Origin of the sequence: Pseudomonas fluorescens group sp., assembly GCF_020093335.1 — a bacterium.
Taxonomy (GTDB): domain Bacteria; phylum Pseudomonadota; class Gammaproteobacteria; order Pseudomonadales; family Pseudomonadaceae; genus Aquipseudomonas; species Aquipseudomonas petroselini.
Map to the genome: position 1 here is coordinate 1 of NZ_JAIOKW010000043.1, position 48015 is coordinate 48015.

Annotated in this window: 47 protein-coding genes, 1 other RNA gene and 1 pseudogene; 21 read left to right on the forward strand and 28 right to left on the reverse strand. The window is 61.0% G+C overall.

What is annotated here, in order from left to right; translation table 11 throughout:
- A partial coding sequence (locus K7431_RS26875) for a transposase (protein ID WP_224265902.1) occupies nucleotides 1-178 on the reverse strand: 178 nt, incomplete at its 3' end.
- 142 nt (nucleotides 179-320) lie between these two features.
- Here K7431_RS26875 and K7431_RS26880 point away from each other — a divergent pair.
- On the forward strand, nucleotides 321-950 hold the full coding sequence (locus tag K7431_RS26880) for a TetR/AcrR family transcriptional regulator (protein ID WP_015886419.1): 630 nt from the start codon (nucleotides 321-323) through the stop codon (nucleotides 948-950).
- Nucleotides 951-1065: 115 nt separating this feature from the next.
- Here the strand turns inward: K7431_RS26880 and K7431_RS26885 are convergent, their stop codons facing one another.
- The 8 genes from K7431_RS26885 to K7431_RS26920 form a co-directional block, all read right to left on the reverse strand.
- Nucleotides 1066-1281 (reverse strand): TOBE domain-containing protein, encoded by a 216-nt coding sequence (locus K7431_RS26885; RefSeq protein WP_003213899.1) that lies wholly within the window; start codon nucleotides 1279-1281, stop codon nucleotides 1066-1068.
- Nucleotides 1282-1309: 28 nt separating this feature from the next.
- Nucleotides 1310-2116 (reverse strand): aliphatic sulfonates ABC transporter ATP-binding protein, encoded by an 807-nt coding sequence (ssuB, locus tag K7431_RS26890; RefSeq protein WP_015886420.1) that lies wholly within the window; start codon nucleotides 2114-2116, stop codon nucleotides 1310-1312.
- Nucleotides 2113-2901 carry an aliphatic sulfonate ABC transporter permease SsuC gene (ssuC, locus tag K7431_RS26895; protein WP_015886421.1) on the reverse strand — a complete coding sequence of 263 codons (789 nt, stop codon included), beginning with the start codon at nucleotides 2899-2901 and terminating at the stop codon, nucleotides 2113-2115. Before ssuC ends, ssuB begins: the two co-directional genes overlap by 4 nt.
- 9 nt (nucleotides 2902-2910) lie before the next feature.
- On the reverse strand, nucleotides 2911-4059 hold the full coding sequence (gene ssuD, locus K7431_RS26900; protein ID WP_015886422.1) for an FMNH2-dependent alkanesulfonate monooxygenase: 1149 nt from the start codon (nucleotides 4057-4059) through the stop codon (nucleotides 2911-2913).
- 25 nt (nucleotides 4060-4084) lie between these two features.
- Entirely contained in the window at nucleotides 4085-5053 is a 969-nt protein-coding gene (locus tag K7431_RS26905; RefSeq protein ID WP_015886423.1) for a sulfonate ABC transporter substrate-binding protein, read from the reverse strand.
- Nucleotides 5054-5147: 94 nt separating this feature from the next.
- Nucleotides 5148-5741 (reverse strand): NADPH-dependent FMN reductase, encoded by a 594-nt coding sequence (gene ssuE / locus K7431_RS26910; protein WP_015886424.1) that lies wholly within the window; start codon nucleotides 5739-5741, stop codon nucleotides 5148-5150.
- Nucleotides 5742-6046: 305 nt separating this feature from the next.
- A complete protein-coding gene (locus K7431_RS26915) occupies nucleotides 6047-6685 on the reverse strand; it encodes a peroxiredoxin (protein ID WP_015886425.1) in 639 nt (212 codons plus the stop codon).
- Between the two features lie 273 nt (nucleotides 6686-6958).
- On the reverse strand, nucleotides 6959-8332 hold the full coding sequence (locus K7431_RS26920) for an OprD family porin (RefSeq protein WP_015886426.1): 1374 nt from the start codon (nucleotides 8330-8332) through the stop codon (nucleotides 6959-6961).
- 370 nt (nucleotides 8333-8702) lie between these two features.
- Here K7431_RS26920 and K7431_RS26925 point away from each other — a divergent pair.
- Nucleotides 8703-9074 (forward strand): annotated as a pseudogene (locus K7431_RS26925) (ABC transporter substrate-binding protein); the annotation flags it as partial.
- Between the two features lie 166 nt (nucleotides 9075-9240).
- Here K7431_RS26925 and argA read toward each other — a convergent pair.
- Both argA and argE read right to left on the reverse strand, forming a co-directional pair.
- Nucleotides 9241-10542, reverse strand: a complete 1302-nt coding sequence (gene argA / locus K7431_RS26930) for an amino-acid N-acetyltransferase (protein WP_015886427.1) — start codon at nucleotides 10540-10542, stop codon at nucleotides 9241-9243.
- 135 nt (nucleotides 10543-10677) lie between these two features.
- On the reverse strand, nucleotides 10678-11826 hold the full coding sequence (gene argE, locus K7431_RS26935) for an acetylornithine deacetylase (protein WP_015886428.1): 1149 nt from the start codon (nucleotides 11824-11826) through the stop codon (nucleotides 10678-10680).
- A 158-nt stretch (nucleotides 11827-11984) separates the two neighbouring features.
- Between argE and K7431_RS26940 the strand changes: the two genes are divergently transcribed.
- Nucleotides 11985-13352 carry a CYTH domain-containing protein gene (locus tag K7431_RS26940; protein WP_015886429.1) on the forward strand — a complete coding sequence of 456 codons (1368 nt, stop codon included), beginning with the start codon at nucleotides 11985-11987 and terminating at the stop codon, nucleotides 13350-13352.
- 85 nt (nucleotides 13353-13437) lie between these two features.
- On the opposite strand, the gene K7431_RS26945 is transcribed toward K7431_RS26940, so the two are convergent.
- Nucleotides 13438-13908: an Lrp/AsnC family transcriptional regulator gene (locus K7431_RS26945; RefSeq protein WP_015886430.1), complete on the reverse strand. Its 471-nt coding sequence runs from the start codon at nucleotides 13906-13908 to the stop codon at nucleotides 13438-13440.
- Nucleotides 13909-14035: 127 nt separating this feature from the next.
- On the opposite strand from K7431_RS26945, the gene K7431_RS26950 reads away from it, so the two are divergent.
- The 7 genes from K7431_RS26950 (at nucleotide 14036) to K7431_RS26980 (ending at nucleotide 20127) form a co-directional block, all read left to right on the forward strand.
- Nucleotides 14036-14374: a hypothetical protein gene (locus tag K7431_RS26950; protein ID WP_015886431.1), complete on the forward strand. Its 339-nt coding sequence runs from the start codon at nucleotides 14036-14038 to the stop codon at nucleotides 14372-14374.
- A gap of 82 nt (nucleotides 14375-14456) precedes the next feature.
- The gene (locus K7431_RS26955) at nucleotides 14457-16136 is read left to right on the forward strand and encodes a GspE/PulE family protein (RefSeq protein WP_015886432.1); all 1680 of its coding nucleotides are present in this window, start codon (nucleotides 14457-14459) and stop codon (nucleotides 16134-16136) included.
- A gap of 77 nt (nucleotides 16137-16213) precedes the next feature.
- Nucleotides 16214-17134: an SPFH domain-containing protein gene (locus K7431_RS26960; protein WP_010207363.1), complete on the forward strand. Its 921-nt coding sequence runs from the start codon at nucleotides 16214-16216 to the stop codon at nucleotides 17132-17134.
- Between the two features lie 10 nt (nucleotides 17135-17144).
- On the forward strand, nucleotides 17145-17591 hold the full coding sequence (locus K7431_RS26965; protein ID WP_015886433.1) for an NfeD family protein: 447 nt from the start codon (nucleotides 17145-17147) through the stop codon (nucleotides 17589-17591).
- Between the two features lie 69 nt (nucleotides 17592-17660).
- Nucleotides 17661-17975 carry a DUF2388 domain-containing protein gene (locus tag K7431_RS26970; RefSeq protein WP_003176799.1) on the forward strand — a complete coding sequence of 105 codons (315 nt, stop codon included), beginning with the start codon at nucleotides 17661-17663 and terminating at the stop codon, nucleotides 17973-17975.
- A 188-nt stretch (nucleotides 17976-18163) separates the two neighbouring features.
- Nucleotides 18164-18829 carry an outer membrane protein gene (locus tag K7431_RS26975; protein WP_015886434.1) on the forward strand — a complete coding sequence of 222 codons (666 nt, stop codon included), beginning with the start codon at nucleotides 18164-18166 and terminating at the stop codon, nucleotides 18827-18829.
- Between the two features lie 158 nt (nucleotides 18830-18987).
- Nucleotides 18988-20127, forward strand: a complete 1140-nt coding sequence (locus K7431_RS26980; RefSeq protein ID WP_015886435.1) for a DegT/DnrJ/EryC1/StrS family aminotransferase — start codon at nucleotides 18988-18990, stop codon at nucleotides 20125-20127.
- A 41-nt stretch (nucleotides 20128-20168) separates the two neighbouring features.
- On the opposite strand, the gene gcvH is transcribed toward K7431_RS26980, so the two are convergent.
- From gcvH to K7431_RS27025, 9 genes are all read right to left on the reverse strand, one after another.
- On the reverse strand, nucleotides 20169-20552 hold the full coding sequence (gene gcvH, locus K7431_RS26985; protein ID WP_015886436.1) for a glycine cleavage system protein GcvH: 384 nt from the start codon (nucleotides 20550-20552) through the stop codon (nucleotides 20169-20171).
- Between the two features lie 53 nt (nucleotides 20553-20605).
- The gene (gene gcvT / locus K7431_RS26990) at nucleotides 20606-21688 is read right to left on the reverse strand and encodes a glycine cleavage system aminomethyltransferase GcvT (protein WP_015886437.1); all 1083 of its coding nucleotides are present in this window, start codon (nucleotides 21686-21688) and stop codon (nucleotides 20606-20608) included.
- A gap of 156 nt (nucleotides 21689-21844) precedes the next feature.
- Nucleotides 21845-23461, reverse strand: coding sequence for an ABC transporter permease (locus tag K7431_RS26995; protein WP_015886438.1), 1617 nt, complete (start codon nucleotides 23459-23461; stop codon nucleotides 21845-21847).
- A gap of 234 nt (nucleotides 23462-23695) precedes the next feature.
- A complete protein-coding gene (locus tag K7431_RS27000) occupies nucleotides 23696-24700 on the reverse strand; it encodes an extracellular solute-binding protein (RefSeq protein WP_015886439.1) in 1005 nt (334 codons plus the stop codon).
- A gap of 164 nt (nucleotides 24701-24864) precedes the next feature.
- Nucleotides 24865-26082 carry a 2-octaprenyl-3-methyl-6-methoxy-1,4-benzoquinol hydroxylase gene (locus tag K7431_RS27005; protein ID WP_173390416.1) on the reverse strand — a complete coding sequence of 406 codons (1218 nt, stop codon included), beginning with the start codon at nucleotides 26080-26082 and terminating at the stop codon, nucleotides 24865-24867.
- Nucleotides 26083-26091: 9 nt separating this feature from the next.
- Nucleotides 26092-26577, reverse strand: coding sequence for a DUF4442 domain-containing protein (locus K7431_RS27010; RefSeq protein WP_015886441.1), 486 nt, complete (start codon nucleotides 26575-26577; stop codon nucleotides 26092-26094).
- Complete coding sequence (gene ubiH / locus K7431_RS27015; RefSeq protein ID WP_015886442.1) at nucleotides 26570-27757, reverse strand: 2-octaprenyl-6-methoxyphenyl hydroxylase; 1188 nt, start codon at nucleotides 27755-27757, stop codon at nucleotides 26570-26572. The genes K7431_RS27010 and ubiH overlap by 8 nt, the downstream gene beginning before the upstream one ends.
- A complete protein-coding gene (pepP, locus tag K7431_RS27020; RefSeq protein WP_015886443.1) occupies nucleotides 27754-29076 on the reverse strand; it encodes a Xaa-Pro aminopeptidase in 1323 nt (440 codons plus the stop codon). Before pepP ends, ubiH begins: the two co-directional genes overlap by 4 nt.
- 20 nt (nucleotides 29077-29096) lie before the next feature.
- Nucleotides 29097-29654, reverse strand: coding sequence for a YecA/YgfB family protein (locus tag K7431_RS27025; protein ID WP_015886444.1), 558 nt, complete (start codon nucleotides 29652-29654; stop codon nucleotides 29097-29099).
- Nucleotides 29655-29792: 138 nt separating this feature from the next.
- Between K7431_RS27025 and K7431_RS27030 the strand changes: the two genes are divergently transcribed.
- The 4 genes from K7431_RS27030 (at nucleotide 29793) to K7431_RS27045 (ending at nucleotide 31211) form a co-directional block, all read left to right on the forward strand.
- The gene (locus tag K7431_RS27030) at nucleotides 29793-30002 is read left to right on the forward strand and encodes a TIGR02449 family protein (protein ID WP_007982902.1); all 210 of its coding nucleotides are present in this window, start codon (nucleotides 29793-29795) and stop codon (nucleotides 30000-30002) included.
- Entirely contained in the window at nucleotides 29999-30316 is a 318-nt protein-coding gene (locus K7431_RS27035; RefSeq protein WP_010207385.1) for a cell division protein ZapA, read from the forward strand. The genes K7431_RS27030 and K7431_RS27035 overlap by 4 nt, the downstream gene beginning before the upstream one ends.
- Nucleotides 30317-30346: 30 nt before the next feature.
- Nucleotides 30347-30525: non-coding RNA, 6S RNA (gene ssrS / locus K7431_RS27040), on the forward strand.
- Between the two features lie 56 nt (nucleotides 30526-30581).
- Nucleotides 30582-31211, forward strand: a complete 630-nt coding sequence (locus K7431_RS27045) for a 5-formyltetrahydrofolate cyclo-ligase (protein ID WP_015886445.1) — start codon at nucleotides 30582-30584, stop codon at nucleotides 31209-31211.
- A gap of 7 nt (nucleotides 31212-31218) precedes the next feature.
- Here K7431_RS27045 and K7431_RS27050 read toward each other — a convergent pair whose 3' ends face one another.
- A complete protein-coding gene (locus K7431_RS27050) occupies nucleotides 31219-31365 on the reverse strand; it encodes a hypothetical protein (protein WP_015886446.1) in 147 nt (48 codons plus the stop codon).
- A 194-nt stretch (nucleotides 31366-31559) separates the two neighbouring features.
- Between K7431_RS27050 and K7431_RS27055 the strand changes: the two genes are divergently transcribed.
- The 4 genes from K7431_RS27055 (at nucleotide 31560) to K7431_RS27070 (ending at nucleotide 36876) form a co-directional block, all read left to right on the forward strand.
- A complete protein-coding gene (locus K7431_RS27055) occupies nucleotides 31560-32009 on the forward strand; it encodes an EVE domain-containing protein (protein ID WP_015886447.1) in 450 nt (149 codons plus the stop codon).
- Between the two features lie 69 nt (nucleotides 32010-32078).
- Entirely contained in the window at nucleotides 32079-33044 is a 966-nt protein-coding gene (locus K7431_RS27060) for an HlyD family secretion protein (RefSeq protein ID WP_043206340.1), read from the forward strand.
- Entirely contained in the window at nucleotides 33041-35758 is a 2718-nt protein-coding gene (rbbA, locus tag K7431_RS27065; protein WP_015886449.1) for a ribosome-associated ATPase/putative transporter RbbA, read from the forward strand. Before K7431_RS27060 ends, rbbA begins: the two co-directional genes overlap by 4 nt.
- Entirely contained in the window at nucleotides 35758-36876 is a 1119-nt protein-coding gene (locus tag K7431_RS27070) for an ABC transporter permease (RefSeq protein WP_015886450.1), read from the forward strand. Before rbbA ends, K7431_RS27070 begins: the two co-directional genes overlap by 1 nt.
- A gap of 97 nt (nucleotides 36877-36973) precedes the next feature.
- Here the strand turns inward: K7431_RS27070 and K7431_RS27075 are convergent, their stop codons facing one another.
- Nucleotides 36974-37381 carry a flagellar basal body-associated protein FliL gene (locus K7431_RS27075; RefSeq protein ID WP_015886451.1) on the reverse strand — a complete coding sequence of 136 codons (408 nt, stop codon included), beginning with the start codon at nucleotides 37379-37381 and terminating at the stop codon, nucleotides 36974-36976.
- 150 nt (nucleotides 37382-37531) lie between these two features.
- Here K7431_RS27075 and K7431_RS27080 point away from each other — a divergent pair, with 150 nt between their 5' ends.
- Both K7431_RS27080 and glpT read left to right on the forward strand, forming a co-directional pair.
- Nucleotides 37532-38509 (forward strand): NADPH:quinone oxidoreductase family protein, encoded by a 978-nt coding sequence (locus K7431_RS27080; protein ID WP_015886452.1) that lies wholly within the window; start codon nucleotides 37532-37534, stop codon nucleotides 38507-38509.
- A gap of 291 nt (nucleotides 38510-38800) precedes the next feature.
- Nucleotides 38801-40138 carry a glycerol-3-phosphate transporter gene (gene glpT / locus K7431_RS27085; RefSeq protein WP_015886453.1) on the forward strand — a complete coding sequence of 446 codons (1338 nt, stop codon included), beginning with the start codon at nucleotides 38801-38803 and terminating at the stop codon, nucleotides 40136-40138.
- Here glpT and K7431_RS27090 read toward each other — a convergent pair.
- Both K7431_RS27090 and K7431_RS27095 read right to left on the reverse strand, forming a co-directional pair.
- A complete protein-coding gene (locus tag K7431_RS27090; protein WP_015886454.1) occupies nucleotides 40135-40788 on the reverse strand; it encodes a gamma-glutamylcyclotransferase in 654 nt (217 codons plus the stop codon). The two genes, glpT and K7431_RS27090, sit on opposite strands and share 4 nt — an antisense overlap.
- A gap of 27 nt (nucleotides 40789-40815) precedes the next feature.
- On the reverse strand, nucleotides 40816-43203 hold the full coding sequence (locus K7431_RS27095) for a TonB-dependent receptor plug domain-containing protein (protein WP_015886455.1): 2388 nt from the start codon (nucleotides 43201-43203) through the stop codon (nucleotides 40816-40818).
- Nucleotides 43204-43528: 325 nt separating this feature from the next.
- Here K7431_RS27095 and K7431_RS27100 point away from each other — a divergent pair, with 325 nt between their 5' ends.
- Entirely contained in the window at nucleotides 43529-44011 is a 483-nt protein-coding gene (locus tag K7431_RS27100) for a hypothetical protein (protein WP_015886456.1), read from the forward strand.
- A 178-nt stretch (nucleotides 44012-44189) separates the two neighbouring features.
- Here K7431_RS27100 and K7431_RS27105 read toward each other — a convergent pair whose 3' ends face one another.
- The 3 genes from K7431_RS27105 to K7431_RS27115 form a co-directional block, all read right to left on the reverse strand.
- Nucleotides 44190-45158 (reverse strand): CDP-6-deoxy-delta-3,4-glucoseen reductase, encoded by a 969-nt coding sequence (locus K7431_RS27105; RefSeq protein ID WP_015886457.1) that lies wholly within the window; start codon nucleotides 45156-45158, stop codon nucleotides 44190-44192.
- Nucleotides 45158-46624 (reverse strand): 4-hydroxy-3-polyprenylbenzoate decarboxylase, encoded by a 1467-nt coding sequence (gene ubiD / locus K7431_RS27110; RefSeq protein ID WP_015886458.1) that lies wholly within the window; start codon nucleotides 46622-46624, stop codon nucleotides 45158-45160. Before ubiD ends, K7431_RS27105 begins: the two co-directional genes overlap by 1 nt.
- 59 nt (nucleotides 46625-46683) lie before the next feature.
- The coding region (locus K7431_RS27115) for an acyltransferase family protein (protein ID WP_224316755.1) at nucleotides 46684-48015 on the reverse strand (1332 nt) is incomplete at its 5' end.

A 48015-nucleotide genomic window follows, 5' to 3' on the forward strand; every position in this document is an offset into this window, starting at 1 on the left:
TACCTGCCACTGGCTGCCCTTTCTGACGCTCTTTACGAACCTGATCAACCCAGCGGCGCAGAGCCGTAGGACCAACGTCCATCGATGCACAGACGTCAGGAACTGAGCAGTTATCATCAAGAACCATGCTTGCAGCACGTTGCTTGAACTCGCGGGTGTAGGTCTTTCGCTCTTGCATGGAACCTCCTGATTGGGCGAATCATATCGCCCTTAAGAGGTGTCCGGGATCATTAGGCCAGTTCAGCTTGCTCCCGATGGCGGTTTGGCAGACAACAAACCTTCCTGCTCATACAATGCCCGCTGCCTTGTAGGAGACTTCCATGACCACCCGCCCCGCCGCCCCTCGCAAACCCCGCGCCCGCAGCCAGGCCCGGATCGACGCGATTCTCGACGCCGCCCGCACGTTGCTGGCCGCCGAAGGCGTGGCCGGTTTGTCGATCTACAGCGTGGCCGAACGGGCGCAGATCCCGCCGTCGTCGGTGTATCACTTTTTCGCCAGCGTGCCCGCGTTGCTGGAAGCGCTGACAGCAGATGTGCACGCAGCATTCCGCGCGGCCATTCAGGCGCCCATCGAGCACGACTCACTCAAGCACTGGCGTGATCTGTCCTACATCGTCGAGCAACGAATGCTCGCGATCTACGACGAGGACGCCGCCGCACGCCAGTTGATCCTGGCCCAGCACGGGCTGACCGAGGTCACCCAGGCGGATCGCCAGCATGATCTGGAATTGGGGAACTTGATGCTGGACGTGTTCAATCGCCACTTCGAAGTGCCGACACTGCCCAGCGATGTCGACGTGTTTGCCCTGGCGCTGGAACTGAGCGATCGCGTGTATGCGCGCTCGGTGCATCAGCATGGGCTGATCACGCCACGCATGGCGGAGGAAGGGATGCGGGTGTTTGATGCGTATGTGGGGCTTTATTTGCCGGCGTACCTGCCCAAGCGCTGAGTAGTGTGGTGGCTGGGCCGGCCTCATCGGGGGCAAGCCCCCTCCCACCTTTTGAATGTATTCACAGGTCAAAATGTGGGAGGGGGCTTGCCCCCGATGGCGGCCTCAGGCGCGATCACAACTTGGCAATCGACACCTCGGTGGACTTCACGAAGGCGATCACTTCGCTGCCAATCACCAACTCCAGCTCTTTGACCGAGCGGGTGGTGATCACGGAAGTGACGATGCCGGACGCGGTCTGTACGTCGATTTCCGACAGCACGTCGCCTTCGACGATTTCCTTGATGGTGCCTTTGAACTGGTTACGCACGTTGATGGCTTTAATAGTCATGTTGTTCTTCCTTCATGGGACAAGTGAGTTATTGAGCCCAACGCAATTGCGTAGGCAGCGGTGAAACAGGTTCGGGTTCCGGCGGCGTGCCGGGTAACGACAACACACGGTTGAGCACTTCGGCTTCCAGCGCGGCCAGGCGATGTGAGCCCCGGGCACGTGGGCGCGGCAGGTCGACGATGAGGTCGAGGCCGATTTCGCCGTCTTCGATCAGGATCACCCGGTCGGCAATGGCCACGGCTTCGCTGACGTCGTGGGTCACCAGCAACACGGTGAAACCGTGCTTCTGCCAGAGGTTTTCGATCAGTTGCTGCATCTCAATGCGGGTCAGGGCATCCAGCGCGCCCAGCGGTTCATCGAGCAGCAGCAAGCGCGGTTGGTGGATCAGCGCACGGGCCAGGGCCACCCGTTGCTTCTGCCCGCCGGACAGCGCCGCCGGCCATTCATTGGCACGTTCGGCCAGGCCGACCGCCTCAAGGGCTTCCAACGCTTTGGGGCGCCAGTTGCCTTTAAGGCCCAGGCCGACGTTATCGATGATCTTTTTCCACGGCAGCAGGCGCGCTTCCTGGAACATCAGCCGCGTGTCTTCAATGGCTTCGCTTAGCGGTGCGGAACCGGCCAGCAGCTCGCCGCCGCTGGCTTTGTCCAGGCCGGCCAGCAGGCGCAGCAAGGTACTTTTGCCGCAACCACTGCGACCGACCACCGCCACGAATTGGCCGGCAGGAATGTGCAGGTCGATGTCCTTGAGCACTTCGCGCGCGCCAAAGGCCTTGCGCAACTTGCGCACCGCCAGGGGGATGCCCTTGAGCAGGCGCGGGGGTTGTTGAGCTGTCATGCCGCACCTCCTTTATTCACTTGATACGCCGGGTGCCAGCGCAGCCACACCCGCTCCAGGCCGCGAGCGGCCAGATCGGCGAGCTTGCCGAGGATGGCGTACATGACGATGGCCAACACCACCACGTCGGTTTGCAGGAATTCACGCGCATTCATCGCCAGGTAACCGATGCCGGAGCTGGCGGAAATGGTTTCCGCTACAATCAGCGTCAACCACATAAAGCCCAGGGCAAACCGCACGCCCACCAGGATCGACGGCAGCGCGCCCGGCAGGATCACCTGGCGGAACAGGCTGAACCCGGACAAGCCGTAGCTGCGCGACATTTCCACCAGTGCCGGGTCGACGTTGCGAATGCCGTGGTACGTGTTGAGGTAGATCGGGAACAGCGTGCCGAGCGCGACGAGGAAAATCTTCGCCGTCTCGTCGATGCCAAACCACAGGATCACCAGCGGAATCAACGCCAGGTGTGGCACGTTGCGGATCATCTGCACCGAGCTGTCCAGCAGGCGTTCGCCCCACGTCGACAGGCCGGTGATAAACCCCAGGGCCAGGCCGATGCTGCCGCCGATCACAAAACCCAGGCCCGCGCGCCAGCCACTGATGGCCAGGTGGGTCCAGATTTCTCCGCTGGCCACCAGGTGGACGCCGGCTGCAATCACGGCGCTGGGCGCCGGCAGAATACGCGTCGACAACCAACCCGCCGACACCGACAACTGCCACACCGCCAGCAACAACACCGGCAGCACCCAGGGCGCGACGCGGTGGCTTAATTTTTCAAAACTCATGGCGCCACCTCAGCTCTGTGACGCAGCTTTAGGAAGGATGTCGTTGGCGACCATTTCGCCGAACGGGCTCACGTACCCGGCGCTTTTCGGCAGCTCGGGACGTTCGATATCCAAGTGGGGAAACAACAGCTCAGCCACCCGATACGACTCTTCCAGGTGTGGATAACCGGAGAAGATAAAGGTGTCGATGCCCAGTGCTGCGTATTCCTTCACGCGTGCCGCGACGGTTGGGCCATCGCCTACCAGCGCGGTGCCCGCACCGCCGCGCACCAGGCCGACGCCGGCCCACAGGTTAGGGCTGACCTCGAGGTTGTCGCGATTGCCGCCATGCAAGGCCGCCATGCGTTGCTGGCCAACAGAATCGAAGCGCGCCAGGGAGGCCTGGGCACGGGCGATGGTGTCGTCGTCCAGGTGGGAGATCAGTTTATCGGCGGCTTTCCACGCTTCATCGTTGGTTTCGCGCACGATCACATGCAGGCGAATACCAAAGCGCACCGTGCGCCCCAGCTTCGCGGCCTTGGCCCGCACCTGTGCGATTTTTTCCGCGACAGCGGCCGGTGGCTCACCCCAGGTCAGGACCATTTCCACCTGTTCGGCCGCCAGGTCCTGGGCCGCTTCGGAGGAACCGCCGAAGTACAACGGCGGACGCGGTTGCTGGATCGGCGGGTAAAGCAACTTAGCGCCTTTGACGCTGATGTGTTCGCCGTCGTAATCCACGGTTTCACCTTCCAGCACACGACGCCAGATACGGGTGAATTCCACCGAGGCCTGGTAACGCTCTTCGTGGCTGAGGAACAGACCGTCGCCGGCCAATTCTTCCGGATCACCACCGGTGACCAAGTTGAACAACGCACGGCCGCCGGACAGGCGGTCGAGGGTCGCGGCCTGACGTGCCGCCACCGTCGGGGAAATGATCCCAGGGCGCAGCGCGACGAGGAATTTCAAACGCTGGGTCACCGGGATCAGCGAAGCGGCCACCAGCCACGAGTCTTCGCACGAACGCCCGGTCGGGATCAGCACCCCGCCGAAACCCAGGCGATCAGCGGCCTGGGCCACTTGCTGCAGGTAACCGTGGTCAACGGCGCGAGCGCCTTCGGCGGTGCCAAGGTAATGGCCGTCGCCGTGGGTAGGCAGGAACCAGAAAATATTGAGGCTCATGGAGTTGTCTCCTGAAGAAGTCGGATTACGGCGCTTTAGCCACGGCGGCGGGTGGCGTCCAGATCACGTCCTTGATGCTCAAGGGCTTGGGGATCAATTTGAGTTGGTAGAAGCTGTCGGCGATTTTCTGCTGGGCCGCCACCACTTCCGGGGTCAGGAACAGTGCGCCGTAGCCTTGGCGCTTCACCGAGGTCAGGGTGATGTCTGCCGGCAGGCCGAGCAGCGGCGCCACTTGTTCAGTCACTTCCTGTGGGTTGGCCTTGGACCACTCGCCCACGGCGCGCACTTCTTCGATCAGAGCCTTGAGCACCTCAGGGTGTTTTTCAGCGTACGGCTTGGTGGCCAGATAGAACTGATGGTTGTCGGCGATGCCGGTACCGTCACGCAGGGTGCGGGCCTGCAGTTGTTTCTCGGCGGCGGCCTGGTACGGGTCCCAGATTACCCAGGCGTCCACGCTGCCACGCTCGAAGGCGGCACGGGCATCGGCGGGCGGCAGGAACACGGTCTGCACGTCGGTGTATTTCAGGCCGGCATCTTCCAGGGCACGTACCAACAGGTAGTGCACGTTGGAGCCTTTGTTGAGCACGACTTTCTTGCCCTTGAGTTCGGCCACGGATTTGATCGGCGAATCTTTCGGCACCAGGATTGCTTCGCTGGTCGGCGCTGGCGGCTCGTAGGCCACGTAGAGCAAGTCGGCACCGGCGGCCTGGGCGAATACCGGTGGGGTTTCGCCGGTCACGCCGAAGTCGATGGAGCCGACGTTCAGGCCTTCAAGCAGTTGCGGGCCGCCCGGAAACTCGGTCCATTGGACATTGACGCCCTGGGCCGCGAGGCGTTTTTCCAGGGAACCCTTGGCTTTGAGCAGCACCAGCGTGCCGTACTTCTGATAACCGATACGCAGGGTCTCGGCGGCTTGAGCTTGAACAATGGCGCCGAAGGACACAGCCGCAGCAAACAGTGCGACCAGACCACGACGCAAGATGACAGTGCGCATGGCGCTCTCTCCAAATAATGCGATGAGGGGGTTGGCTGCACCTGCTTGGCCGTTAGCGGCTGAGTAAGGTGAGTACTACAAAATCCGGTAAGGCTCAGATGCTCCAGCGAGCACTCAACAAACGTTCATTCAACACATGGGGGTCCAGCGGTTTCGGGCGACGGGCCATGGCGCCGTAGAGCGTTTCCAGGGCCTCGTGCAAACGGTGTTCAAGCACCGGCACCAGTTGCGCCTGGGCGCTGCCTTCGCCATAGGCGATCTGGCTGTCTTCGGCAAAAATACCGTGGAGCAATTCCTGGGCTTTCAGCGCCGACAACACCGGTTTCAGCGCGTAATCCACCGCGAGCATATGCGCGATGCTGCCGCCGGTCGCCATCGGCAACACGATCTTGTGGGCCAGGGCGCGCTCGGGCAGCAGGTCCAGCACCGTCTTCAGCGCGCCGGAGAATGAGGCCTTGTACACCGGCGTGGCGATCACCAGACCGTCCGCGTTAGCCACTTGTTGCAGCAGGTCGATGACCTTTGGGCTGTCGAAGCGCGCATGCAGCAAGTCCTCAGCCGGGAAGTCCCGTATCTGGTAACTCACGACTTCTACGCCTTTGTCTTGCAACCACTGACGGGTTTTATCCAGCAACACCCCGGAGCGGGAACGCTGGCTGGGACTGCCTCCAAGTGTTACGACCAACATGCAGGAATTCCTTGAGCAAGTGCCGGCGGTTCGCTGTGTGGCGATGGCGCCAAGATGGAACAGACCTTATCAGCAGATTTATATATCTTTAAATCTTATTTTTTCATTTGTTTATTCTTTAAATGCATATAAGGATGATTAAACGCCAGGCGAAAAAAAGGCCGTCGAAACGGCCTGAAAACCCTTGTTGTGATTCAGCTTCAACGACGGTGTATTGAACGACGCCATCAGGGGCAAGCCCCCTCCCACAGGGGAATGCGGTCAACGGTGGGAGGGGGGGCTTTCCCCCGATGCCTATATCCGCGTTAACGATTGGGTTGCGGGGTGAGTCGCAGGTACGGCTTCACTGCGCGATACCCCTTCGGAAAGCGCTTCTTGATCTCTTCCTCATCCTTGAGCGACGGCACGATCACCACTTCATCACCGTCCTGCCAGTTGGCAGGCGTGGCGACCTTGTGGTTGTCGGTGAGTTGCAACGAGTCAATCACCCGCAGGATTTCGTGGAAGTTGCGCCCGGTGCTGGCCGGGTAGGTGATGGTCAGGCGGATCTTCTTGTTCGGGTCGATCACGAACAAGGAACGCACGGTGAGCGTGTCACTGGCGTTGGGGTGGATCAGGTCATACAGGTCGGACACTTTGCGATCGGCGTCGGCCAGGATCGGGAAGTTGACGACAGTGTTCTGGGTTTCGTTGATGTCTTCGATCCACTTGTGGTGCGAGTCCACCGGGTCCACCGACAGGGCGATGGCCTTGACGCCACGCTGGGCGAATTCATCCTTGAGTTTGGCGGTGAAACCCAGCTCGGTGGTGCACACCGGCGTGAAGTCCGCTGGGTGGGAAAACAACACACCCCAGCTATCGCCCAGCCATTCGTGGAAACGAATCTTGCCGGCGCTGGAATCCTGTTCGAAGTCGGGGGCGATATCGCCCAGTCTTAGGCTCATGGTGTGGCTCCTGGTGAGTGCTTATGGAGCCCACTGTGCATGGATTGTGGATTATTTAAAAAGAATAAATATCGATTTATCTAGACGATAAAGGAATATTAAAAATCTGTTCATTGGACGGGCGTACGTGCGAGGAGCAACATCCATTTCAAGGTTTGAGAAGGCCTTGAGACGCTGTACACAGAGGGGTTCAGGAAGGGCTTGCGGGGGTTGAGCCCGACTTGAAAAGTAAGACACCTTGCCCGGCGTTGCGCCGGGCAAGGTTTTACGCAGTTACTTGAACGCGTAGGTGTAGCTTACGATGACGCGGTTTTCGTCTTGATCGCGCGCGGCAGCAACATCGTTGCGCCACATAGCGTTTTTCCAAGCGACACCGACGTTTTTGAACACGCCTTCTGGTACGACGTAGGCAACAGTGATGTCACGCTCCCACTCGGACTGTCCGGTGAACTCAGCGCGGCTACCGTTGACGGTGTCAATGTCGGTACCTTTGAGGTACACAACACCAGCGGTCAGGCCTGGGACGCCAACTTTGGCGAAGTCGTAAGAGTAGCGAGCTTGCCAGGTACGTTCGCCAGCACGGGCGAACTTGGCGATCTGCATGTCAGTGGTCAGGTAAGCGGACGAGCCGTCGCCTTGGTTCAACCAAGGGAAGTCGCTGCTGCCATTGCTGACTTGATAACCACCACCGAAGGTATGACCGGCAACGGTGTACAGAAACAGACCGCTGTACAGGTTGTTATCAACCTTGCCGCGACCGGAGTTGACGCCGCTGTAGTTACCCGACGAGAAGTAGGCAGATTCGTGACCGTTTTTACCGTCGTCGGAACTGTTGAAGTAACGCAGGTCAGACTTCAATACGCCAGGACCAATGGCCCAGTTGTGGGTCAGACCCAGGAAGTGCTGCTTGTAGAAATCTTCCAGGTTGCCGTAGTAGTACTGGGCAGTCAGGTCTTTGGTGATTTTGTAGTCACCACCGGCATAGTAGAACTTGTTGCTGTCACGCCAAGAAGCGCCCCGAGAGTTGGCGCCAGAGATCGACAGGTTGTCGACGTTGCTGGAGTTACGGCCCTTGGCTTTTTCGATCTGACCGGCAACCAGCGTCAGGTCTTTGTTAAGGTCGTTGGTAGTGATCTGGCCACCTTGGAAGGTCTGCGGCAGCAGACGACCGTCGTTGGTCACGATAACCGGCAGCTTAGGTTGCAGAGTACCCAGCTTCAGTTCTGTCTGAGAGATCTTGGCTTTGGCAGTCAGGCCCAGGCTGGAGTAGTTATCAACGGCTTCGCCATTGGACTTGCTCGGGAACACGGTGCCGCCGTAAGACGAGGCCGTCGCGCCGTTGGTACCGCCGCCGGAATCCAGGCGAACACCCAGCAGGCCAATAGCGTCAAGACCAAAGCCTACAGTGCCTTGGGTGTAGCCGGAGATGAAGCGCAGGTCGAAGCCTTGGCCCCACTCTTCCTGCTTGTTCTGAACACCGGCGCGTTTGTTGGCAGCAGTGCCAGCAGCCGAGTCACGGTTGTCAGTGTTGATGTAAAAGTTACGCAGACCCAGTGTTACTTTACTGTCATCGATGAAACCGGCAGCGCCTGCTTGCTGGGCGATTGCGCCCAAAGCTACAGCCAAAGCCAAGGTGGACTTCTTCATGTACCGCTCCTCTCATTTCTAATTTTTGTATTTCTTAGGTCTCGGGTCTAACGCCCTCGATCCACAGATGCGCGATTAGCACCGGATAGTGACTGACAAGTCAATCGTAACCTTGTGTGTCTACTACCTTCGTCTAACCGCAGTTGATTTGGTCCCTGCAGGGTAATGAGTTTTTCATACACCCAAAAAGAATTGTTTCATTCTTTTTCATACGATTTGGGAATAAGCCATTTCGTGACGCGGACAGGTCAGGGTAGACCAACCGCTCCCTTAGCTAATGCCTAAAAGGTATTTCTTAACGCCTTTTTAGATCGAATAGCGTGGCCATACGGTTGCATACGTCACCTACGATCAAAAACGCGACGCCATCATGGCCAAACGCATATCCTCCCGTCAATTTGTTACAGTTTTTGTGTCACTAATTCTTTCTTTTGATGTCAAAGCCGCCCATTTGCGATCGCCTACCTCAGCGGCTTCACGAAATCTACCCCTCGTTGCATCGTTAGTATCGGCCCAGATCAATACTTCTGAAGCATGAGCGGTGCATAACGGCAGCCACAATGTCGCAGCCCAGGACCTGATCGGAAGAACCATCGCCACACCGATTCTCTCAACCTCTCATAAAAGCCAGCTCGGCACGCTGAAGCCTTGGGGCCTGCATGCTCGGAAAGTGAATGTGTTGAACCTGAACGCGACAGAAATTGCCGCTGAGTGGAAACGTAGCGAAATCGACGCGGTGTTCGGGTGACAGCGCAATAAATCTCGAAACTGACAGACTAAAACACTACGGACATTTCCGAACTGCTGGCCAGCGTCCGATTGCCGGACGCCCAGACACCTCAGATCCAATGTGGGAGCGAGCAAGGCCGTTCCCACATTTTTAACCTGTGTCGTTCCCGAAATCGGGTTTAGAGCGCCTTCTCGAAAATCTTCGAGTTACGCTGATAGTTGTACAGCGACGCCCGCGCCGACGGCAGACGGTCCACACTGCTCGGCACAAAGCCGCGCTCACGGAACCAGTGGGCGGTACGCGTGGTAAGCACGAACAAGGTCTTCAACCCCTGCGCCCGCGCACGGGTCTGGATACGCTCCAGCAACACATCACCCCGGGCGCCGTGGCGGTATTCCGGGTTCACCGCCAGGCAGGCCAGCTCACCCGCATCCGAATCGGCGATCTGATACAACGCCGCACAGGCGATGATCATGCCTTCGCGCTCCACCACGCTGAACTGCTCGATCTCACGCTCAAGCACTTCGCGCGAACGGCGCACCAGGATGCCCTGCTCTTCCAGCGGGCTGATCAGGTCGAGCAAGCCGCCGACATCTTCAATCGCCGCTTCACGCACCAGTTCGAACTGCTCCTGGGCCACCAGCGTACCGCCGCCGTCCCGTGTGAACAGTTCGGTGAGCAAGGCCCCGTCTTCGGCGTAGCTGACGATATGGCTGCGTCCTACGCCGCCCCGACAGGCCTCGGCGGCCGCATCCAGCAACTCGGCCTGGTAGTTGCTGCTGCCCAGGCGTTGCAGGTGAGCCGGCACTTGTTGCGGGCGCAACTCGCGCACCAGGCGACCGTTTTCATCGATCAAGCCCAGGTCGGCACCAAACAGCAGCAGCTTGTCGGCGCCCAGGTCGATGGCAGCGCGGGTAGCGACGTCTTCGCAGGCCAGGTTGAAGATCTCACCGGTCGGTGAATACCCCAGCGGCGACAGCAGCACGATGGAGCGTTCGTCCAGCAGGCGGTTGATGCCCTTGCGGTCGACACGACGCACTTCGCCGGTGTGGTGGTAGTCCACGCCTTCCAGTACGCCGATAGGACGTGCGGTTACGAAATTGCCGCTGGTCACGCGCAGGCGCGAGCCCTGCATCGGCGACGAGGCCATGTCCATCGACAGGCGTGCTTCGATGGCGATACGCAAGTGGCCGACGGCGTCGATCACACACTCCAGTGTCGCGGCATCGGTGATGCGCATGCCTTCGTGGTAAGTCGGAGTCAGGCCACGCGCTTCAAGGCGCACCTCAATCTGTGGGCGCGAACCGTGCACCAGCACCAGTCGCACGCCGAGGCTGTGGAGCAGCACCAGGTCGTGGACGATATTGCCGAAGTTAGGATGTTCCACACCATCGCCGGGCAGCATGACCACAAAGGTGCAGTCCCGGTGAGCGTTGATGTAGGGCGAAGCGTGACGAAGCCAATTGACGTATTCGGGCATGGAACCTGGGCCTGTAATAAAAAGCAGCCGAAAAAGGATGAGTCGTGAAAACGCACAGCGGGCTGATGGTTATCGTCGGAACAGGCTTGGCGACACGCTCACTCTCCTTCTATGTACGAATAGGCAGGGGTTAATTTATGCAGGTTTCAGGCAGTAATGTTCGATCAGTTCCCGCAATAGACGCACTGTAGGCGTCAAGCGTGACATTTCGAGGTACTCGCCCGGCTGGTGGGCGCAGGCGATGTCGCCGGGGCCGAGCACCAGGGTTTCACAACCAAGGCGCTGAAGATAAGGCGCTTCGGTGCCGAACGCTACTGCTTCGGCACGATGACCGGTCAATCGTTCCGCGACCCGCACCAGCTCGGCGTCTTCGACTTGCTCAAACGGCGGCACTTCGGGGAACAGCGGCGCATAGTCGATCTTGACCTGATGGCGCTCGGCCAAGGGTTCAAGCTTCTGCCGGATGGCCGCGCGCAGCACTTCGGGATCCATGCCCGGCAAAGGTCGCAGGTCGAATTCCAGGGAGCATTGGCCGCAGATGCGGTTGGGGTTGTCACCGCCGTGGATGCAACCGAAGTTCATGGTCGGCTGGGGCACACTGAATTGCGGGTTGCGGTACTCCCGCTGCCAGGCCAGGCGCAAACCACGCAGTTCGCCAATGGCGTCGTGCATGGCTTCCAGGGCACTGTGACCCAGGCGCGGGTCCGACGAGTGGCCGCTTTGCCCAAGAATGTCGATGCGCTCCATCATCACGCCTTTGTGCAGTCGGACCGGCTTGAGGCCGGTGGGCTCGCCGATCACGGCCGCACGGCCCAGGGGGCGACCCGCCTCGGCCAGTGCGCGCGCGCCGGACATCGAGCTTTCTTCATCGCAGGTCGCGAGGATCAGCAGCGGCTGCTTGAACGGTTGGTCCAGCAGCGGCAATACCGCTTCGATGGCCAGCGCGAAAAAGCCCTTCATGTCGCAACTGCCCAATCCTACCCAGCGACCGTCGACTTCCGTCAGTTTGAGCGGATCAGTTTTCCACAACGCGGCGTCATAAGGGACGGTGTCGCTATGCCCCGCCAGCACCAGGCCGCCGGGGCCGCTGCCAAAACTGGCGAGCAGGTTGAACTTGCCGGGGCTGACGTGTTGGATGTCGATGGCGAAGCCCAGGTCTCCCAACCAGCTGGCAAGCAAATCGATCACCGGGCGGTTGGTCTGGTCGAGAGACGCTTGGGTGCAACTGACCGAAGGCGCGGCAACCAGTGCGGCGAACTGCTCTTTCATGGACGGTAACGGCATGCGCGGTCTCTCAACTTCCCGGATGAACCTCACTATAGAGGCATCTGCACAACACAATAAACCGTTGCGGCACGTTGCCGGGCTCAGTCCTGTACACTGCACGACCTTGGCAGCCACACTTTTCCCCGGCTGCGCTCCCGATCCTGGATTTTCCGGCCATGCAGAAAGAAACCGAAATCAAGCTCCGCGTCAGCCGCGAAACACTCGCCGCGCTACGTGAGCACCCGCTACTGAAAAAACGCAACAAAAGTGGCTGGGAACGCCGTGAGTTGATGAACCAATACTTCGACACCCCCGAGCGCGACCTGGCCCAGGCCAAAGTCGCCCTGCGCCTGCGCAAGGACGGTGACGACATCATCCAGACCCTCAAGACCCGTGGCCAGAGCGTCGCCGGCCTGTCGGAACGTAACGAATACAACTGGGAACTGCCCAAAGCCAAGCTCGACGTGAAGAAGCTCGACGGCGAATGCTGGCCAGAGCAGTTGGCCGAGCTGGACAAAAAGACCCTCAAGCCGATCTTCACCACCGACTTCGTGCGTGAACGCGCCGAAATCGCCTGGGGCCGTGGCAAGGCCAAGGTGGTCATCGAAGCCGCCCTGGACCTGGGCCATGTGGTGGTCGGCAAGCAGAAAGAAGAAATCTGTGAGCTGGAACTGGAACTGCGCGAAGGCGAACCGGCTGCCCTGCTGGAACTCGCCGCCGAACTGGCCGCCACCCTTGCCTTGATGCCATGCGACATCAGCAAAGCCGAGCGTGGCTATCGCCTGTACGACGCCAGCAGCTACTCCTTGAGCCTGCCGGCGCCGCAACTGCAGGCCGAAATGCCGCTGGACGACGCCTTCGCCGCGATCATGTGGCACTTGCTTGGCAGCAGCCAGCGCCTGGCCGAGCAATACCGTTTTAATGGCCACTGGCGCCTGCTGCAGGACTGGGTCGACAACCTCGGCGAACTGCGCGCCCTGATCGGTAGCCTCGGTCAGGCGGCACCGCGCCAATCCACCAGCGAACTGCGCAGCGCACTCGACGCCCTGCTGGAAGACTGGCGCCCGCTGGTGCAAGCCGGTGATGACGACGAAGACATTCGCAAAGCCGCACCGGAACAGTTCATCGAAGAATTGGACGACGTGCGTTGGGGCCTGTTCTCACTGAACGCTTCGCGCTGGCTGCTGGCCCGCACCTGGACCGCCGACCGCAACGTACGCGGCAACCGCCAAGGCGCTGCGCAAATCACCAACTGGCTGCCACGCCTGCTGGCCGACGATGCCGTCGCCCTGCAACTGCCGCGCTACCAGCAACAGCCGGAAGACCTGGCTGAGCAGCTGCCGCGCATCGAACGCATCCAGGCCTGGCTGCACCATGCGCGCCAGGTGGTGGATATTCCGGAACTGGACCGCCTGTACGGCGAGCTGAACAAGTTGGTGCAACTGGCCAACCAGCCGATCACCGACGAGTCGCTGGATGCGCGGATGCATCAGGCGATTGCGGTGTACCAGAACCGTGCGTGGAAGATGTTGCTGCGTCTGTAAGATCGCCATCAGGAGCAAGCCCTGTCCCACATTGAAATGCATTCCAAATGTGGGAGGGAGCTTGCTCCCGATGAGGCCGGTCCGGTCAGCGCAAGACCGGCAGGCTGGTAGTGGATTTGATCTCCGACAACGCCACAATCGAATTAACTTCCTGAATCCCCGGCACCATCGACAGCTTTTCAAAGAAAAACCGCTCATAGGCCTCGATGTCCGAGGTGACGATACGCAGCAGAAAATCCACCGCCCCCATCAGCACATAACACTCCAGCACTTCCGGAAACCCGCGAATCGCGTCGGTGAACTCGGTGAAGTTGGAGCGACCGTGGGCGTTGAGTTTCACCTCGGCGAAAATCTGCGTGTTGAGGCCGATCTTCTTGCGGTCCAGCAAGGTCACTTGACCGCGAATCACGCCCTCTTCCTTGAGCCGTTGGATCCGTCGCCAGCACGGCGATTGAGACAGGCCGACCTGTTCGGCGATCTGCGCACTGGAGAGCGAGGCGTCTTCTTGCAACAGGGCCAGGATACGGCGGTCGTAGGCGTCCAACTGGCTGTGCATATAAATACCTTTTATTGTGCTTATCTTGAATTATACGATTCGATTAATCGCACAAAAGGCTCATCTTAGATAAGAAATCTCCGTTAGCGAATGTAAAAATTTCTCCAGTCGAATCTGGAGAGCCAGCATGCACGCCATCGAAACCACCCACCCTGTAACCCGCGTCGATGCGTGGGCCGTCAACAGTGCCCACTGCCAGGCGCACTACCGCATCGTCGCCGAGGCGGAACCGGATGTGTTGTGCCGGGTGCTCAACTATTTCGCCCTGCAATGCCTCACGCCGCGACAGGTCACGGTGAACAGGGAAGATGACCTGCTTAACATCAACATCCTGATGGATGGCTTGAGCTGGCACCGCGCCCAGGTGATCGGTGAAAAGATTCGAAACCTGATCAGCGTGTGCTCGCTCGACGTGTGGTCGGCTGATTCGGCGGGGCCTCAGGCGGTGATGGCCGTCGCGCAGTAAAAACCTGCAATACACGCTGGGAGGTGGATATTCAGAGGCTGACTAGCCTGGGGTTTACACCCATTGCCCCAGGAAAACCTTCATGCTTGTTGATCAACGATTGGAACTGCATCAGCTGTTGCCGGCTTTGGTCGACGGGCGCCTGATCACACCCGAAGTGGCGCAGCGCTTGTCGGCGCTGCCGGCCAGCAACAGCCAGCATCCCCTGGAGAGCATCGCAGCCCAAGGCCCCAACCTGGAAACCCTGACCGAATGGCTTGCCCAGCATGCCGGGCAACCCTATCTGCGTATCGACCCATTGAAGATCGACGTGGCAGCCGTGGTGCCGCTGATGTCTCACGCGTTCGCCCAACGTCATGCCATTCTCGCGGTGGCGGTGGACGCGCAGACCGTCACTGTCGCCAGCGCCCAACCCCACATCACCAGCTGGGAAGCCGGGCTGGCGCAGGTGCTCAAGCGTTCGATCAAACGCGTGGTGGCCAACCCGCAGGACATCGCGCGCTGCATCGGCGAGTTTTACCGGCTGGCCAAATCCGTCAGCGGTGCCGACCAAAAGGTCGCGGCGCCTGGCCATGTCGAATTGCTCAACCTCGGCGCCAGCGAGCAAGAGCCGGATGCCAATGACGCGCATATCGTCAACATCGTCGACTGGTTGTTGCAGTACGCCTTCGCACAGCGTGCCAGTGATATCCACATCGAGCCGTGCCGCGAACAGGGCCGGGTACGCTTTCGTATCGACGGGCTGCTGCATGACGTCTATCAGTTTCCGCCCCAGGTCACGATGGCGGTGGTCAGCCGCCTGAAAAGCCTGGGCCGTATGAACGTGGCGGAAAAACGCCGGCCCCAGGACGGCCGGGTCAAGACCAAAAGCCCGACAGGCGCGGAAGTGGAGCTGCGCCTTTCCACCTTGCCCACGGCGTTTGGCGAGAAGCTGGTGATGCGGATCTTCGACCCGCAGGTGCTGCTCAAAGGCTTTGACCAGTTGGGCTTGTCTGCTGATGACCAACAGCGCTGGCACGCCATGACCAGCCAGACCAATGGCATCATACTGGTCACCGGCCCTACCGGTTCGGGCAAGACCAGCACCCTCTACACGACGCTCAGGCAACTGGCGACCCGGGAGGTCAACCTGTGCACCGTGGAAGACCCGGTCGAGATGGTCGAGCCGGCGTTCAACCAGATGCAGGTGCAGCAAAACATCGACCTGACCTTCGCCAGCGGCATCCGCGCCCTGCTGCGCCAGGACCCGGACATCATCATGATCGGCGAGATTCGCGACCAGGAAACTGCTGAAATGGCGATCCAAGCCGCGTTGACCGGACACTTGGTGCTGTCGACCCTGCATACCAACGATGCACCCAGTGCCATCAGCCGCTTGCAGGAACTGGGAGTTGCTCATTATTTGATCAAAGCAACGCTACTGGGCGTGATGGCGCAGCGCTTGGTACGGGTTTTGTGCCCCCACTGCAAGCGTGCACGGGATGACGTGCATGAGGCCGTGGGGTGCGTTGAATGTCGAAACAGCGGTTATCGGGGACGCGCCGGCGTATACGAAATCATGGTGTTGAACGAAGCACTGAAGACGCTGATCACGCCCGGCGCCGACGTGCAGGCGCTGCGTCAGGCGGCGGTGGCACAAGGTATGTGCAGCCTGCGCATGGCTGGCGTGCAAAAGGTCCAGGCAGGGCTGACCACCCTGGCGGAGGTATTGCGGGTGACCCCTGGGGATTCGGTAACAAATCCTTTGTTTGTTACGCGGTGAAACCGTTCTTATCGGTGACAACACCGTTACAATCGGCCGAACGTCGTTTCACTGACACCATCAGATAGGGAATCGCTATGCAGATCGGAACCGTACTGCTTCTTTTCGTGGGCTTGGCCATCGCCATCCTGTTCATGGGCTTCAAGGTCGTCCCCCAGGGTTACCAATGGACGGTCGAGCGTTTCGGGCGCTACACCAACACCCTCAAGCCTGGCCTGAACATCATTATCCCGGTCATGGACCGCATCGGCCGCAAGATCAACGTGATGGAAAGCGTGCTGGACATCCCGCCCCAGGAAGTCATCACCGCCGACAACGCCACCGTGCAGATCGACGCCGTGTGCTTCTTCCAGGTGGTCAACACGGCCCAGGCCGCCTACGAGGTCAACAACCTCGAACATGCCATCCGCAACCTGCTGCAAACCAACATCCGTACCGTGCTCGGCTCCATGGAGCTGGATGCCATGCTCAGCCAGCGTGACGGCATCAACGAAAAACTGCTGAAAACCGTGGACGAAGCCACGGCACCTTGGGGCATCAAGATCACCCGTATCGAGATCAAGGACATCAGCCCGCCGGCCGACCTGATGGCCGCCATGTCGGGCCAGATGAAAGCCGAGCGGATCAAGCGTGCGCAAATCCTCGAAGCCGAAGGCCTGCGCGCCTCGGCGATCCTGACTGCCGAAGGCAAGAAGCAGGCGCAGATCCTTGAGGCTGAAGGTAGCCGCCAAGCGGCGTTCCTTGAGTCCGAGGCCCGCGAACGTCAGGCCGAAGCGGAAGCCCGTGCCACCCAGGTCGTGTCCGAGGCGATCGCATCGGGCAACGTGCAGGCGGTCAATTACTTCGTCGCGCAGAAATACATCGATGCCCTGGGCAAGCTGGCTTCGGCCAACAACAGCAAGGTCATCCTGATGCCGCTGGAAGCCAGCCAAGTCATCGGCGCGGTCGGCGGTATCGGCGAGATCGTCAAGGCGACGTTCGACAACAAGAAAGGCTGAGGCCATCGCCATGTGGGATTTCCTGCAGCATCTGTCGTTCTGGGATTGGCTGGCACTGGGTACCGTGCTGTTGATTCTTGAAGTATTTGGCGCCGGTGGTTACCTGTTGTGGATGGGTATCGCAGCGGCTGCCGTGGGCGTGATCAAGTTCCTGGTGCCGCCTCTTGGGCTGGAATGGCAGCTCCTGCTGTTTGCCGTGTTGTCGATTTTGACGGCGGTGTATTGGTGGAAGCGCCAACGCAGCAGCGCCAAGGCCAGTGACCAGCCTGGCTTGAACGAGCGTGGCTCGGAGCTGATCGGCCGCACCTTCGTGGTGCATCAGGCGATTGTAGATGGCCGGGGCAAGGTAAAGGTCGGCGATGGCGTGTGGATGGTGACCGGCCCGGACAGCCCCGTAGGCGCTCAAGTACGGGTGGTTGGCCAGGAAGGCGTGGTGTTAAAGGTTGAAACTGTTTAGTCAGTGATGGAACTCGATTGGCCTAACTACAATCATAAACTACAGATAACCCACCCGGAGTCACCCATCATGCGTCTCAAATATGCTGTCGCAACCCTCGCTGTGCTTTCCCTCCCTGTCGGTTCAGCCATGGCCGACAGTTTCTGGCGCAATGTCATCTCGTCGGGCGCCACTACCGGCTCGACGTACCTGACCTTCAAAGACCACAAGCTGGTGGTTGCCGCACAAGATGACGCAGGCAGCTTTGTTGCCAGCGACGGCGGCATCCGTGGCCCGTACCTGGAAGCCGCGATGCAGAAAGTCCGCGCCGATAACCCTGGCCTGCAGGCCACGGACATGGAGCTGGCCAACGCCATCCTCGCGAAAAACGCCGTCACCGAATAACTCGGGCTCGATAAAAAATGCCGCCTTTGACAGCGGCATTTTTTTGTCTTCAATTCCTACGGTCATCGCCGCTGATTACTACATAAGCATCCCTGCTTTCCCAAGTGAACACGGAGAAGTCCTGTCGAGCCACACCCTGCCGGGCAACAAGCTAAGGCTTCCTTTTTAAATAAAGCGAACCACTGCCCATGCACACGCTTGCCTACGCACTGCTGCTCTCTGCATTTGCCACCCCTTACGCACAAGCGGAAAGCTGGTACGGATCAGCCAAATTCAACAGCGCTCGCCAGAATCTCTCCAGCTCGCTGCTGACCAGCCCACGCGTCACTGACAGGGTGGACGCCCCGGATAGCAGCAAGTCATTTGTGGCCTCTTTCGCCACGGGCTATGCCTTTGACAATGGCTGGCGCCTCGAAGGGGAATACACCATGCCGAACAACTCGACATTCAAATCCTACTGGGCCCCCTTCAATGCCAACGTCAACAGCCTGCATGTCCAGAGCCAACGCTTGATGCTCAATGGCTATAAAGACATCCCGATCAACCCATGGTTGTCGTTCTACGGCATGGCCGGGGTGGGCGTCGCACGCATTGAAGCCGAGGGCTATCAAACCAATGAGACCCGCCGTTTCGCCAGCAATCGCCAGCATCATTTCGCCTACAGCGTAGGCATGGGGCTGGAAGCCAAGGTCAGTGAGCAAATCACGCTGGGTGCCGGCTATCGTTACATCGCAATGGGCGATATTGAAACCGGCTACAACACCTTCGCAAACCGTGTGAACGCTCGGGATGAGCAACTCAAAGGTAAGCTCAAGGAACAGAATGTGTTTCTGGAGGCGCGCTATTCCTTCTGAAACCCAGTAGGAAATGCCGCTTTCGAAGCGGCATTTTTTAACCGGACGGTGACGATTCATTCACAGGCGACAGGCTATATTCAGTCAAGCCGTGCAACCATGCCGGTACTGATACCTCGCTTACTCATCGCCAATCTGAAACGGATGCCTTCGTCGTCATGAGCCAACAGCCCTTCCTGCCGTTTTCCAAACCCACCATTGATGAAGCCACCATCTCGGCGGTCGGCGATGTACTGCGTTCGGGCTGGATTACCAGCGGGCCGAAAGTGCAGGCCTTCGAAGCGCAGTTGTCGGAATACTTTGGCGGACGGCCGGTGCGCACGTTCAACTCGGGCACCTGCACCATGGAGATTGCCTTGCGCATCGCCGGTATTGGGCCAGGCGATGAAGTCATCACCACGCCGATCTCCTGGGTGGCCACGGCCAACGTGATCCTGGAAGTGGGTGCCACACCGGTGTTTGCCGATATTGACCCGGTGACCCGCAATCTCGACCTGGTCCAGGTGGAGGCTGCCATCACCCCGCGCACCAAGGCGATCATCCCGGTGTACCTGGCCGGCCTGCCCTTGGACATGCCGATGCTGTATGCACTGGCCAACAAGTACAACCTGCGCATCGTCGAGGACGCAGCGCAGGCGCTGGGTTCCAGCTGGGATGGCGAACGTATCGGCGCCACTGGGGATTTCGTGTCGTTCAGCTTCCAGGCCAACAAGAACATCACCTCTTCCGAAGGCGGTTGCCTGGTGTTGAACAACGCAGAGGAAGCGCGGCTGGCAGAGAAGTACCGCCTGCAAGGCGTTACCCGCAGCGGCTTCGATGGTCTGGACGTGGACGTGCTGGGCGGCAAGTTCAATATGACCGACATCGCCGCCGCCATTGGCCTGGGGCAATTTGCCCATATCGAGAAGATCACCGCGCACCGCCAGCACCTGGCGCGCCACTATTTCAAATGCTTTGGCAGTGATTTCGAAGAGCAATACGGCGCACAGCTGCCGCCGGCTGATTTCGAAAACAGCAACTGGCACCTGTTCCAGTTGGTACTGCCGGAGCGCCACGACGGCCTACCGGCCCGCGCCACCTTCATGGAGCAGATGCAGGCCCACGGGGTCGGCATTGGCTATCACTATCCGCCGATCCACCTGCTGAGCCTTTATCGGGCGCAGGGGTTCAAGGAAGGTATGTTTCCGGTGGCGGAGAAGGTGGGGCGTTTGATCGTGTCACTGCCGATGTTTACGGCGATGACTGAGGCGGATGTGGAGCGCTCGGTGGCAGCGGTGAAGGCGGTTCTACAGCGCTGAAACACATTGCGGGAGCCGGATAACCGGCTCCCGCAACAGGATCACTCGCCGATGGCGGCTTTGTAGCCAGCAGCATCCAGCAGTTTTTCCAGGTCAGCCGGGTTGCCAGGCTTGAGCTTGAAGATCCACGCGCCGTACGGGTCGGAGTTGAGCAGCTCGGGGCTGCCGCTCAGTTCTTCGTTGACGGCAATCACTTCGCCCGCAATCGGAGCGTAGATATCCGAGGCGGCCTTCACCGACTCAACCACGCCCGCTTGGCCCGCAGCGTCAAACTGAGCGCCAACTTCGGCCAATTCAACAAACACCACATCACCCAACGCTTCCTGAGCATGGTCGGAAATACCGACGGTCACAGTGCCGTCAGCTTCCAGGCGCGCCCATTCGTGGCTTTCGGCGAAACGCAGGTCGGCAGGGATATCGCTCATAGTCTGTGTCCTCAAGAAGTAATGTCAGCGGCCTTCGGCCTGCCGGAAATAGGTTAGATCAAGGTTTTGCCATGGCGCACGAAGGTCGGTTTGACCACTCGAACCGGGTACCACTTGCCGCGGATTTCCACTTCGGCCCGATCAGCGGTTGCCGTCGGTACACGCGCCAGGGCAATGGATTTGCTCAGCGTAGGAGAGAAACTACCACTGGTGATCTCCCCTTCGCCAATATTGGCGATACGAACCACCTGGTGAGCGCGTAAAACCCCGCGTTCTTCCAGTACCAGCCCGACCAGTTTGAACTGCACTCCGGCTGCTTTTTCCGCTTCCAGCGCAGCGCGGCCAATGAAATGACGCTCGGCAGGCTCCCAGGCGATACTCCAGGCCATGTTCGAAGCCAAGGGCGAAACGCTCTGGTGGATGTCCTGGCCGTACAGGTTCATACCGGCTTCGAGACGCAGCGTATCGCGGGCGCCGAGACCAATGGGTGAAATACCAGCGCCCACCAGGTCGTTGAAAAAACCCGGCGCCTGATCAGCCGGCAAGACAATCTCCAGGCCATCTTCCCCGGTATAACCCGTGCGCGCGATAAACCAATCGCCATCAGCCTGGCCCTCGAAGGGCTTGAGCTGGTGAATCAGCGTGCCACGAGACTGGGTGACCAACTCGGCGATCTTCTGCCGGGCGTGGGGACCTTGAATGGCCAGCATCGCCAACTCAGGCCGCTCATGCAGTTGCACTTGGTAAGTGCCCAGTTGCGCATGCATCCAGGCCATGTCCTGGTCGCGGGTGGCGGCATTGACCACCAGCCGATAGGCGGCCTCGGTACGGTAGACAATCATGTCGTCCACCACGCCGCCCTTTTCGTTGAGCATGGCGCTGTACAACGCACGGCCACAGCCATGCAGACGTTCGACATCATTGGCCAGCAGGCGCTGGAGCCATTCCTTGGCCTGGGGGCCGGTGACATCGATCACGGTCATATGAGATACATCGAACACCCCGCAGTCGCGTCGCACCTGGTGGTGTTCTTCAACTTGCGAGCCGTAGTGCAGAGGCATATCCCAACCGCCAAAATCGACCATTTTCGCGCCGAGGGCGAGATGCAGGTCATACAGAGGCGTACGCTGTCCCATGGGTTTCTCCTTCCGGGCTTGGCGAAGGTGCGCAGCATTGCTGTTCGTGCCGGACACCTTGAATTACAAGGCCTGCAGCCACGCCCAGCGACTCGATCCGAAAGACGGACCGCACCGAATGCCGCGCATTGTAGCCGCAAGCCGTAGGACTGGCACCTAACCGATTTGCCGGGCGGAGCGTCGGATCAGCCCGATCATCGGCAACAGGCCCACCAGCACCAGGGTCAGCGCAGGTAAAGACGCCCGGGCCCACTCGCCTTCACTGGTCATTTCAAAGATCCGCACCGCCAGCGTGTCCCAGCCGAACGGGCGCATCAGCAGGGTAGCGGGCATTTCCTTGAGCACGTCGACGAACACCAGCAACGCTGCGCTCAAGGTGCCCGGCAACAACAACGGCAGATACACTTTGCAAAACAGTCGTGGACCGCTGACGCCAAGACTGCGTGCCGCTTCCGGCAACGAGGGCCGGATACGCGCCAGGCTGTTTTCCAACGGCCCGTAGGCCACCGCCAGGAATCGCACCAGATACGCCAGCACCAACGCCGACAGGCTGCCCAACAGCAACGGTTTGCCCGCACCACCGAGCCAGCCGGACAGCGGCACCACCCATTCACGGTCCAGGTAGCTGAACGCCAACATGATCGACACTGCCAGCACCGAGCCCGGCAAGGCATAGCCGACATTGGCCAGGCTGATGCCGGAGCGGATCGCGCGTGTCGGCGCCAGGCGGTTGGCGAAAGCCAGCACCAGCGCCACGCTGACGGTGATCAGGGCAGCGATACCACCCAAGTACAGGGTGTGGAGGATCAATCCGGAATAGCGCTCATCCAGGTCGAAGCGGCCGCGCTGCCAGAACCAGGCGAACAATTGCAGCATCGGGATGACAAACGCACAGGCGAATACCAGCCCGCACCCGCTACTGGCCGCCGCCGCCTTGAACCCGCGCAGGTGATACAGCGCCTGGCCCCGTGGCCGCTCATTGCTCGGTCGGCTCGCGCCCCGGGCACGCCGTTCGCCGTACAGCACCAGCATCACCACCAGCAGCAACAGGCTGGCCAATTGGGCGGCGCTGGATAGGCTGAAAAAGCCGTACCAAGTCTTGTAGATGGCCGTGGTGAAGGTGTCGAAGTTGAACACCGAGACCGCACCGAAATCCGCCAGGGTTTCCATCAATGCCAACGCTACCCCGGCACCAATCGCCGGCCGCGCCATGGGCAGTGCCACGTGCCAGAACGCTCGCCACGGCGATTGCCCGAGCACCCGCGCCGCTTCCATCAGGCCTTTGCCCTGGGCCAGGAACGCGGAGCGCGCCAGCAAGTAGACGTAGGGGTAGAACACCAGCACGAGGACGATGATCACACCGCTGGTGGAGCGCACCCGTGGCAGACGCAGGCCGGTGCCGAACCATTCGCGCAGCAGGGTTTGCACAGGCCCTGAGAAGTCCAGCAGGCCGACGAATACAAACGCCAGCACATAAGCCGGTATGGCGAAGGGCAGCATCAGCGCCCAGTCGAGCCAGCGTCGGCCGGGGAATTCGCAAAGGCTAGTGAGCCAGGCCAGGCTCACGCCTAACAGGGTTACGCCAACACCGACACCCAGCACCAGCGTCAGCGTGTTGCCCAGCAGGCGGGGCATCTGGGTTTCCCAGAGGTGAGACCAGATTTGCGCGTCGATACTCTGCCAGGACAGCAACAGCACGCTCAGCGGCAGCAGCACCAGGGCGGCGACGGTAAAGACCGGCAGGTACCAGCGGCGTTGGGCGGGGTGGGCCAAAGTCAGTTCTCAGTGAATGAATAGCTTGAAATCGCCGCAATCCAATGTGGGAGGGGGCTTGCTGTGGTGAGGGGGCTTGCCCCCCGACGGGTTCACCGTAGAACCATTGGGGCTGCTCCGCAGCCCAGCGCGGGGCAAGCCCGCTCACCACAGGAAGCTCGCTCATCACAGCAAGCCCGGTCACCACAGCAAGCCCCTCCCACATTTGGATCTACGGTGCCCGGCAGAGTGTACTTAGTTCCAGCCAGCGCGATCCATCAGGCGAATGGCTTCAGCCTGGCGCTTGCCCGCCACTTCCACCGGCAAGGTATCAGCCACGAACTTGCCCCAGGTCGCCACTTCGGCCGACGGCGGTACCGCCGGGTTGGCCGGGAACTCTTGGTTCACGTCGGCAAAGATCTTCTGCGCCTCAGCCGTGGTCATCCATTCCACCAGCGCCTTGGCGGCTTCCGGGTGCGGCGCGTGTTTGGTCAGGCCGATGCCCGACAAATTCACGTGCACACCACGGTCGCCCTGGTTCGGCCAGAACAGCTTCACCGCCAGGTCCGGCTTCTGCTTGTGCAGGCGGCCGTAGTAGTAGGTGTTGACGATGCCCACATCGCACTGGCCGGCATTGATGGCTTCGAGCACGGCGATGTCGTCGGAGAATACGTCGGTGGACAGGTTGTTGACCCAACCCTTGACGATTTCCTCGGTCTTGGCCGCGCCGTGGGTTTCGATCAGGGTGGCGGTCAGCGACTGGTTGTAGACTTTTTTCGCCGTACGCAGGCACAGGCGGCCTTCCCACTGTTTGTCGGCCAGGGCTTCGTAGGTGGTAAGGTCACCCGGTTTTACCCGGTCGGTGGAGTAGGCAATGGTCCGCGCGCGCAGACTCAAGCCCGTCCAGGCGTGCTTTGAAGAGCGGTACTGCAGGGGGATGTTCTTGTCGATGACCGCGGAGGTGAAGGGTTGCAGAATGCCCATTTGCTCGGCCTGCCAGAGGTTGCCGGCATCCACGGTAAGCAGCAGGTCGGCAGTGGCGTTCTCGCCCTCGGCCTTGATGCGCTGCATCAGCGGGGCTTCCTTGTCAGTGATGAACTTCACCTGCACGCCGGTCTTCTGAGTGTAGGCGTCGAACACCGGCTTGATCAGCTCGTCGATGCGCGAGGAGTAGACCACCACTTCGTCGGCGGCCTGCACGGTCGTGCTGCCGATCAAGGTGAGTGCCAGGGCAGTCAGGAGGCGCTTGGGTGCCAACATGGGGGCGGTCTCTCATTTGCAAAAAGAGGGCAAATGATAAGGACTGGCATTTAGTGGCGCTTGGTTGAGGCGTTACCAGATGTTGCATGAGGGAGTGTGCGATGAAGCGGATAGCCTCATCGCGGCCTATCTTTTACGAGCACAGCAGTAACCGCATTTCGATGTCAGGGTTTTGCCAGGCCAGGTAGATCGCCGGTCAGGCCCAGCGCCTGGCGTACAAACACGGCCTTGGCTTCAGGCATCTGGTCAACCATTTTCAAGCCAGCATTGCGCAACCAGCGCAACGGCAGTTGATCGGCCTGGAACAGACGCTCGAAACCCTCCATCGCCGCCATCAACGCCAGGTTATGCGGCATGCGCCGACGCTCATAACGACTCAGCACCTTCACATCCGCCAGCCGCTCACCACGCTCGGTTGCCGCCAACAACACCTCGGCCAACACCGCCGCATCGAGGAAACCCAGGTTCACACCCTGCCCCGCCAACGGGTGTATCACGTGTGCCGCGTCTCCGATCAACGCCAGGCCCTCAGCCACGTAACGCTTGGCGTGACGCTGGCGCAAAGGCACGCACACACGCGGGTCGGCGCTCACCACGGTCCCCAACCGCCCTTCAAAGGCGCGCTCCAATTCACCGCAGAAGCTTTCATCGTCCAACGCCATCAGGCGCTCGGACTCGGCCGGCGTGGTCGACCAGACGATCGAGCACCAATCCTCCTGCCCATCCCGCACCAGCGGCAAAAACGCCAGCGGCCCGGTGTCGGTAAACCGTTGCCACGCCGTGCGCTGGTGCGGCTGGCTGCTGCGCACGCTGGTGACGATGGCGTTATGCAGGTAATCCCATTCGCGGGTCGCAGTGCCGGTCAGGCGGCGCACGGCGGAGTGGGCGCCGTCGGCGGCTACCACCAGCGGCGCACGCAACTTACGGCCATCGGCCAACGTCAGCAGCCAATCATCGCCGGAGCGGCGCATCTGTTCCAGGCGGGCATTGGCCAGCAGGCCCAGGTCGCAGTCATGCAGGCGGTCGAGCAAGGCATCCTGAACCACGCGGTTCTCGACGATGTGCCCGAGCACCTCGGCATGCACGCTGGCCGCCGAAAAGTGGATCTGCCCGGTGCCGCTGCCGTCCCACACCTGCATCTCGCCGTAGGGGCTGGCGCGCCGCGAGACGATACCGTCCCACACGCCCAGGCGCTCGAGGATGCGCTGGCTGGCGGCCGACAAGGCGCTCACCCGGGGCTCGAAGGCCGCATCACGGTCGAACGGCTTGACGCTCAACGGGCTGCCGTCGAGCAACAGCACCTGCAGGCCACTGCCCTGCAACGCAAGCGCCAAGGCGCTTCCGACCATTCCGGCCCCGACAATCAGCACATCTGCGCGCATGTCCATGCTTTAAGCCTGTCTCACTGGCGGCTTGCGCCGCACATAAAGGGTTTTGTCGACCCGCGCCACCAGGGTGCCGGAGCCGTCATGAATCTGCACCTTGAGGTGGGGCAGGTACTTCTCGCCCCCTTCGGTGTGTCGACGGACCTCGTCCAGCAAGGCCTCGTCGATGGAAAATTCGGCATACACCGGGCCTTTGCCCGGCGACACGAAGTCAATGCTCGCGGCCTTGTCCCACACAATGTAGTCGCGGCCCAGGTTCTCCATCAGCATCAGCATGTAGAACGGGTCAACCATCGAATACAGGCTGCCGCCGAATTGCGTGCCGACATAGTTGCAGTTGTACCAGCCCAGACCCATGCGCACTTTGACGTGACGGAAATCGGCGCTCATGTGCCGGACGCTGACCCCCGCCCCCAGGTACGGCGGATACAGGGTCATGATCCAGCGCAACAACCGCGCCTTGCCCAGGCGCTCGATCAACCACTTACGCATCGGGACGCGTGCCCAGGCCCATGGCCTGACGGGCGAACCAGCGTTTGGCCGGTGGCAACAGGTCCAGGCCCAGCAGGCCCATGTTGCGGCCCAGCGCCACCAGCGGCTGGGCGCTGCCGAACAGGCGCGTGACCTGGTCGGAGAAGCCCACGGTGAGTTTCTGGTCCAAGCGCTGGCGTTCGCGATAGCCCTGCAAGGTCGCCAGGTCACCCGGCACTTGCGGCCCGGCCAGCAAGGCCTCGGCCAAGGCATTCGCATCGCGCAGGGACAGGTTGAAGCCTTGCCCGGCAATCGGGTGCAGGCTGTGGGCGGCGTTGCCGAGGATCGCCAGGTGGGAACGCACCTGCTCTTCGGCTTCGACCAAGGTCAGAGGGTACAGATGGCGGGCGCCGACTTGCTTGAGGGTGCCCAGGCGGTAGCCGAACACGCCCTGCAATTCACTCAAGAAGCTGCGTTCGTCGAGGTTGGCCAGGCGCTGTGCGTCCATGCCGATGCGGGTCCAGACCAGGGCGCAACGGTTGTCCGGCAGCGGCAACAGGGCCATCGGGCCCTCATCGGTAAAGCGTTCGAAGGCTTCGCCGTTATGAGACTCGCTCGGGGTAATGTTGGCGATCAGCGCGCTCTGGTTGTACGGGCGGGTTTTCACGCCGATGCCCAGCTGTTCGCGCAGTCCGGAGCGGCCACCATCGGCCAGTACGGCGAGGTCGCATTCCAGTACAGTTTCATCGTTGAGGGTCAGGCGGTAGCCATCGGCCAGCGGCTCCATGCGCGTGACTTCCGCCGGGCAACGCCAGCTGACCACGTCTTTGTCCAGGCCTTGCCACAGGCATTGGCCCAGCCAGGCGTTTTCCACCACGTAACCGAGGGCCGGCACGCCCTCCTCCATGGCAGACAACCGTGCGGTGGAGAAACGCCCACGATCCGACACGTGGATTTGCTTGATCGGCTCGGCACGGCGGGAAATGTCCTGCCACAGGCCCAGGCGCTGATAGATCTGCCGGGCGCCATAGGACAGCGCCGAAGACCGCGCATCGTAGCTCGGCTGGTAGCTGTCGCCCGGCGCGAAGGGTTCGATCAGCACGATCTTCCAGCCACGGGCCTTGGCCCCAGCCTGCAACGCCAGCGCCAGGCTGGCGCCTACCAAACCGCCGCCGATAATGGCCAGGTTGACCCGGCTCATCGGGCAGCCGCCATCAGCGCTTCGATGTCGGCGACGGTCTTGGGCACGCCGCCGGTCAGGATTTCACAGCCTTGCTTGGTCACTACCACGTCGTCCTCGATGCGTACGCCAATGCCACGCCATTTCTTTGCCACATTCTGGTTGTCCGGCGAAATGTAGATCCCCGGCTCCACGGTCAACGCCATGCCGACTTCCAGCACACGCCATTCACCGCCCACTTTGTACTCGCCCACGTCATGTACATCCATGCCCAGCCAATGGCCGGCGCGGTGCATATAGAAGGCCTTATAGGCTTCGCTGGCGATCAACTCGTCGACGTCGCCCTGCAACAAGCCCAGCTTTACCAGGCCGGCTGTGATGACCTGCACCGTGGCCTCATGGGCCTGGTTCCAATGTTTGTCCGGGGCGATTTCGGCGAAGGCGGCTTCCTGGGAGGCCAGCACAATCTCGTAGATCGCCTTCTGTTCCGGCGAGAACTTGCCGTTGACCGGCCAGGTACGGGTGATGTCGCTGGCGTAGCAGTCGATCTCACAACCGGCGTCGATCAGCACCAGATCGCCGTCCTTGAGCAGCGCGTCGTTTTGCTGGTAATGCAGGATGCAGCTGTTGCGCCCGGCGGCGACGATGGAACCGTAGGCCGGCATCTTTGCGCCGCCCTTGCGGAACTCATAATCCAATTCTGCTTCCAGGCTGAACTCATGCAAACCGGCGCGGCTGGCCTGCATCGCCTTCACGTGGGCGGCGCAGGAGATTCGGGCCGCCTCGCGCATCACCTTCAACTCTGCCGCCGATTTATACAGGCGCATGTCGTGGAGCAGATGATCCAGGGCAACGAATTCGTTCGGCGGCTGGGCGCCCAGGTGCGCTTTAGAGCGGATCACGTTGATCCACTCCATCAGGTGCCGGTCGAATTCGGCGTTGCTGCCCATCGCCGAATACACCCGGTCGCGGCCTTCGATCAGGCCGGGCAGGATGTCGTCGATATCGGTGATAGGGAAGGCATCGTCGGCACCGAAGTCACGGATCGCGCCTTCGGTGCCGGCGCGCAGGCCGTCCCACAGCTCGCGTTCGACATTGCGCTCGCGGCAGAACAGCACGTACTCGCCGTGCTGGCGACCGGGCATCAACACGATCACGGCTTCCGGCTCGGGGAAACCGCTCAGGTACTGGAAGTCACTGTCCTGGCGGTACACGTGCTCGACATCGCGATTGCGGATCGCCACGGCGGCGGCCGGCAGGATCGCGATGCTGTTGGGTTCCATCTGCGCCATGAGCGCCTTGCGGCGTCGGGTGTATTCCGCTTTGGGGATATAGATCATGGGCAGATGGGCTTCCTTTCTTAGTGCAGCGACGGCTTGGGTGCAGCAGGCTCAGCGGACTTCTTGGTCTCGGTGAACAGCAGCAGCGGCGCAACGCGCAGGTACTCCATCACCTCCATGTAGTCGCCTTCGCCGTCTTCGGACTCTTCCAGGGCGTCCTGCACCTGGGAGATGGCTGCCAGGTCCTGCAGCACTTCCTTGGCGTCGGTGCTCAGTTCCAGGCCACCGGCGTTCACACCGAAACCGTGGAGGAAGCCCTGGCACCATTGGCCCAGTGCAGCGGCGCGCTCGGTGAGCGGCGCGTCGTCGGTCGGCAGCAGCAGGACCACGGTGACGTCGTCACCGGTCAGCTCGCCCTTGACCATCTCTTGCAGGCCGATCAGCGCGTTACGCACGTTGTCGGTCGGTTCGGTTTCCAGAAGCTCGGCCACGTCAGCCAGCCAGTTGTCGGCATCAAAGCCAACACCGGTGCAGCTGCGGCCCAGCAACACGCCGTGCAGTTCGGCAGGCGAGCATGGGTGGCCGCTGGTGCTCAGCAGTTTGGAAAAAGCGTCGTACGGGGAGTTCTGAATAGGCATGGTGAGCTAGGCGCCAGACGGCGCAATGTCTAGAATGGAGCGCTGTATCCTAGCACCGGCAGACGTACCAAGACTATCAAGGGCGTCAGATCGTTTATCCTGCAGTTGCCATTCATCAGACAAATCCAGTGGAACCCAATGGAAGACACCGACCTGCAAGCGCTGATGGCCAGACTCGAATTGCTAATTACTCGGGTCGAGCAACTTAAGAGTCAAAACGGACTCCTATTAGCTCAGGAAAAGACCTGGCGCGAGGAACGCGCTCACCTCATTGAAAAAAACGAAATCGCCCGGCGTAAGGTCGAATCGATGATTTCGCGCCTGAAGGCCCTGGAGCAAGACTCATGAGTTCAAGCAATAGCGTCACCGTGCAGATCCTCGATAAAGAATACTCGATCATCTGCCCCCAGGAAGAGCGCAGCAACCTGGTGAGCGCCGCCCGCTACCTGGATGGCAAGATGCGTGAAATCCGCAGCAGCGGCAAAGTCATCGGCGCCGACCGCATCGCCGTGATGGCCGCACTGAACATCACCCACGATTTGCTGCATAAGCAGGAACGCCCTGACGTGCAGGCCAGCGGCTCCACCCGTGAGCAGGTGCGTGACCTGCTGGAACGCGTGGATCTGGTACTTTCCAGCGACTCAGACGCACCCAAGGGCTGATTGCCGCGACTGTTTGGGGTATACTTGCCCCACTCCCTGGCGTGTTTGCCAGTCGGCGATGTCCCTGAGCCGATTCGCACTACCCTGGAAGTTGCACGTTGGGCTGGTGTGCATGTCCGCTAGACGGAAAGCCTTAAAGCCTACTGCATCTTCCACCTTGAACTTTCGGGTTCAAGGGCTAAGTCGACAGCGGCTCTGTCGGGGAGCCTGAATTCCCAAACTCAATGCCAGTCCTCGGACTGGCATTGTTTTATGAGCCGAAACCATGACCGAACCTGCGCCGCTTTCCCGTCCGCAACTTCGACGCATGTTGCGCAATGCCCGCCGCGCCCTCACGCCGAGCGAGCAGCGCAAGGCCGCCCACGGCCTGTATCGGCAACTGGCACAGCACCCGCTGTTTCGCCGCGCCAAACATATCTCTTTGTATTTACCGACGGACGGTGAAATCGATCCGCGCCTGCTGCTGCGCGCCGCCCAGCGCCGTGGCAAGGCCACCTACCTGCCGGTGCTCAGCGCCTGGCCACGGACCAAGATGGTGTTCCAACGGGTAAGACCTGGGGAAAAGCTGCTGCCCAATCGCTTTCGCATCCTGGAGCCACGCGTGAATATCAGCCGCCAACGCAAGGTCTGGGCGCTGGACCTGGTGCTGCTGCCGTTGGTGGGGTTCGATGATGCGGGGGGACGCCTGGGCATGGGCGGCGGGTTTTACGATCGCAGCCTGGCATATCTGGCGCGCCGCCAAAGCTGGCGCAAACCGACGCTGCTGGGCCTGGCCCATGAATGTCAGAAGGTCGAGCGTTTGGTGCAGGCGAGTTGGGATGTGCCGCTGGCTGGCACCGTCACCGATAAGCAGTGGTATATCGCAGGGACGCCACTGGAATCAGCGGCGCCTTGAAGCCGTGTCAACGCTTGAATTGCTGCTGCACGGGTGACAGTTCAACCGGCGCATCGGTCTTGTTCGACCACAAGCTTTGCGCATACCCGGTGGTCACGACGCCCAGACCAAACAAAATCACCAAAATCCATAGTAAATCCGGTTTACGTTGCATCGATTGCCCCCCTTCAGGCACCTCGTACACGATGACAACAACGTTCCAAAGTAGTCCGTTGCAGCTGCGTCAAGCTTAAAGGCCGGCATTTTGCGGTAACGTGAACCAACACGCAAACCTTGGCGCCAACCGACTGTCGGTTTGTCATCAAATTGCCTGACAACTTGCCCAATGCCTTTTTCAGGAGCCCCAAAATGGCCTATTGGCTGATGAAATCCGAGCCCGACGAACTCTCCATCAACGGTCTGGAAAAGCTCGGTGAAGCACGCTGGGACGGGGTGCGTAACTACCAGGCCCGCAACTTCCTGCGCGCCATGGCGGTGGGTGACGAATTTTTCTTTTATCACTCCAGTTGCCCGGAGCCGGGTATTGCCGGTATCGGCAAGATCGTCGAGGCAGCCTATCCGGACCCTACTGCATTGGAGCCGCAAAGCCACTACTTCGACGCGAAGGCCACCCCGGAGAAAAACCCGTGGAGTGCGATCAACGTGGCCCACGTCCAGACCTTTCCCAAAGTGCTCGGCCTCGGTTACCTGAAGCAGCAAACCGCCCTTGCCGAACTGCCCCTGGTGCAAAAAGGCAGCCGGCTGTCGGTGATGGCCGTCACGCCCGAGCAATGGGCTGCAGTAATCAACTTGCTTTAACTGACCGGTATCAACGCCCCGCCGGGGCAAACCGCTCAAACTAGGACGCTAATGCCGCAGGAAGCCGCCATGTCGACGAATCACCACACCTCCCGTCTTTTCGCCGTCGCACTCATCGCTTTGTTGTTGGGTGCCGGTGGCTTTGGTTACTGGCGCTCCACCCAGGACCGCCTGCCGGAAGGCATTGGCATGGGCAATGGCCGCTTGGAATCCACCGAAGTGCAGATCGCCGCCAAGATCCCCGGGCGCCTGGCCGAAGTGCGGGTTGACGAAGGCGACAAGGTGCTCAAGGGCCAATTGCTTGCACGCATGGACACCCGCACCCTCGAAGCCCAGCGCGCCCAAGCCGAAGCCGAAGTACTGCGCGCCAAGGAAAACTTCGCCGCCGCCGAAGCCAATGCGCAACTGCGCCAGAGCGAGCAACTGCTGGCCAACCAGGAACTCAAGCGCACCCAAGAGCTGTACAAGCGCGGCTTCGCCAGCAGCCAGCTGATCGACCAGCAGCAAGCGCGGCAAAACACCGGCAATGCGGCAGTGATTGCCGCCCAAGCGCAGGTCAACTCGGGAAAGGCCGCCATCGGAGCCGCCCAGGCCCAGGTGGCCCAACTTACCAGCGAAATCGACGACAGCAGCCTGCGCGCCCCCATCGACGGCATTATCCAATTGCGCCTGGCCGAGCCAGGTGAGGTGCTGGGCGCGGGTGGGCGCGTACTGCTGTTGATTGATCCCAATGATCAATACATGAACCTCTACCTGCCCGCGTCCGTCACCGGTCGCCTGACCATCGGCAGCGACGCGCGTATCCTGCTCGACGCCCTGCCCGGCCAGCCACTGCCGGCCAAGATCAGTTTTGTCGCCGCCAAATCCCAGTTCACCCCCAAGGAGGTGGAAACCCGCGACGAGCGCCAAAAACTGGTCTTCCGCGTCAAACTGCGCCTCACCCAGCCCAGCGCCGTGCCCCAAGCCAAACCGGGCATGCCCGGCGCAGGTTATGTGCGCACGGCTGACACTGACTGGCCGGCCAACCTGCAATGACCGCCCTGGCGCTGCAGGCCACGGGGATCAACCATCGCTACGGCAAGCAGCAGGCACTGGTCGACATCACGTTCAGCTTGCCGGCCGGTACGCGCTGCGGGTTGATCGGTCCGGATGGCGCGGGCAAGTCGAGCCTGCTGGGTTTGATCGCCGGGGTTAAAAAGCTTCAGGATGGCCAGTTGCACGTGCTCGGCGGCGCCATCGAAGACCGCCGTCACCGCAACAGCCTGTACCCACGCATTGCCTTTATGCCCCAGGGTTTGGGCGGCAACCTGTACCCCGAACTGTCCATCCGCGAAAACATCCGATTCTTCGCCACGTTGTTCGGCCTGTCGAAAGCCGATTGCGACCAGCGCATGCATAACCTGCTGCTGGCCACCGACCTCGCACGCTTCGCCGACCGTCCGGCCGGCAAGCTGTCTGGCGGTATGAAGCAGAAGCTTGGCCTGTGTTGCGCGCTGATCCACGACCCCGACCTGTTGATCCTCGACGAGCCCACCACTGGCGTCGATCCGTTGTCACGTCGACGCTTCTGGGAATTGGTCGACAGTGTACGCAGCGAGCGGCCACAACTGACGCTGCTGGTGGCCACGGCATACATGGAAGAAGCCGAGCAGTTCGAGCATTGCCTGATGCTTGATCGCGGCAAGTTGATCGCCGACGGCCTGAGCAGTGAATTGGCTGGCGCAACATCCAGCGGCAAATTGGACGAGGCGTTCACCCACTTCCAGGGTGACAGCGCCCACGACAACCAACCGCTGGTGATTCCGCCGCGCGAAAGCGACAACACCGACATCGCCATCGAAGCCCACGACCTGACCCTGCGCTTCGGCGATTTCACTGCGGTCAACAACGTCAGCTTAGCAATCGGCCGAGGTGAAATATTCGGGTTCCTCGGCTCCAACGGCTGCGGCAAGACCACCACCATGAAAGTCCTCACCGGGCTGATGCCAGCCACTGAGGGCAGTGCGACGCTGCTGGGCAACCCGGTCAATGCCAAGGACCTGGCCACCCGCAAGCGCGTGGGGTTCATGTCGCAAAGCTTCTCGCTGTATGGCGAGCTCAGCGTGCGCCAGAACCTGGTGCTGCATGCGCAATTGTTCGACTTGCCCACGGCTGATAGCGGTCCGCGCATTGACGAGCTGATCCAACGCTTCGATCTCATTGACGTCGCCGAGCAACCGTCCGGTGAACTGCCTCTCGGCCTGCGTCAGCGACTGTCATTGGCGGTGGCCGTATTGCATCGCCCGGAAGTGCTGATCCTCGATGAGCCCACCTCGGGCGTCGACCCGGCTGCGCGGGATGATTTCTGGCGACTGCTGATCGAGCTATCCCGCGAACAAGGCGTGACCATCTTCCTGTCCACTCACTTCATGAACGAAGCCCAGCGCTGCGATCGCATCTCCCTGATGCATGCGGGCAAGGTGCTGGCCTGCGATACACCGGAGGCGCTGCGACGGCAATTTCACGGTGACACGCTGGAAGCCGCGTTCGTCACCTGCCTGGAACAGGCCCAGGGCGAAGCCGAGCCCGCTGCAGCCACCGCAACCGTCAGCGCGACCAGCGCACCGCCCGTGAGCAAGCGTGGATTCAGCCTGGCTCGCCTGTTGGCCGTGGCCAGCCGCGAAGGCAAGGAACTGCTGCGCGACAAAGTGCGCATGGCCTTCGCGCTGCTGGGAGCGATGTTCATGATGGTGATCTTCGGCTATGGCATTTCCCTGGACGTGGAAAACCTCGCGTTCGCCGTCTACGACCAGGACCAGACGCCGCAAAGCCGCGCCTACCTGGAAGCCTTTCGTAGCTCACGCTATTTCGCCGAGCAGTCGCCCATTCAGGATTCGGCTGAATTACACCGACGCCTGCAACGTTCGGAAATCAAACTGGCCCTGGAGATTCCGCCCGGTTTTGGCCGCGACCTGTACGCCGGTCGCCAGCCCACAGTGGCCGCGTGGCTCGATGGCGGCATGCCGTTTCGCGCGGAAACCAGCCGCAACTACGTCGAGGCCGTACACCAGGGCAACCTTGCGCAACTGGCCGAACTGAGCAGCCTGCCCCGCAACAACCTGACCGCCGCCAGGCTGGAGACGCGCTTTCGCTATAACCAGGACGTGGTCAGCGTGAACGCCATCGGCCCCGGAGTGATGGCGCTGATCCTGGCGTTTATCCCGGCGATGCTCACCGCCCTCGGCATCGTGCGCGAGAAGGAGCTGGGCTCGATCACCAACTTCTACGCCACGCCGCTGACCCGCCTGGAGTTCCTGCTTGGCAAACAGGCGCCCTACCTGGCAGTCAGCCTGGTCAACCTGGCGGTATTGGTGGCGATGAACCGCTGGTTGTTCGGCGTACCGTTCAAGGGCAGCGGCCTGACACTGGCGTTCGGCGGGTTGCTGTACGTGCTGGCAACCACCAGCATGGGCCTGCTGATTTCCGCCTTCACCCGTACGCAGATCGCGGCGATCCTCGGCACGATGATCATCACCAGCCTGCCGACGATCCAGTTCTCCGGGCTGATCGTGCCACGCTCGTCACTGGAAGGAGCGGCGGCATTGATGGGCATGCTGTTTCCGGCCGGGCACTTTCTGGATATCACCGTGGGCACGTTCACCAAGGCCCTGGACCTGCGCCAGTTGTGGCCGCAATGCCTGGCGCTGTTCGGGTTTTTCATCGGGTTTACCGGGCTGAGCCTGATCATGCTCAAGAAGCAGGAGGCCTGATGCACACGTTCGCACACATCCTGCGGCTGGGGATCAAGGAGCTGACCAGCCTGCGACACGACAGCGTGTTGTTGCTGTTTCTGTTCTACGCGTTCACCGTCGCCATCTATATGCCCGCCGCCGGCTCGGTGATCGGCGTGCACAACGCCAGCGTGGCGTTTGTGGACGAAGACCACAGCTCACTCTCACGCCAAATGGCCGAGGCGTTGCAGCCGCCCGAGTTCCAAGCGCCTGTGCCGTTACCCTATGACCAGTTGGACAAGGTCATGGACAGCGGCGAATACACCTTCGTGATCAATGTGCCAGCGAACTTCCAGGCCGACCTGTTGGCAGGGCGCCAGCCGGGCGTGCAGGTGAATGTGGATGCCACGGCGATGAGCCAGGCGTTCATGGGCGCGGGCTACATTGGGCGGATATTTCAACGCGAACTGCTGACCAACAGCGGACAAACCGATGCCGCCGGCCAGGCGCCCGCGTTGCTGACCACCCGCGCCCTGTTCAACACCAACTTGGAAGGTGGCTGGTTCCTGGCGGTGATCCAGATCGTCAACAACATCACCATCCTGGCTATCGTGCTGACCGGCACGGCGCTGCTGCGCGAACGCGAGCACGGCACCCTCGACCATCTGCTGGTACTGCCACTGACGGCGCTGGAAATCATGCTGGCGAAAATCTGGAGCAACATGCTCGTGGTGGTGCTGTGCACCTGGCTGTCGCTGGAAGTGGTGGTCAAAGGCCTGCTCGGCGTACCGCTGGCCGGGTCGCTGAGCTTGTTTCTGTTCGTGACGGCGCTGTACCTGTTTGCCAGCACCGCGCTGGGCATCTTCCTCGCCACCCTCGCCCGCTCGACGCCGCAGTTCGGCTTGCTGGCAATCCCGGTGATCATCCCGATGCTGCTGCTCTCAGGCGGCAGCACGCCGCTGGACAGCATGCCCGAGTGGCTGCAGTGGATCATGCAGGGCTCGCCGTCGACGCATTTTGTGAGTCTGAGCGCGGCGATTCTGTTTCGGGATGCGGGAGTAAGCGTGGTGTGGCCGGACTTGCTGGCGCTGGCGGGGATTGGGTTGGTGTTTTTTGCGGTGGCGTTGGCGCGGTTCAGGAAGAGCCTGGCGTCCTGAGGCGTCTGTACCGCCGTCATCGGGGGCAAGCCCCCTCCCACATTTGATCGCATTCCAACTGTGGGAGGGGGCTTGCCCCCGATAGTCGCGTAGCGACTTATTGGATGATCAGGTTGTTGAACAACAGGTCTTCCACCACCGGCTTGCCCGTCTCGTCGTTCATCACTTGCTGGGTTTGCTTCAACGCTTCCTGGCGCAGCTTTTCCTTGCCTTCAACGGTGCTCATGGCCTCGTTGGTCTGCTGGGTGAACAGTGCCACCAGCTGGTTGCGGATCAATGGATCATTGGCTTTGACCAGTGCTGCCGCCTCGGTGCCGGTCACGCGCAGGGCGATGTCGGCCTTGAACACCTTGAGCTTCGCCGTGCCATCCAGGCCATAGTTACCCACGAACGGCGGGCTCAGGCTGATATAGCTGACTTTCGGCGCCTCGCCTTCTTTGGCCTCTTCGGCCTGGGCTGCCATCGGCAAGGTCAGGGCCAGCATCAATAGGATCCACGCTTTCACAGTTCATTCCTCACATTCGGTTGCCCGGTAGCATAACGCTAGCAAGGCAGAGCACAAGCTTATGGCGACTTATCAGGCCCGGGCATGCTCGTTGACCCAGGGGCATACCCTCCTACACTTATCGGCCACGACGCCAAAAGGAATAGTCCGATGAAAGCTGTGCTGTGCAAAGCCTTCGGCCCCGCCGAAACCCTGGTGCTGGAAGAGATCGCCAGCCCGGCGATCAAGAAGAACGAAATCCTGCTGGACGTGCATGCCGCCGGGGTCAACTTCCCGGACACCCTGATTATCGAGGGCAAGTACCAGTTCAAGCCGCCCTTCCCGTTCTCGCCGGGTGGCGAAGCGGCAGGCGTGGTCAGTGACGTGGGCGAAAAAGTCAGCCACCTCAAAGTCGGTGACCGGGTCATGGCGCTGACCGGCTGGGGCAGCTTTGCCGAACAGGTCGCGGTGCCGGGCTATAACGTGCTGCCGATCCCGCAGAGCATGGACTTCAACACGGCCGCCGCGTTCAGCATGACCTACGGCACGTCCATGCACGCGCTGAAACAACGGGCCAACCTGCAACCCGGCGAAACCCTGTTGGTCCTGGGCGCCTCCGGAGGCGTGGGCCTGGCCGCCGTGGAAATCGGCAAGGCCATGGGCGCACGGGTGATCGCTGCCGCCAGCAGCGCCGACAAACTCGCGGTGGCGAAGGCCGCCGGCGCCGATGAGCTGGTCAACTACAGCGAAACCAGCCTGAAAGACGAGATCAAGCGCCTGACCGACGGCAACGGTGCCGATGTGATCTACGACCCGGTGGGAGGCGACCTGTTTGACCAGGCCATCCGCGCCATCGCTTGGAACGGGCGTTTGCTGGCGGTGGGTTTTGCCAGCGGACGCATTCCGGAACTGCCAGTGAACCTGGCGCTGCTCAAGGGCGCGGCGGTGGTTGGGGTGTTCTGGGGTTCATTTGCGCAGCGTCAGCCGCAGGATAATGCGGCGAATTTCCAGCAGTTGTTCACGTGGTATGCCGAGGGTAAGTTGAAGCCGCTGGTGTCGCAGGTGTACCCGCTGGAACAGGCCGCCCAGGCGATCAATGATTTGGGGCAGCGCAAGGCGGTGGGCAAGGTCGTCGTCCAAATCCGCTAACAGACTTGAAATGCGGTCAATGTGGGAGCTGGCTTGCCTGCGATAGCGGTGGGTCAGTTGCCATAGATGAACCTGAAAGACCGCTATCGCAGGCAAGCCAGCTCCCACATTAGATAATCAGTGGTCTCGAGACCCAATCCCGACCAGCACTTGTCTATTCACGACATGTTCATAAGAGAACATGCAATTGCTCCGATTTCCTGTGTTTGCAGATAAGAGGCGATGCTATTTTCGGTAACGAAACTGTAACATTCGCATCCGCAGTCAAAACAAGAAATCTGGAGCCCTTGAATGTTTGCTTTCTTTCGTCCTGCCGCACATCAGGCGCCCCTGCCTGAAGAAAAAATAGACAGTACCTACCGACGCCTGCGCTGGCAGATCTTCGCCGGTATTTTCTTCGGTTACGCCGGGTACTACCTGCTGCGCAAAAACTTCTCCCTCGCCATGCCGTACCTGATCGACGAGGGTTACACCCGTGGCGAACTGGGCCTGGCGATGTCCGCCATCGCGATTGCGTACGGCCTGTCCAAATTCCTCATGGGCCTGGTGTCCGACCGCTCCAACCCGCGCTATTTCCTGCCCTTCGGCCTGCTGGTTTCAGCAGGGGTGATGTTCATTTTCGGTTTCGCACCTTGGGCGACGTCCAGCGTGACCATGATGTTCATTTTGCTGTTCATCAATGGCTGGGCCCAGGGCATGGGCTGGCCGCCGAGCGGACGCACCATGGTGCACTGGTGGTCGCAGAAAGAACGCGGTGGCGTGGTGTCGGTGTGGAACGTGGCGCATAACGTCGGCGGCGGCCTGATCGGCCCGCTGTTCCTGCTGGGCATGGCCTGGTTCAACGACTGGCATGCGGCGTTCTATGTACCGGCGACAGTGGCCTTGGCAGTGGCGGCGTTTGCCTTCATCACCATGCGCGACACACCACAGTCGGTCGGCCTGCCGCCGATTGAGAAATACAAGAACGATTACCCGGAAGGCTACGACGCCAGCCACGAAGACGAATTCAGCGCCAAGGAAATTTTCGTCAAGTACGTGCTGCGCAATAAAATGCTGTGGTACATCGCCTTCGCCAACGTCTTCGTCTACCTGCTGCGCTACGGCGTACTGGATTGGGCACCGACCTACCTCAAGGAAGCCAAGCACTTCACGGTCGATAAATCATCCTGGGCGTACTTCTTCTACGAATGGGCGGGTATCCCAGGCACGCTGCTGTGCGGCTGGATGTCGGACAAGATCTTCCGTGGCAACCGTGGCCTGACCGGTATCGTGTTCATGGCGCTGGTGACCGTGGCGACCCTGGTGTACTGGCTCAACCCGCCGGGCAACCCGATGGTCGACATGATCGCGCTGGTGTCCATCGGCTTCCTGATCTACGGCCCGGTGATGTTGATCGGCCTGCAGGCGCTGGAACTGGCACCGAAGAAAGCCGCCGGCACCGCGGCAGGTTTCACCGGTCTGTTCGGTTACCTGGGCGGTTCGGTGGCGGCGAGCGCGGCCATGGGCTACACCGTGGACCATTTCGGCTGGGACGGTGGTTTTGTGCTGCTGATCGGCGCGTGCGTATTGGCGATCGCCTTCCTGATCCCCACGCTGTGGCACACCAACAGCGTCAGCTCGGCGCGTTAATCGCCTGAGCAATCCTTTGCACAACGCTTGAGCCGCGCCTCCAGGTTTTTATCTGGCATGGCGTGGCTACGCAGGGCGTTGACGGTCTGCTCGACATAATCGCGAGTGGTGCCGTAACGCCCGCAAGCGCTTTGCAACACATGGTTCAGCACGATGTCGGGCAGGTTGCCGGCGTAGCTGGGCAGGTGTCGCTCCAATACAAACCCGAGCGCCTGCACGGTACTGCCATCCTCAAGACGGCAACTGAGCCAGTGCGGCCGATAGGAGGGGTAAGGCATCTCGCGCTGCCACAGGGCGTAAAGCGAGGCCTCCAGCTGATCTTCCGGCAAGCGGTAAGCGAACCCACTGCAAGAGCCTCCACGGTCCAGACCAAACACCAGCCCCGGCAACTCCGGCGTGCCCCGATGCTCGTGAGACCACAGGTACAGGCCCCGGTGATAACCGTGAACCCGCGCCCGCACGCGCTCGGTCGACGAGCATTCAGGCCGCCAGATCAGCGAACCATACGCAAACAGCCAGACCGGCCCACCCTTATGCCGAGCCATGGTGGCTTGCATCGAGCTCATCAATTGTTCGTGAGTGAGTTGCGGCCCAAGATCGAGTCGCGGAGGGTAAGCCAATTGCAAAAGATCGGTTTCAATGGCGGTCATGGCAAATCGCTTAGGTCTCCTGTGCTCTTACCAGTTATAGGCAACTTTACCGTAATAGAACGCGCCGCTGTAACCGTACGGCGAAAAAGTGCTATAGGCCAAATTGCCACCACTGCTGGCGAAGGCGTTGACCTTCTCCGGGTATTTATCAGTGACGTTGTCGCCGCCCAGGGTGAAGGTCCAGTTCTTCAGCGTGTAGTCTGCCGACAGGTCCAGCACCCAGGCCGCCTTGAAGGTCTGGTCATTGACCTTGTCTGCCTGGTAGCTGGTGAACTCACCATAGCGCACCAGGTTGCTGTGCAGCGCCCAACGGCCGAACGTGAAGTCGTTACCCAGGCTCAGCTTATGTTGTGGCGTGGTATCGCCGAGCAAACCGATACGCTCGCGACGGTCCACGCGCAACAGGTTCACACCCAGGCTGTCGAGAATCGCCGGGTTGGCTTTTACGTCGGTGACTTTGGTGTGGTTGTAGTTATAGCCCACGGTGCTGTTCCAGCGGATACCGTTATCGAACTGGTAGCGATAGTTGGCGACGAGGTCGACACCGTCGGTGCTGGTGTCGGTCGCGTTGGTGAAGTAGCGGGCGCTGGTGTAGTTGATGTTGCCAACGCCATTGGCTTGCAGGTAGGCAATCGCCGCCGGGTTGAGGTTCAGGTTTGACGACAGGCTGATGCGGTCGCGGATGTCGATACGGTACACATCGAGCGTCACGGTCAGGTCATCGGCAGGCTCCAGCACCAGGCCGAGGCTGTAGTTGCGCGACTTTTCAGCCTTGAGGTCTTCGGCGCCGAGCAAGCGAGCCACCTGGCTGTTGGCCGGGAAGGTGCCCGCTTCCTGTACGGTACTGCCGATCAGTTGCGATGAGGTGTAGGCAAAGTTCTGCTGGGCCAGGGACGGCGCGCGGAAACCATTGGAAATACTGCCGCGCAAGGCCACCTGCGGGGTGAAGTCGTAGCGGGCCGACAGCGAGCCACTGACGTTGGAACCGAAGTCGCTGTAATCCTCATGGCGCACGGCGGCGGAGGCGCTGAGTTTTTCGGTGAAATTGGTTTCCAGGTCCAGGTACTGCGCCCAGTTATGCCGCGTGCTCGTACCGGCGTCGGCATCGCGGAAACCGCCCAGGCCGGAGCTGCCGGTCTGGAAGTAGGACGCCGGCTCACCCGCTTCGATCTCGTAACCCTGGTGCAGGTATTCGCCACCAAAGGCCACGGAGACCGGGTAAGGCAGGAAGCCCACGTCGAACTCACGCGACAGGTCCAGGCTGATCTGCTTCTGATCGTTGCTCAGGGTGCCGTTGTTGAACTTGCGCGGCGTGGCCAGGCCCAGGGACGTGTTGATGGTTTCGGTGCCCAGCTCGTACTGGTTCTTGCCGTAGTTGGCCGACAGGTCGTAATGCCAGTCGTAGGCCAATAGCCCGCGCAGGCCCACCACCAGCGAGGTGTCTTCCAGGTTGCCCTTGATCAGCGGCAGGTAGCCGTTGGGGTTGAGTGCCGCGATGTTGTTGGAGGCGTTGCTCGCCCGGTAAAACGCCGCCGTCTCGCCGCGCCGTTTGCTGTAGCCACCGAAGCTGTAGAATTCGGCGGCATCGTTGAAGGCATATTCCGAGTTGAACTGGAATTTGCCTTCATCGGTGGCCGGCTCGCCCTGGCGGAACACGCGCTGGCCGTAGGTGGTGGAACCGATGCTGGCTGGGCGGTAATCATTGCCGGCGCGGTTGGTGTAATCGTTATCGGCGCCTTCGGCCGACAGGTTGATAAAGCCGTTGTCGCCCAGCGCCAGGCCGGTATTGCCGCTGACATTACGCTGGATACCGTCGCCCTTCTTGTACTCGCCGAACTTGGTGGAGATCGAGCCGCCCTGGTCGGCGTGCTTGAGGATCACGTTGATCACCCCGGCAATCGCATCGGAGCCATAGCGGGCGGACGCGCCGTCGCGCAGCACTTCGATATGGTCCACCGCCGACAGCGGGATCGCGTTCAAGTCCGCCGGTGCAGAGCCACGGCCCACCGCCCCACCCAGGTTGACGAAGGCGCTGGTGTGGCGACGTTTGCCATTGACCAGCACCAGCACCTGATCCGGCGACAGGCCGCGCAACTGCGCAGGGCGCACCAGTTCGGCGCCGTCCACCAGGCTTGGGCGTGGGAAATTGATCGACGGAATCAGCCGCGCCAACACCGCGCCCAACTCATCGGAACCCGTGCTGCGCAAGGTATCGCCGGAAATCACATCGATCGGTGACAGCGAAGCACTGGCCGTACGCTCCTGGGCGCGGGTACCGGTGACGATCACAGTATCGAGCTTGGGTGTATCGGTGGCGGACGTTTCGGCCGCAAAGACGGGATTGAAACCCACAGCGGTCAGCAAATTGGCCGACAAAATCGCCGTGTACAGCGCGTGTTGCTTGTAGCTCCCCATACCGCTCCCCTTGAATCAAAAACCAGAACGTCGTGCTCTGAGTTCGTACGATCGGTCCGGCTGGCGGGCGGTGGCGGTCAGTGATTGGTTGTTGTGAGTGTTCGGTAGTCCGTTGATATATAGCCTAATGATATTTATGAAACAAATTAAATACCTTTAAAGAATAAGCGAATGCATAAGCAAACCCGCCCATTCATCAGGATTGAGCGCGCCAATCTCGCTACTTTCAGCCCCGGTTCAGCCTGGGAACGTGCCAAACCCTCAAAATAACGCACACATCACGACCCACCTAGCCGCCCAATAATCGACTACCGAGGTCGCACCCATGAAGAAATTCCGACTGCCTGGCCTGTTGCTGCTGGCCCAGGCCACCACCGCACTGGCGGGCGAAACATCCGCTACCGAGGACGACAAAGGCTTCTGGTATGCACAGACCAGCGTCTACACGCGGCACTTCGCGCCCGACCCGGACCACAACAACAACCAGGATCTGATCGGCCTGGAGCGCAACGAAGCATCCGGTTTTGTGTACGGCGGGGCGACGTTCCGCAACTCGTTCCGCCAACGCTCGTACTACGCCTATGCGGGCAAGCGCTATGACATGGCCGACTATCCGGTGTATTTGAAGCTGACAGGCGGGGCGATCCAAGGTTATCGCGGCAAGTACCGCGACAAGATCCCGTTGAATCGTTTTGGCGTGGCGCCGGTGATCATTCCGTCCGTGGGCACGCATTACGGGCCGGTGGCGGCGGAGTTGGTGTTACTGGGGTTCAATGCGGCGATGGTGACGACGGGATTGCGATTCTAAGCAGGCACCGTCCAGCGTGGTAGCGGGCTTACTGGGGCGAGGGAGCTTGCTCCCGTTCGACAGCGCAGCTGGAGCCGGCTCTTTGGGCGGCGCTTCGCCCCCCCAGCGCAAGCCAGCGTGCTCGCCACAGCAAGCCCGCACAATTTGATCGGCATGCAACCGTGATGTTTTGCCCGGCTCAGGGCCGTGGCGCGTAGGCAAACACATCGGCACGCATCTGGTGCGCATCCATACCGGCCTCGACCAGGGCATCCAGGGTGCCGTAGATCATCGCCGGTGAACCGCTGGCGTAGACGTGCACCGACTTGAGGTCGGTGATGTCTTCGCACACCGCTTCGTGCAGCAACCCGCAGCGCCCTTCCCAGCCGCACAAGTCACTGACGACTTTGTGCAGGAACAGGTTGGGCAGTTGCAGCCACTGGTCCCAGTGTTCTATCTGGTAGAAATCTTCCGGGCGACGCACGCCCCAGTACAGGTGCACCGGGTGCTTGAAGCCGGACGCGCGACAATGTTCGATCAGGCTATGCATCTGCGCCATGCCGGTGCCGGCGGCGATCAACACCAGCGGCCCATCCGGCAACTCGGCCAAATGGGTGTCGCCGAACGGCAGCTCCACACGGGCCATCTGATTGCGCTGCAGTTGCTCCAGCAAGCTACGCGCGCTGTCCTCGCGGGCCAGCACATGCAGCTCCAGCTCGCGCCCGGCATGGGGCGCCGACGCCAGGGAAAACGCCGACTTCTCGCCATTCTCCCGCTCGATCATCAAGTATTGCCCGGCGTGGTAACGCACCGCCTTGCCGGCTGGCGCCCGCAGGCGCACACGCCACACGTCGCCACCGACCTCTACACATTCACTCAATTGGCACGACAACTTGCGCAACGGCAACTCTCCCGGCGCCAGCACGCCATCCCACAACACAATGCAGTCTTCCAGCGGCTCAGCGATGCAGGTGTAGAACTCGCCGTGGTCCCGCACCTCACCGGCTTGCTGCACGCGGCCTTCCACCAACAGCGCCGCGCACACATGGCACACGCCGTTGCGGCAGGCCTGGGGGCATTCGTAGCCCAGGCGGCGCGCACCTTCGAGGATTCGCTCGCCGGGGACCAGCTCCAGCACGGCGCCGGAAGGTTGCAGGGTTACACGCATCAATCTATTCCCAATTCTTTCCAGATCGCATCAACACGCGCGGTGACGGCTTCATCCTTGACGATCACCCTGCCCCACTCGCGGGTGGTTTCACCCGGCCATTTGTGGGTAGCGTCCAGGCCCATCTTCGACCCCAGGCCAGACACGGGCGACGCGAAGTCGAGGTAGTCGATTGGCGTGTTGTCGATCATCACCGTGTCGCGCTTGGGGTCCATGCGCGTGGTGATGGCCCAGATCACGTCGTTCCAGTCGCGGGCATTGATGTCGTCGTCGGTGACAATAACGAACTTGGTGTACATGAACTGTCGCAAAAACGACCACACACCGAGCATTACCCGCTTGGCATGACCGGGGTACGACTTCTTCATGGTCACGATGGCCATGCGGTACGAGCAGCCTTCCGGCGGCAGGTAGAAGTCGGTGATCTCGGGGAATTGCTTCTGCAGGATCGGCACGAACACTTCGTTGAGCGCCACGCCGAGAATGGCCGGCTCATCCGGCGGACGGCCGGTGTAGGTGCTGTGGTAGATCGGTTTGATCCGATGGGTGATGCGCTCGACGGTGAACACCGGGAAGCTGTCGACTTCGTTGTAGTAGCCGGTGTGGTCGCCGTAAGGGCCTTCATCCGCCATTTCGCCGGGATGAATCACGCCTTCGAGGATGATTTCAGCAGTCGCCGGCACTTGCAGGTCGTTGCCGCGGCACTTCACCAGCTCGGTACGGTTGCCGCGCAGCAGGCCGGCGAAGGCGTATTCGGACAGGCTGTCAGGCACCGGGGTCACGGCCCCGAGGATGGTGGCCGGGTCGGCACCCAGGGCCACGGAGACCGGGAACGGTTTACCAGGGTGTTTTTCGCACCACTCGCGGAAGTCCAAGGCACCGCCACGGTGGCTCAGCCAGCGCATGATCACCTTGTTGCGGCCGATCACTTGCTGGCGGTAGATACCGAGGTTCTGGCGATCCTTGTTCGGGCCTTTGGTGACGGTCAGGCCCCAGGTGATCAACGGGCCGACGTCGCCGGGCCAGCAGGTCTGTACCGGCAGCATGGCGAGGTCGACATCCTCGCCTTCGATGACCACTTCCTGGCACACCGCGTCCTTGACCACCTTGGGGGCCATGGCAATGATCTTGCGGAAGATCGGCAGCTTCGACCAGGCATCCTTCAGCCCCTTGGGTGGCTCGGGTTCCTTGAGGAAGGCCAGCAACTTGCCGATCTCGCGAAGCTCGCTGACCGACTCGGCGCCCATGCCAAAGGCCACGCGCTCGGGGGTACCGAAGAGGTTGCCCAGCACCGGGATATCAAAGCCGGTCGGGTTCTCGAACAGCAGCGCCGGGCCCTTGTTGCGCAGGGTACGGTCGCAAATCTCAGTCATTTCCAGCACCGGGGAAATCGGCATCTGGATACGTTTCAACTCTCCGCGCTGCTCAAGTTGCTGCACGAAATCCCGAAGATCCTTGAATTTCATTAACCATGCCACCCGTAAAATAGGCGTACATCCTACCTGCTCTGAAGGCAGCTGGCAGCTTAATTGGCGGTCAGCCGCCGTGATTGCAAGGAACTGAACAGCGGTTCCAGGAAGGCCTCGATGTGCCGCGCGCCCACGTCAGAGAGGTGGTTGTCGTCGGTGTACAACGCGCGACCATTGAGCTCGACCCGGCACAGGCCATCGGCGCCACACAGCAGGGGCGCGGGGTCCAACACGGTCACGCCGCTGTCGGCCGCCGCCAGTTCGTCAAACAACTGAGTGATAAAGGCCTGGCGCTTCATATGTTCCTCCACGGGCAGCCCTTCCTTGTCCACCGGACGGTGCATCATGGCCAGGCGACTGAGGCGGTACGGCACAATGATTTCCTGCAACGGCACCTCCTTGACCAGCCAGACCCGATGCCCGGCGGCGCGCAGCCCTTTAATGCGCTCGCGCAGGCCCTGGGCGAAGCGCTCTTCAGCCACGGCGCGTACGTAGTTGCCGGTGGCAGGGTCTTTGAGCGCATGCTCTTTGTCCCCTGACATTTGCCCATAGAGGTACAGGCTCCAGCGCGCCACCAGCACTACATCGCTGAACGGCTGTTCGGCCATGGCTTTCTCGACCCGCTGGTTGAAATGCGCGCAACGGGCAATATTCTCCAGGCCATCCAACGGCATGCAGCCGGCGAAGCTCGCCTGCACCAGGCTGATATCGTGACGTTTGGCGCCGTCCTCGAGTGCCGGAATCAATGCGGTGGCATGGCTGTCACCCCAGACCAGCGCGGACACTGAGCTGTTTTTGGGACCGAAGTGGCAAAACAGGCGTTCATCCGGCGTGTTTTTGTCGGCCATGCACGCCATCAACGCCGGGCTCCATGTTTTCGCCTGGGCATAACGCAGCGCCTGTTCGGACAGGCGCCAGGGCACCCCTTTGGCTTCACGCAACGCCAAACCGGTAAAACCAAGGCACAGGATCCCGGCGAGACCCGCCGCCAGGATCGCCTTGCGGCCCGCCAGCAAGCGCTTTTCGCGAAACGGTGCCTCCACGAATCGCCAGGACAGATAGCCCAGCACCAGGCTCACCAGCATCAGGCCCGCCAACTCAAACGGGCTCAAACCGTCCACCGCCGCATAGTTGGCGTACACGAACACCGGCCAGTGCCACAGGTACCAGGAATATGAAATGAGCCCCACGCCCACCATCACCCGAGAGCTCAACAATCGCCCGACCCAGGTGTGTTGCTGCCCGTTGGCCCAGATCAACCCGACCACGCCCAGCACCGGCAGCAACGCGGCAGCACCAGGAAACGGCGTGTGTCGATCGAAACCGAACACGGCAATCAGGATCAACGCCAGGGAGACCAGGCTGACCCCTTGGGCCAGGGCGGGCGG

What these genes read in the sequence shown, in the direction of transcription:
- K7431_RS26880 (WP_015886419.1), top strand. Translation starts at nt 321, where the DNA reads ATGACCACCCGCCCCGCCGCCCCTCGCAAACCCCGCGCCCGCAGCCAG.
- K7431_RS26885 (WP_003213899.1), bottom strand. Translation starts at nt 1,281, where the DNA reads ATGACTATTAAAGCCATCAACGTGCGTAACCAGTTCAAAGGCACCATC.
- ssuB (WP_015886420.1), bottom strand. Translation starts at nt 2,116, where the DNA reads ATGACAGCTCAACAACCCCCGCGCCTGCTCAAGGGCATCCCCCTGGCG.
- ssuC (WP_015886421.1), bottom strand. Translation starts at nt 2,901, where the DNA reads ATGAGTTTTGAAAAATTAAGCCACCGCGTCGCGCCCTGGGTGCTGCCG.
- ssuD (WP_015886422.1), bottom strand. Translation starts at nt 4,059, where the DNA reads ATGAGCCTCAATATTTTCTGGTTCCTGCCTACCCACGGCGACGGCCAT.
- K7431_RS26905 (WP_015886423.1), bottom strand. Translation starts at nt 5,053, where the DNA reads ATGCGCACTGTCATCTTGCGTCGTGGTCTGGTCGCACTGTTTGCTGCG.
- ssuE (WP_015886424.1), bottom strand. Translation starts at nt 5,741, where the DNA reads ATGTTGGTCGTAACACTTGGAGGCAGTCCCAGCCAGCGTTCCCGCTCC.
- K7431_RS26915 (WP_015886425.1), bottom strand. Translation starts at nt 6,685, where the DNA reads ATGAGCCTAAGACTGGGCGATATCGCCCCCGACTTCGAACAGGATTCC.
- K7431_RS26920 (WP_015886426.1), bottom strand. Translation starts at nt 8,332, where the DNA reads ATGAAGAAGTCCACCTTGGCTTTGGCTGTAGCTTTGGGCGCAATCGCC.
- argA (WP_015886427.1), bottom strand. Translation starts at nt 10,542, where the DNA reads ATGCCCGAATACGTCAATTGGCTTCGTCACGCTTCGCCCTACATCAAC.
- argE (WP_015886428.1), bottom strand. Translation starts at nt 11,826, where the DNA reads ATGCCGTTACCGTCCATGAAAGAGCAGTTCGCCGCACTGGTTGCCGCG.
- K7431_RS26940 (WP_015886429.1), top strand. Translation starts at nt 11,985, where the DNA reads ATGCAGAAAGAAACCGAAATCAAGCTCCGCGTCAGCCGCGAAACACTC.
- K7431_RS26945 (WP_015886430.1), bottom strand. Translation starts at nt 13,908, where the DNA reads ATGCACAGCCAGTTGGACGCCTACGACCGCCGTATCCTGGCCCTGTTG.
- K7431_RS26950 (WP_015886431.1), top strand. Translation starts at nt 14,036, where the DNA reads ATGCACGCCATCGAAACCACCCACCCTGTAACCCGCGTCGATGCGTGG.
- K7431_RS26955 (WP_015886432.1), top strand. Translation starts at nt 14,457, where the DNA reads ATGCTTGTTGATCAACGATTGGAACTGCATCAGCTGTTGCCGGCTTTG.
- K7431_RS26960 (WP_010207363.1), top strand. Translation starts at nt 16,214, where the DNA reads ATGCAGATCGGAACCGTACTGCTTCTTTTCGTGGGCTTGGCCATCGCC.
- K7431_RS26965 (WP_015886433.1), top strand. Translation starts at nt 17,145, where the DNA reads ATGTGGGATTTCCTGCAGCATCTGTCGTTCTGGGATTGGCTGGCACTG.
- K7431_RS26970 (WP_003176799.1), top strand. Translation starts at nt 17,661, where the DNA reads ATGCGTCTCAAATATGCTGTCGCAACCCTCGCTGTGCTTTCCCTCCCT.
- K7431_RS26975 (WP_015886434.1), top strand. Translation starts at nt 18,164, where the DNA reads ATGCACACGCTTGCCTACGCACTGCTGCTCTCTGCATTTGCCACCCCT.
- K7431_RS26980 (WP_015886435.1), top strand. Translation starts at nt 18,988, where the DNA reads ATGAGCCAACAGCCCTTCCTGCCGTTTTCCAAACCCACCATTGATGAA.
- gcvH (WP_015886436.1), bottom strand. Translation starts at nt 20,552, where the DNA reads ATGAGCGATATCCCTGCCGACCTGCGTTTCGCCGAAAGCCACGAATGG.
- gcvT (WP_015886437.1), bottom strand. Translation starts at nt 21,688, where the DNA reads ATGGGACAGCGTACGCCTCTGTATGACCTGCATCTCGCCCTCGGCGCG.
- K7431_RS27000 (WP_015886439.1), bottom strand. Translation starts at nt 24,700, where the DNA reads ATGTTGGCACCCAAGCGCCTCCTGACTGCCCTGGCACTCACCTTGATC.
- K7431_RS27005 (WP_173390416.1), bottom strand. Translation starts at nt 26,082, where the DNA reads ATGCGCGCAGATGTGCTGATTGTCGGGGCCGGAATGGTCGGAAGCGCC.
- K7431_RS27010 (WP_015886441.1), bottom strand. Translation starts at nt 26,577, where the DNA reads ATGCGTAAGTGGTTGATCGAGCGCCTGGGCAAGGCGCGGTTGTTGCGC.
- ubiH (WP_015886442.1), bottom strand. Translation starts at nt 27,757, where the DNA reads ATGAGCCGGGTCAACCTGGCCATTATCGGCGGCGGTTTGGTAGGCGCC.
- pepP (WP_015886443.1), bottom strand. Translation starts at nt 29,076, where the DNA reads ATGATCTATATCCCCAAAGCGGAATACACCCGACGCCGCAAGGCGCTC.
- K7431_RS27025 (WP_015886444.1), bottom strand. Translation starts at nt 29,654, where the DNA reads ATGCCTATTCAGAACTCCCCGTACGACGCTTTTTCCAAACTGCTGAGC.
- K7431_RS27030 (WP_007982902.1), top strand. Translation starts at nt 29,793, where the DNA reads ATGGAAGACACCGACCTGCAAGCGCTGATGGCCAGACTCGAATTGCTA.
- K7431_RS27035 (WP_010207385.1), top strand. Translation starts at nt 29,999, where the DNA reads ATGAGTTCAAGCAATAGCGTCACCGTGCAGATCCTCGATAAAGAATAC.
- K7431_RS27045 (WP_015886445.1), top strand. Translation starts at nt 30,582, where the DNA reads ATGACCGAACCTGCGCCGCTTTCCCGTCCGCAACTTCGACGCATGTTG.
- K7431_RS27050 (WP_015886446.1), bottom strand. Translation starts at nt 31,365, where the DNA reads ATGCAACGTAAACCGGATTTACTATGGATTTTGGTGATTTTGTTTGGT.
- K7431_RS27055 (WP_015886447.1), top strand. Translation starts at nt 31,560, where the DNA reads ATGGCCTATTGGCTGATGAAATCCGAGCCCGACGAACTCTCCATCAAC.
- K7431_RS27060 (WP_043206340.1), top strand. Translation starts at nt 32,079, where the DNA reads ATGTCGACGAATCACCACACCTCCCGTCTTTTCGCCGTCGCACTCATC.
- rbbA (WP_015886449.1), top strand. Translation starts at nt 33,041, where the DNA reads ATGACCGCCCTGGCGCTGCAGGCCACGGGGATCAACCATCGCTACGGC.
- K7431_RS27070 (WP_015886450.1), top strand. Translation starts at nt 35,758, where the DNA reads ATGCACACGTTCGCACACATCCTGCGGCTGGGGATCAAGGAGCTGACC.
- K7431_RS27080 (WP_015886452.1), top strand. Translation starts at nt 37,532, where the DNA reads ATGAAAGCTGTGCTGTGCAAAGCCTTCGGCCCCGCCGAAACCCTGGTG.
- glpT (WP_015886453.1), top strand. Translation starts at nt 38,801, where the DNA reads ATGTTTGCTTTCTTTCGTCCTGCCGCACATCAGGCGCCCCTGCCTGAA.
- K7431_RS27090 (WP_015886454.1), bottom strand. Translation starts at nt 40,788, where the DNA reads ATGACCGCCATTGAAACCGATCTTTTGCAATTGGCTTACCCTCCGCGA.
- K7431_RS27095 (WP_015886455.1), bottom strand. Translation starts at nt 43,203, where the DNA reads ATGGGGAGCTACAAGCAACACGCGCTGTACACGGCGATTTTGTCGGCC.
- K7431_RS27100 (WP_015886456.1), top strand. Translation starts at nt 43,529, where the DNA reads ATGAAGAAATTCCGACTGCCTGGCCTGTTGCTGCTGGCCCAGGCCACC.
- K7431_RS27105 (WP_015886457.1), bottom strand. Translation starts at nt 45,158, where the DNA reads ATGCGTGTAACCCTGCAACCTTCCGGCGCCGTGCTGGAGCTGGTCCCC.
- ubiD (WP_015886458.1), bottom strand. Translation starts at nt 46,624, where the DNA reads ATGAAATTCAAGGATCTTCGGGATTTCGTGCAGCAACTTGAGCAGCGC.